We start from the raw sequence: 57,671 nt of genomic DNA, 5'->3' as shown, positions 1-57,671 counted from the left end.
CTAATATTGCCACTACTTTGCAGAATTATGCCAGCGCTATACTGTTGGACTTCCAGGATGAAATGTTCCCCTTGGATCATTTGCCGCTGACCATCCATGCGGAACAAAGGATGGTATTCAATCCCGCTTTGAAAAGCGTGTACATGTTCGTACCGGGGGTAATGACCTTGATCCTGATGTTGGTTTCAGCCATGATGACGAGTATCGCGATCACGAGGGAGAAGGAGTTGGGTACGATGGAAATCCTATTAGTATCGCCAATAAAACCGGTGATGATTATTACGGGAAAAGTGGTGCCTTACATCGTATTGTCATTTATAAACGCGATTATTATCTTGATATTAAGTGTAACAATATTTGGTATGCCGATTAAAGGCAGCTTGATCTTGTTATTGGCAGAATGTGGTTTGTTCGTGATGGTAGCTTTATCACTCGGCATCCTGATTTCAAGTATTACCGATTCACAACAAACGGCCATGATGGTTTCGATGGTAGGATTAATGATGCCTACCATGTTATTATCGGGTTTTGTTTTTCCATTAGAAAGTATGCCAATGCCATTAAGGATCGTGGCAAACCTCCTCCCGGCAAAATGGTTTATCATCATTCTTAAAAGTATCATGCTAAAAGGAGGAGGTTTGAAGGATGTATGGTTACCAACAACGGTTTTAATCGGTATGAGTTGTTTCCTCTTGTTGATTAGTATCCGAAAATTCAAAACCCGGTTGAGCTGATGAGAACATTAAGATTTTTATTACAAAAAGAATTTATCCAGATTTTCCGCAATAAAGCCATGTTGCCGATCATCTTCGTAATGCCCATCATTCAACTCTTGGTGCTCACCTTCGCCGCGAATTTCGAGATTAAGAACCTCGGGATTGCCATCGTTGACCAGGACAGGAGCCCTTTTTCGATGCGTTTAGCCAACAAGATGACGGCTTCGGGGTATTTTAAATTGCAATACCACGGCCAGGATGCCAAGGCGGCTTACGCGGAACTTACTGCCGACAAGGCGGATTTAGTGATGGTAATTCCTAGGAATTTCGAAAGGAACCTGGTCCGTGATGATGAAACGAGTATCCTGTTAATTGTAAATGCGATTAACGGAACGAAGGCGGGGTTAGCCAATGGATATTCCAATACTATTTTACAGCAGTTTAATAACCGGGTGAGAATAGAATGGTTCGCGATGGAACCAAGGGATGCACCGCCACATTTTTCGATTACTTATTCAAATTGGTACAATCAAAATATGAATTACCGGATTTACATGGTGCCGGCATTGATCGTAGTATTGGTTACGATGATCGGCGCATTTTTATCCGGTATGAATATCGTGAAGGAAAAGGAGATCGGTACCATCGAGCAATTGAATGTTACGCCGATTAAAAAGTATCATTTTATACTGGGTAAATTATTGCCATTTTGGTTAATTGGGCTGTTTGAGTTAGCCCTTGGGTTGATCGTCGGAAAACTTGTATTTGCTATGCCGACGGAGGGAAGCATCCCCTTACTTTTCTTATTTGCCGGGGTTTATTTATGCGTGATGTTAGGGATGGGTTTATTAATCTCCACTTTCACCAATACCCAGCAGCAAGCCATGTTTATCTCCTGGTTTTTCCTCGTCGTATTTATCCTGATGAGCGGCTTATTCACACCTGTAGAAAGTATGCCGCCCTGGGCGCAAAAGATTACCTGGTTCAATCCCCTGATGTATTTCGTGAAGGTAGTACGGATGGTTTTATTAAAGGGCAGCGGTTGGGGCGATGTAAAGATGTACCTGCTCATCATGTTTGGCTTTGCCATCTTGATGAACGGGGTTGCCGTATTAAATTACCGGAAAACGGTTTAGCTCATTTGATGAACGAGTTTGCCTAAAATCCTTAGTGAATCATCTATCTCCTTGGTAAAAGGTTGTCCATGGCTCAATCGTAAACAATTGAGATAGCGATCCTGTAAGCTGAATATCCTGCCTGGCGCGATGCTGATTTTTTTCTTGAGCGCTTTTTCATATAATTCGAAAGTATTTACCTTCGGGTTTACTTCGGTCCAAAAAACATAACCACCTTGTGGCCGCGACATCTTCGTATCTGCCGGGAAATATTCCAAAACAGCTTGCTGGTAACGTAAGCATTGCGTATGTAGGGCTTTCCGCATATTGCGTAAATGGTGTTCGTAACGACCTTTCTCTAGGAAGTGACCGATTGCCGCTTGTGGCAATGTAGCCGTAGCGATGGAGTGGTTTAATTTTAGGCGCAGCACTTTTTCGTGGTATTTTCCCGGTGCCGTCCAACCCACGCGGTAACCCGGTGCAATGGACTTTGAGAAGGAATTGCATAGCAATATATTTCCTTCCGTATCATAGCATTTTAAATTGCTGGGGCGTTGTTTCCCAAAATATAAGTCACCGTAAATATCATCTTCGATCAACGCGATATTATATTTGTTGATGATCTCCACCAGGGCTTTCTTATTCTGTTCCGGCATGAGCGCCCCCAGGGGATTATTAAAATTAGGTACAAACAGGCAAGCCTTTATTTTGAACTTGGGTATGGCTTTATCCAAGTAAGCTATGTCAACACCGGATTCGGGATCGGTTGGTATTTCGAGAACCTTTAATCCCAAGCTTTCTGCCAATTGAAAAGCGCCGCAATACGCGGGGCTTTCCAGGGCAATCACATCGCCGGGTTGGGTAGTGGCGGAAAGGCATAAAGTAAGTGCATCCATGCAACCTGATGTAATGATAATATCATCTTCAGACAACACCCCGCCCCAGTTGATCGATTGCCTCGCGATTTGTTTGCGGAGATTTTCATTCCCGGGTAGTTGCTCGTAATCCAAGCCGGAGTTAGCAGATTGGCGGATCGCTTGAATCATGGATTTATTTAGCTTGGCCGCCGGCAGTAAGGAAACAGGCGGCGCTGCTACCGAAAAGCGGGCAATCATCGGGCTGGTCATATTATGAAATACCTCGATGATCATCTCGCTGGCAGAAACTTCCGTCGCTTTCTTTACGGGTTGACAGGTTTTCGGTATAGCAGGCAAATGCTTACTGGAAAACTTAACATAATAACCCGACTTGGGCCGGGGTTCTATCAGTCCTTTATTCTCAAGGTGATAATAAGCTTGGAAGGCAGTACTGATACTGATGCCGTTTTCCTTGCTCAACGTTCTCACCGAAGGTAACTTGGAGCCGATCTTGATCACTTCCTTTTCGATCAATTGCTCGATCCTTTCTGCAACCTGTAAGTATAAATGTTCTGCCATGGTAAAATAATTTTCATCAACCAGCTACCGGTCCTTCTACTGAATCTTGTTACTAGCCGGGATGGACTATCCTTGTAAAGCCAAAAATACGATCCAGATCTGTATCGGTCAAATATTCTATTTTGAAATCTGTTTGTTTTGGCTGGAAACTGTATCTTTAGCCCGAGGAATTTTATCATTGATCGTAATTATAAGAGAACATAAATTAAGTACCATGCTACATCCATCATTGCAGTCAAGGCTTGAAAACCAGCATTTAGCGCTTATCGATAAATTGGAAAATGTCCCGGCATCCATATTGAAGACACGCATCGTACCAGGGAAATGGACCGTTCAAGAAAACCTGGCCCACCTGGTCAGTTACCAACCGGTATTCTTGGAAAGGATGCAATTGATATTAACACAACCTGATCCGGCAATACTTCCTTACCAAGCAGATACCGATCCGCTATTTGCAGGTTTAATAGATCTTCCGCTGGAAGAAGTGATCCTTGAAATGAAAAAGGGCAGGGAACAGGTGTTGAATTTAATCGGGTCTTTAAGCCCTGCTGAATTTGCCAGGAAGGGCGCCCATCCCGTTTATGGGAACTTATCCATCCTGGGTTGGACGGAGTTCTTTATCTTGCACGAATCGCATCATATGTTTACCATGTACCGGTTATTGGCACAACCACTTTCATAATCGAGATTAAAATAATTTAACCTATTTTGGAAACGCTAGCTACCATATATATTGATTCACCTGTTGGGGTTTTAGGTATAACGGCTAATGACCATGCAATTTTGAGGTTATGGTTTGAGGATGACATGAAGGAGTTAAGCAAAGAAAGTCTCGAACATCCAATATTGGCAAGTGCAGTACAGGAACTTACAGCTTATTTCAATGGTTCGATGGAGGCATTTCGAACACCGTTAGCGTTACAGGGAACGGATTTCCAGGTGCAAGTTTGGAGTATTTTGCGCGATATCCCCTATGGTAGCACCATCTCCTACGGAAAGCAATCGCAGATTTTAGGGAACCCCAAGAGCATCCGCGCGGTAGGTACAACGAATGGTAAGAACCCGATCGTTATCATGGTTCCATGTCACCGGGTCATTGGCTCTAACCAAGACTTAATCGGCTTCGGCGGTGGCTTGGCTAGGAAAAAGTGGTTGTTAGAGCATGAAAAAAAGCACCGGTTCGGTGTCCGTACACTCTTCTGATGTTTTTTCATCTGATATGGTTAAAATAAACAAAACTGCATCTGTTTTTTTATTAGAAATAGTTGGAAATTTGACCTGTCAATGTAAGATGTCAATTAGTTATCCATGTTAGAAGTATTTCATCAAGACTCCGATCGATTAGACGAGGTATTACAAACTGTACAAGAATGGAGTAAACAATTTTTGAAAGATTTGGAACAGTTGCCCGTAGTAAAGGAAGTGCCGGGAATTGATGCGGCAGAGATCCCGCGTTCCGGGACCGGCGCATTATCGGCATGGAATCTTTTCATGGAAACGTACGGTGAGTATATTACGGCTAACACCTCCGGGCGGTACCTCGGCTTCGTTACCGGGGGCAATAGCCCGGCAGCATTGATGGCAGACTGGTTGACCAGCGTGCTAGATATGAACGCGACAGATGTTTTATCCGTTTCATTCCAAGTTGATCGGGCGGCGATAGCATGCTTGCATCGCTTATTCAGCATTCCGCCTTCCTTTCAAGGGACTTTAGTAACAGGTGCTACCATGGCTAATTTTACAGGTTTGGCCGTAGCGAGAGAATGGTGGGGAGAACAGCAGGGTGTTGTCATCAGCGAAGAGGGGACTAGCGTTTTGCCTGCATTTGAAATATTAACATGTCAAGCACATTCTAGCTCATATAAAGCGATTTCAATGCTTGGCATCGGGAGGAAGCATGTCCGTAAAATTCCGGTATTACCCGGTAGGGAAGCGGTAGATGTAAATGCCTTGGAGCAGTATTTGGAGCAACATCCCGGTCGCCCGCATGTATTTATTGCCAGCGCCGGAACGGTAAATACGGCAGACTTTGATGATCTCGTGGCATTAGTCGCATTGAAAGCCCGGCATCAATTATATATACATTTAGATGCGGCATTCGGAGGCTTTGCAGCTTGTTCGGATAGCTATGCACACCTTATGAATGGTTGGGCAGGGGTAGATAGTATCACGATCGATGGACATAAGTGGATGAATATCCCCTATGATGGCGCCGCGGTATTCACGAAACACCGGGATTTGCAATTACGGGTATTTCAAAACCCGGGCGCAGCCTATCTTGGTGATCCGGCGGTAAATTTTAATTTCATCAACTACGGCCCTGAAAACTCGCGCCGATTGAGGGCATTGCCGATTTGGTTTAGTTGTATGGCTTATGGCAAAGATGGTTTTTCAGATTTAGTAGACCAAAATATTGCCTGGGCTAAACAGTTCGGACAGTTCATTGAGCGGCATCCCAACTTTAAATTATTAGCACCGGTGCACTTAAACGTAGTCTGCTTTGCTGTAAACATTCCAAGTGATAATCCCGGTGAAGTCACGAAACGGTTTTTAACAAATCTTCATGTAGGTGGAGAAGTGTTCTTGACGCCAAGTTTCTATAATGGCAGCCCGGCCATACGTGCGGCATTCGTAAACTGGCGTACATCTGCTAAAGATTTGGAAAGGTTGCAGGGAGCTTTAGAAAAGGCATTAGAACAGTTATAGATAATCTTAGGAAACTAAGATATAAGGTTGATATTAATACGGGAGGTTTCTACCTGCCGTCATTTTCCTCGATCCATGTTTAATACGCATACAAATGAATACGAATTTAGAAAGTGCATTTACTATCAAGGAATTATCGACTTTCGATGAAATGGCGGCCAACTTCGAATTGATCCGTTTATTAAATCCCAAGATGTCCCGGGAATATTACGAATCATTATTGCCTGCCATGATAGGAAATCATTATAAGCAAGTGGCGGTGTATAATGATCAGGGAGCGCCTGTGGGTGTGAGTGGCTTTTGGATCAATACAAAATTGTATTCTGGTAAATATATCGAGATGGATAACGTGATCGTCGCAGCAGCTTTTCGATCCAAGGGAATTGGTAAAATTCTTTGTAGGTGGATGGAACGGAAGGCGAAGCAAGAATCATGTAAATGTATTATGCTGGATGCCTATGTTTCCAATAAGGACGCGCACCGTTTTTACTACAGGGAAGGTTTCTCCATCATAGGTTTCCATATACAGAAGGATTTATAAGCAATATAAAGAATCTACCGTTTAATCGAACGCTCCAATGAAAAATCAAAAATTTTTGCCTTATGCGGCCTTGGTCATCGTAAGTATCTTTTGGGGAACAACATATTTGGCTTCCCATATCGGTGTTGAATATATGCACGGGATGTTGCTGGCCGGTACGAGGCAAACAATAGCCGGGGTAATATTGCTAGCTGTTTTCTTGATAAAAGGATATAAAATTCCCGGCAGGGCTATGTTATCGAAACTATTTATTATCGGTGTCATCATGTTGTGCGGCAGTAACGGGTTAATGACCTGGGCGATGAAGTTTGTACCCAGCGGCCTAGGTGCCATCGTGGCGGCCACCGTACCGATCTGGATCACGATATTCAGTTATTTTATGATCAGCAAATCAAAGATTTCTGCCAAGGTTATCATAGGCATGATAATCGGTTTCGTGGGAGTCGTAGGGATATTTTATGACTATTTGCAGGATATATTAAAACCGGAGTTCCAGTTCGGCTTGGTACTCGTTTTCCTCGGCTGTCTATTCTGGGCATTCGGCTCCGTATTGACAGCAAAGTGGGCCTTGAAAATTAATGCCATGTACAGCGCGGCCTACCAGATGTTTTTTAGTGGTATCGTGATGGTTATTATCTCTTATTTAATGGGTGAAAGTTATGCCACATCAAGCTTTACTATGGAATTGTGGACCAGTCTTTTATACCTGGTATTTATCGGTTCCTTGCTGTCTTTCTCGGCGTATGTTTATGCCTTGAATACGCTACCGCCATCACAAGTATCGATCTATGCGTATGTAAACCCTGTTGTTGCGATTATCTTGGGTTATATTATCCTGGATGAGCACCTGAACTGGATCGTGGGAACATCCTGCTTGGTAACATTAGCCGGGGTTTACCTAGTGAATAGTGCTTACAGTAAACAAAAAAAGTTACAACATGAATCAGCAAAATTGGCCATCGAATCAGAGCATTGAGTTCGTCCCATATTCAAGGGAACTAGCGCCTTATTTTGAAAAATTGAACCGGGTATGGATCGAGCAGTTTTTCTACATGGAAGAATTTGATAAACAGGTTTTGGAACAACCGGAAACCTATATTCTCAATCCCGGTGGTTATATCCTCTTTATCAAGTACGATGGTGTCATCGCCGGGACGGTAGCCTTGATGCCTATTGATGACGAAACGGTTGAAATGACCAAGTTAGGGGTAGATGAAAGCCTACGAGGGAAAAAATTAGGATGGTTGTTATCTAAAAGGATCATGGAACAGGCTGTCGCGCAAGGATATAAAAAGATGGTTTTATATTCTAATACGGTTTTAGAACCGGCAATCAATATGTACCGCAAACTTGGTTTCAAGGAAATAAAACCGGAAGGAGGGGTTCATTATGAACGTTGTAACATTATTATGGAGATTGAATTGGAACCGCATCCTTTAGGTGAGGAAATACAAAACTTAACCATGGTTTTAGACGATATCTATCCCAAGTTAGCTGCTATGCCAATAGGTATCGTGAAATTGTACCCGGCGGAAGGGAAGTGGAGCATACAACAAATTTTAGGTCATTTAATTGATTCTGCTATCAATAATTTGCCTAGATTTATCTTATCGCAATGGCAGGAAAGAGTGGAGGTACCTACATATGAACAAAATAATTGGGTTAATGCTCAACAGTATCAATGCCAGGAATGGAAACAAACATATGAACTTTGGTGGCGATTGAATCAACAGGTTTTATCTGTATGGAAAAAACTGCCATTGGAAAGTTTAGACAAAACTATTTTAATCGGTGATCGTGAACCTGTAAACCTGATGTTCGTTATTTCAGATTACCGGGCGCATCTCCAGCATCATTTAGATCAAATAATGGCTATTTATGGAAATCATCAAAGCGAGCTTAGCGCACATTGATTTGGTAGCGCCTTTATTTAATGAATACAGGGTCTTTTATCAACAGGAGGATGACCTGCCCGCTGCTAAGGCATTCTTAACTGCCCGGCTTCAGAATAATGAAAGCGTTATATTTCTTGCTTCGGTAGACGGTAAGGCGGCAGGTTTCACACAGTTGTACCCTATATTTTCCTCCATCAGCATGGGGAAAAGCTGGTTGTTGAATGATTTATTTGTAAATGAAAATTTCCGTAAGAAAGGGCTAGGTAAAGCTTTATTGGAAGCTGCCCAGGGATTAGCCAATACAACGAAGGCCAAGTGGACAATGCTTCAAACAGCAACAGATAACTATAATGCACAATCATTATATGAAGCTACCGGGTATCGAAAAGATGAATCTTTCTTTACCTATTACCGCTATCTATAACCGGTTTTCCGATTAGGAAAAACTTTCCATAGCCTGTAAATTTGCAGTATGCAGGCAGATCAACATAAAAATCCTTGGACGAAATTGTCCGACGAGGTAAAATATGATAACAACTGGATCCGCGTTACCGAGCACCAGGTGTTGAACCCCAAGGGTGGTCCGGGGATTTACGGAGTGGTGCATTTCAAGAATGTGGCAGTTGGGGTGATCGCATTAGATGATTTGGGATTTACCTACCTGGTGGGGCAACACCGTTTTCCTTTAGATCAATTCAGTTGGGAGATTCCTGAAGGGGGCGGTAAAGTGGGACAGGAAGACACATTGGAAACAGCCAAGAGAGAACTTTTGGAAGAAACGGGGCTGGTGGCAGGCCAATGGGAACCGATCCTGGAAATGCACCTGTCTAATTCGGTGAGCGATGAGTACGCTATCATATATCTTGCCCGTCATTTGCAGCAATTGGAACCTTGCCCCGAGGACACGGAAGAGTTACATGTAATGAAAATTTCATTTGACTTGGCATACGAGATGGTGCAAAAAGGGGAAATTACGGATTCCATGTCGGTTGCTGCTATTATGAAGCTCCGGCTAATGCAACTGGGTCACTGATTTCACTGATTTCACGGATTTGAGGAACCGGGCTTTCAAGAGATTCTTGGATTTTGCTCATAAATGTTCGAATCCTGGATTCGTTTTTTGCATGCTTTGCATAAATACCCAAAACTTTTCTGGTTCGAGACCCTTGCTGATTCGAGTCCCTTGCTGGTTTGGGCTTCCAAGTTCCTTGCTGGTTCAAGCTTCCAAGTTCCTTGCTGGTTCGAGCTTCCAAGCTCGGACCCACGCCCAATTGTTTACATTTACAATAGTATCGAAAACGTAAAAGCACGCCCTCCTCACACCATAAACAACCATTTGTAAGATTTCTGATGCTGCCCAATACGATACTCAATCAGCTGAGCGTTATACCGCATGGAAGTCCGAGCTTGGAAGCTCGAACTAGCAGGGGGTCAGGTTATATCAAGATAAAATTCAAAATTCAAAACATGAGAAATAGGGTTGCTGGTTCGAGTCTTTGCTGGTTCGAGCTTCCAAGCTCGGACCCACGCCCAATTGAGTACATTAACAATAGTATCGAAAACGTAAAAGCACGCCCACCTCACACCATAAACAGCCATTTGTAAGATTTCTAATGCTGCCCAATACGATACTCAATCAGCTGAGCGTTGTACCGCATGGAAGTCCGAGCTTGGAAGCTCGAACTAGCAGGGGGGCAGGTTATATCAAGATAAAATTCAAAAGTCAAAACATGAGAAATAGGGTTGCTGGTTCGAGTCTTTGCTGGTTCGAGCTTCCAAGCTCGGACCCACGCCCAATTGAGTACATTAACAATAGTATCGAAAACGGCAAAGCACGCCCACCTCACACCATAAACAACCATTTGTAAGATTTCTAATGCTGCCCAATACGATAGTCAATCAGTTGAGCGTTGTACGGCATGGAAGTCCGAGCTTGGAAGCTCGAACTAGCAGGGGGTTCAGGTTATATCAAGATAAAATTCAAAACCCAAATCATGAGAAATAGGGTTACGACCCCAATGTATTTAGCTGGGAGCTTATTGGCTTTTCTCGCTTTTAGGAAGCTTTGATTCTTCTCACGGAAACTATCTGTATCTTTGCCCCGATGAATCCTTCTTTTAGAACACATAAAAAAACTTCGGCGCCGAAACCAAAGCAATCTTCGCTGGTAATTGGTCGTCAACCGCTTATTGAAGCCATAAAGAGTGGCAAAGCCATCGAACGGATCTTTTTACAACGGACTGCCACGGGGGATATTATTCCCCAGATCAAACAATTGGCCCAAGAAAAGAAGATTCCTGTCAATTTAGTTCCAGTTGAAAAGTTGAATAGCCTAACCGGCGCTAATCACCAAGGGATTGTTGCGATTGCCGCGATTATTCAATACCTGGACTTGCAAGATGTCATTTCCCATGTAGTAGATAACGGGGAAGTCCCCCTGTTTTTAATATTGGATGGTATTACCGATGTGCGCAATATCGGGGCCATTGCCCGTAGCGCCGTTTGTTGCGGTGCGCAAGCGATCATTATACCTGATAAAGGCATTGCAGCGCTGAACGAGGAGGCAATCAAGTCCTCCGCAGGTGCATTGGAGAAGATTGCGGTTTGCCGCGTTAATAGCTTGATGAAAGCGGTAGATACCCTTCATTTGAATGGCATACAAGTATATGCCAGCGAGATGGAAGCCGAAACAAAATTGTATGATTGCGAATGGAAAGAACCCGTTGCCATCATTATGGGCTCCGAAGATAAAGGTGTTTATCCCGCTTTATTGAAAACGGCGGATACCCTTTTTCAAATACCGATGAAAAACAGCTTTGAATCACTGAATGTATCCGTTGCAGCAGGGGTGATCCTGTACGAAGCCATGAAACAGCGGGATTTGGCAGGGTAATACCGGTAGCGCTAGGGCGGATCAGGCAAAAATAATTGGCTATGTTACAACTCGTTGAATGTCCGCGTGATGCCATGCAAGGCTGGCATCACCAGATTAGTACCCAGCAAAAGATTGATTATATCAATACACTTTTGAAAGTAGGCTTTCATACGATTGACTTCGGAAGTTTCGTTTCCCCGAAAGCCATTCCGCAGATGGCAGATACGGAGCAGGTGTTGGCGGGGCTTGATTTACTATCGGCTTCACCCAAAACAAGGCTTTTGGCGATCGTGGCCAATTTACGTGGTGCGGCCACTGCCGTAATGCATGATGCGATACAGTACCTCGGTTTTCCTTTTTCCATTTCGGAGACCTTTCAATTACGGAATACTAACAAAACGATTCAAGCTTCCATGGAAGAAGTCTTGGCGATCCAGGAACTTTGTTTAAAGAATAAAAAACAGCTGGTTATTTATATATCAATGGGTTTCGGAAACCCCTACGGTGATCCTTACGATGCAGAGATTGCGATGAAATGGATCGATGAGATGGTAAAGTTGAACATCGGCATTATTTCCCTGGCAGACACCGTTGGGGTAGCGAAGGCAGGGGATATTCATTATTTATACAGCCACGTGATCCCGGCATATCCCAATATAGAATTTGGTGCGCATTTTCACGCTACACCCGATGCGTGGCGTGAGAAAGTTGCAGCGGCATACCAGGAAGGTTGCCGTAGATTTGATAGTACGATTAAAGGCTACGGTGGTTGCCCGATGGCGAAGGATGACCTGGTCGGCAACATTGCCACGGAGCATATTTTAACTTTCGCACAAGAACAAGGAGAAGCTATAGACTTAAATATCAGGGAACTGGAAAGGGCAATAGCACAGGCAGCTACAATATTTATATAAATTGCTATTAGAATACAAGAGATGAAATTCAGGTTGACATTCCCGGTGAAATCGATAGAACCAAAGATTAGCTATGGTCAGAAGGTAATGGTAATGGGATCTTGCTTCGCGGAAGAGATGGGGAACAGGATGATCCAAGATAAGATGGATGTATTATTGAATCCCCACGGCATTTTATATACGCCCGCTGCCTTGGTTCATGCGATGAACACCTACCTTGAAGGCAAAATATACGGATCTTCCAATCTAGTTGAAAGAAATGGTTTATGGCATAGTTGGGATCATCACGGCAGGTTTTCCGATGTTAATCCTGCAACCGTTTTATCAAGAATCAATGAACATCAAAACCTCGCAATAAACTATATAAAGGAAGCAGATTGGTTGATATTAACCTTGGGTAGTAGTTTTATTTATTCGCTCAAGGAGAATTACAAACCTGTTGCCAATTGTCATAAATTTCCTGCTGCACAATTTGATAAGCGATTATTGACTTTAGAAGAAGTCATCACTTCCCTGGATAACATGATGCACCGCTTGTTTTTCCAGAACGCCAAGGTGCAAATTTTATTTACGGTCAGCCCTGTAAGATATGTAAAGGATGGTGTTGTAGAGAATAATCTTAGCAAAGCCATTCTCATTCAAGCCGTACATCATTTGGTGAATAAATTCAACCGTTTACATTATTTCCCTTCATACGAGCTGGTCATCGATGACCTGCGCGATTACCGTTTTTTCAAAGAAGACTTGGTGCATCCGAATGATTTAGCCTTGCAATACGTTTGGGAATCATTTTTGGAACACACTTGGGATGCATCCAGCCGGGAACTGCAACAACAACTGGAAGCTGTTAGAACCGCGATACAACATAAACCTTTACAGCCAGGATCGGAAGATTTTAAGAAATTTTTGTCGAGTTATTTGTCAAAAGTGAAGGCGCTGAAAGAGAAGTATCCGGGGTTGGATTTGGAGCGGGAGTTAGCATATTTTGGAACGGCTGATAAATAGTAAATGCTATCATAAGTTGAATAGACCTGTTGGTAGGAGCTAAATATTGAGCCAAAAGGAGATGAATAAACCGTAAGGAATTTTATTTATTTCTTTTATTATCGAGCTTTTGCCGGAACCATTTGGACCCGCAAATACCCGCATTCTATAAGTTTTTCTTTTTGGCATGAATGATAGTTCCTTTGGCGATTTTTTGTGAAGCGAAAATTGGATTTTCAACCCGGTTAACCTTTGAAATCTTTTCTTCACTACCGTCAGGCATGACTCTAATAACCCAATTATCCTTCAGTATTGTAATTGGGTTTTTTAACGCGAGATTTTCATTAATGGCGTTTTGAGCAGCACGTGCACCAATAGTATTAATTAATTTTTCACTGTTATTATCCTCATTTTGACTTAAAGTTTTTTTCATCAAAGATTTTATGATAACATCATAATCTTTCTCACTTAAATTAATCATACAATTCCTTTCTATTTAGGAATTAAGATAAAGAATTTCTAGCTAAAAGACTTTACCAGTGCAAATTTTAACTTTTGGAGTTTAGATGTTGAAATTCTATATTCCAATCAATCCTCGATGCTCAAATCCCGGATCGGTTTCTCCTTGATAAAAATCCCGCCGATAATCACGCAAATAACCGCTACCGCGATCGGGTATGCCAAACCGATATAATGATTTCCCGTTTTACTCACCAATGAAACCGCGATGATCGGCATTAATCCACCGAATACACCGTTCCCGATATGGTAAGGTAAGCTCATCGATGTATAACGGATCCGGGTGGGGAACATCTCAACCAGGAAAGCACATATTGGTCCGTATGCCATCGTGACGAAAAGCACCTGTAGGAACACCAGAAATATCAACCAGACCGTTGCCGAGCGGGAAACTTTGATTTCGTCTTTTTCAGCAGTAAGGATTGTTTGATCGCCGCTAATAGTTTCTGTTTTGATTTTGCGGAGCTGCGTACTGTCGGAATAAGTGTAAATCCGGGTGGTATGACGAACCAATGCACCCTCACCGTTACTTTCCGAATGGCTTTCAATCTTAAATAATGATGTAACTTCTTGTTTACGATCCAACATCACTGTTTGATCCATCGCCCTGTAAATGGGATAATAAGCAATCGCCGCCAAAATCATCCCACCTAAAATAATCTTCTTACGCCCGATTTTATCCGACAAGTGACCGAAATACACGAAAAGCGGCGTTCCCAGCAATAAAGCCACCGCGATGATAATACTGGATTGCGATAAGCTGACATGCATCGTGTTTTGTAAGAAAGACAATGCATAAAATTGTCCCGTGTACCAAACTACGCCTTGACCCATCGTAGCACCGAACAAAGCCAATAACACCATTCTCAAGTTCTCTTTCTTGCCGAAGCTTTCCCTGATCGGGTTTTTAGATGTTTTTCCGGCGGCCTTCATTTCCTTGAACAGGGGCGATTCCTCCAGCTTGGTACGGATATAATAGGATGTGATCACTAGCACAATGGACACCCAAAAAGGAACCCGCCATCCCCAAGCATTGAAGGAATCACTACTCATGCTCATATTCGTTAAAAGGATGACCCCGAGAGAAAGGAATAATCCCAACGTGGCAGTAGTTTGTATAAAACTGGTAAAATAACCCCGGCGGGCTGTCGGCGCATGTTCGGCTACATAAGTAGCTGCACCGCCGTATTCTCCCCCGAGGGCCAAGCCCTGCAATAACCTTAGTATCAATATTATGATCGGCGCCGCGTAGCCTATCGTGGCATAACCAGGCACCAAACCGATCGCGAACGTGGTGCCGCCCATTAATAACAGGGTCAGTAGAAAAGTATATTTTCTTCCCACGATATCGCCCAAGCGGCCGAATACGATCGAGCCGAAAGGCCGTACGATAAAGCCCACGGCAAAAGTTGCCAAGGTGGCGATATAGGCCAACGTGTGATTGTCATTAGGAAAAAACTTGTCCGCTATGATATAGGAAAGACTGCCGAAAATATAGAAATCATACCATTCAATCAGGGTTCCGGCAGAGGAAGCCATGATAACTTGCCAGATATTTTTCTTCGTGGAACTTTGCATAGGATTCGTATAATGAACCTATAAGATAATAAATCTATGCATGGCTAGGTAGCACTTATGAAAAAATGAACAATTTTTATCAATTACTCCTTATTACTATGAATATATCATTTAACTTTAATGGTATTCGTCTATTAGGAGCAGTAACCATTTATGCTTAGATCCAGTTTCGTAACTAATATTGTCATAACAATCGCTTGCTTATGCCTTTCCTTATCATCGCTGGCACAGCGTCCCAAGGTTGGTTTGACCTTGAGCGGCGGCGGCGCCAAGGGCTTGGCGCATATAGGCATCCTCGAAGCTATTGATAGCGCAGGATTGAAGATCGATCTCATCACCGGTACGAGCATGGGTAGTATCATCGGTGGCGTATATGCGATGGGGTATAGTGGTGATAGTATCGAGCATATTGCCCGCACGATGGATTGGTCGAATTTATTTGCCAACCAACCTCCGATGACCGAGATTTCTCCAGAAGAAAAGGACGAATTTGGCAAATACATCCTCGAAATTCCATTTGAATACGGCAAACCCAAGTTGGCCTCCGGGATGATCGTGGGGCAACAGCTATGGTTAGAATTGGCCCGCTTGGCATATCCTGTTTACAGCGTTCGGGATTTTGATCATTTCAGTATCCCGTTTAAATGTGTAGCCACCGACATAGCCACGGGTGAGGCGCTCACTTTAGACACCGGGAATATCGTTACCAGCATGCGTGCCAGCATGGCTATTCCATCGGTATTTACCGCGGTCAGGATCGGGGATAAAATGCTGGTGGATGGTGGTGTGGTTCGGAATTTTCCCACTACAATAGCGAAGGATATGGGTGCTAAGTTGATCATCGGCTCCAATGTATCGAACGGTTTATTAAGTGCCGATGAATTAAATACCCCAATTGACATCCTTACCCAGTTGGGTTTCTACAAGGATGCCGATGATTTCGTTGGCGCCAGGAAATTAGCCAATGTTTATATTCATCAAAGCTTGAAACCATTTTCGGCAGCCAGTTTCGGCAGCGTGGATGCAATTATTGATGCCGGGAAAGAGATGGGGCGTCAATATTACCCGGTATTCAAGCATATCGCGGACTCGCTAAATGCGCTCTATCCCGGTACAGGCCAAGCTAAGCCGGATCGTTTGCCATGGAAGCCCGATGTATTGATAGAAGATATCGTTGTATTAGGATTGAAGCATACGAATGAGAAATTTTTCAAAAGCCGTTTGAACCTGGAAGAAGGCGGATGTTATACGCCCTTGCAGATTGAAAAAGCCGTGCAGCACGTATTTGGAACACGGTTTTATAAGCAGATTACTTACGAGCTTCTTGAAACAAGGCCCGGTCATGCGAGGATGGTAATTAACGCCGATGAGAACGCATTGACTTATGCAAAAGTTGCTATCAACTATAATACGTACACGGATTTTCAAGCGATATTGAACTTTACCCAGCGAAATTTCGTCGTACCGAACTCCAGGGCATACGTAACGGCAGCTTTAGGAACATACCCGCGGGTAAGGGCAGAGTTTTTGAAATACACGGGTCGTAAACGTAACGTAGGGTTCGTATTAGGCGCTTACTTTGAAAATAACCCGCTCACATTTTATGAAGATTTCCGCTCTTTATTCGAGTACAAATATAAGTTTGTTGATTTCGATGTCAACTTTCATTATATGCCAACGGAAAAACTCAGCCTTATTAGCGGTTTGAAATGGGAGTACGTACGTTTAAAGCCGAGGATATCACCATTTATAGTGTTGGATGGTCATGTACAACAGTATAACGCTTACTTGGGGTTGGAGTATAATACAGTTAACCGTGTTATGTTCCCTTCCTCCGGTTGGAATGTGAAAATTGAAGGTGGGCAAGTTTTTGATCAAAAATCTAATCTAACCATTTCTGAAAATGGTCAACATATTGACCCGGATAGCTTGGGTTTGGGATTCGATAACTATCAACGGTTATTAGCAAGAATAAGTTATTATATCCCTGTAAATAAAAAATTCACCACCGTTCTGAACGCCAACCTGGGGATGAATTTTAACTACAGCGAGTCCATCATCAATAATTATTGGATCGGCGGGTTGACTTTGAATACCCGCACGCAATTACCATTAGTGGGATACGCTGATGCTGAGGTGATTAGTTCCAGTGCAGCCACGGCACAGTTGGGTTTCCAATATGAAATGTTTAATAACTTCTTCTTAACGCCGCGCGTTGGTGGCGCCGTTTATGATTTTACGACGAATAATTCATTGGAAGATTACAAGTTTATTAGCGGTTATGGCTTGTCCGTGGGATATTCCAGCCGGTTCGGCCCATTGGAAGCGACCTTGATGTACGGCTCGGGCAACGGCATTGTGAAAGCTTATGTGAATGTCGGTTTCCAGTTTTAGGGGATTAATGCATCCTGTCGCCCCTCACATCCATATTAGCCAAAATATCGGCCTCGATCTTCAGCCATTCTTGCCAGCGGTTTCTTACCCTTTCTTCATCGAAATATTCATTGGCAAGATCTATAAATAAACGGTAATGGCCTGCTTCCGATACCATGAATTTGTAATAAAAATTCTTCATATAATCATCCTCCAATCCCTCGCTTAATAAGCGGAAACGTTCACAACTCCGCGCTTCGATCAGGGCGCAGATCAGTAATTGATCTAATAATTGATCATCGGGATGGCCTCCCTTTTTGGCATGCTTCAATAACTCGTTTACATACAAATCCTTCCTTTGTCGGCCCAATGGATAGCCCCTTTTCTTCATCTCGGCTAATACTTGCCGGAAATGCCCCCATTCTTCGGTTACGATGGGCGCAAGTTCTTCTACTAAACGTGTTTTCCCGGGATACCTTTGTATCAACGAAATACAGGCCGTGGCGGCTTTCTGCTCGCAAAAAGCGTGATCGGTCAGGATTTCGTCCAGGGTAATCGCCGCCAGGTTCACCCAGCGCGGATCTGTAGGTAATTTTAACCCGAGAATTGACACTTTACTACTCATTCCTTTAAATTTGTCGGCACAAAGGTATAAAATTATTACCTCGGGAAGTAAGCCGTAACTTTACGGTCAGTCCTTTATTTACAAAACAGATCGGTATATGAACCCTGAACATTTCCTCCAAGCGGCGCTCCATAAAAGGGAAGAGCAGGCTTCTTTAAGACAACTTCGGCATTTCGAGAACCGTGTGGACTTTTGTTCTAATGATTACCTCGGTTTGGCCAGCAGTGAAAGGATGGGGGAGCATATCCTGCGATTGAACGAACCTTATAGCAAGAAACATGGCAGCGGCGGCTCGCGGTTGTTATCCGGTAATGATCCTTTTATCGAATTGGCAGAGGGGGAGATCGCACTTTTTCACCGTGCCGCGGCAGGATTGATCTTCAATTCGGGTTACGATGCCAACCTGGGCTTACTGTCTTCTGTTCCCGGTAAACATGATACGGTGATTTATGATAACCTCGCGCATGCCTCTATCCGCGATGGTATCCGTTTGTCGTTAGCCCATTCTTACGCCTTCGCGCATAATGATTGTGAAAGTTTACAGCAAAAATTGTCCATCGCCAAACGGGGCCTTGGAGAAGTATTCGTGGTCATTGAGTCCGTGTATTCGATGGATGGCGACATCGCGCCAATAGAAGATATCTTACAGCTTTGCCAGCGGTATAATGCGCATTTGATCGTGGACGAAGCACATGCTACTGGCATTGTTGGCAGCCGGGGCGAGGGCCTGGTGCAATCCAAGGGTTTGGAGAATGACTGTTTTGCCAGGGTACATACCTTTGGGAAGGCATTGGGTTGTCATGGCGCGATTGTTCTGGGTAGCGAGACATTAAAATCGTACTTGATCAATTTTGCCCGCTCGTTTATCTATACCACGGCATTACCACCGGTAGCCGTAGCTAGTATGTTGGCAGCCTACCAATTATTTCCAAGCATGGATGAAGAACGTCGAACCATCAGGGCGCATATCAGGAAACTACGATCCGGTCTCAACGATAACTTGTTCTACAGCGATACGCCGATACAAGTTTACAACATCCCCGGAAATGAGGCTGCTAGGACTAAAGCGGGATATTTACAGTCCCTGGGTTTAGATGTACGGGCCATTTTACATCCCACGGTGGCGAAAGGAGCAGAAAGGTTGCGCATTATCATTCACAGTTTTAATACGGATCATGAATTGGAGCTTTTAATCGAAGGATTAAGAAAGAATTGATAATGTGGCGGAAAAAATCTAAATTAAGTTCAAGGATTTTACGGATGCGTTCTATTGGGTGGGAGAGAGATCGTTAGCAATAGGAATCCATAAGGTAAAGATCTAGTATTGCAGGGGATTAATAGGGGAAGCAAATTGGTGATGGTGAATTTTTTCCCGTTTTATACTTTTAAGGAGGAAGCATGAACCCAATAGCGCCTTAAGGAGTGTCAATGCATGTAATAATAAACAGGCAGAAAATCCTTGATTCACCCTATACATCATCTAACGAGATAAAAATTGAAACCATAGGGAAAACCGCAAGAAGAAAAATACCAAACAAGATATTTATATATGAGAATCATTCCCGCAATCCTATCTGCTGCCGCGACCCTGGCAATCGTTTATGCGCTGAATACCCGTTGGGGAAGTATCCCGGCAATGGGGGCTTTCTTTAGTCCGCAACACGGATTCTGGAAAAGCGCCGAAGATGTAGATTTAGATCTTAATGGTGATGTTTCTTTGCCGCATCTGGATGATGTTGTGAATGTTTGGTATGATGAACGCCGGGTGCCGCATATCTCTGCCAAAAATGAACGGGATGCCTTTTATGTTCAAGGCTATCTACATGCGAAAGATCGATTGTGGCAAATGGAATTGCAGGCCTTTGCGTCTGCCGGGAGGCTGAGCGAAATTCTCGGTAAAAGCATGCTCGACTACGATCGTTTCAAACGCAGGGAAGGCATGATCTATGCTGCCGAAAATGCTTTGAAAGCCTCCGAAGCCGATCCTACTTGCAAGCGAATAATGGATGCTTATACTGAAGGAGTCAACGATTATATAGCAACTTTAAAATCGGTCGATTTGCCTTTGGAATATAAATTACTCGGATATAAGCCCGAAGCCTGGAACAATCTCAAAACCTGTTTGCTCCTTAAATACATGAGCCTCGACCTTGCGGGAAGCGCTTATGATATCGAGAATACCAATGCCCTCAAATTATTCGGTTGGGATGATTTTCATAAGATGTATCCCAGTTTTACCGACTCCCTGGATCCAATCATCCCGGTGGGTACACAGTTTCCCGTTCCTACGGCAAAAGCTGTAGCGCCGCCGGATAGCGTGATTCTGAAAGATGCCTTGTTGATGGCCTTCAAGGAAGAACATCCCGATCCCGATAATGGAAGTAACAACTGGGCGGTAAGTGGTTCCAAGACAAAATCCGGAGTTCCGATTTTATGTAATGATCCGCACCTGGGGTTAAACCTACCTGCACTTTGGTACGAGGTACAGATCAGCGCGGGCGACTTGAACGTTTACGGCGTATCAATACCCGGGGCGCCGGGAGTGATTATCGGCTTTAATAAGAATATGGGATGGGCTGTGACTAACGGTATGGAAGATGTGAAAGATTATTACCGTATGCAATTCAAGGAAGGAACGAATACCTATTTGTATAATGGTAGCTACCGCGAAGCCGATCTGAGGGTAGAGGCCATCAAGGTAAAAGGGCAACCAACTTATTATGATACCATTGCATACACCGTTTTCGGACCGGTAACATATGATAAGAACTTCCCGGTAAAAAATGCGCAGCAAGGCCCGATCGCGATGCGTTGGAAAGCGCACGACGCTTCCAAGGAATTGCTCACCTTTTACCGCCTGAACCACGCTAAGGATTATGATGATTACCTGGAAGCATTGAAGGTATATAGTTGCCCTGCACAAAACTTTATCTATGCCGGACGCGATGGCGACATCGGGATATGGCATAACGGTCAATACCCATTACGTTGGAAGGACCAAGGGCAGTTTATCATGCCGGGAACCGACAGTACCTATGCTTGGCAAGGGTATATTCCAAGGGAAGAGTTGCCGCATATTAAGAATCCTGGAAGGGGATTCGTTAGTTCCGCGAACCAACACCCTACCGATGCGACGTACCCATACAACTTTATTGCGGATTATGATTTGTACCGTGGCATGCGCATCAACCGGGAATTGCGGAAGATGGATCAGATCACCCCGCAAGATATGATGGCCTTGCAAAACGACAACACCAATCTCTTTGCACAAACCGCGATACCGCTATTCAAGAAGAATATAGATAGCAGTCATTTCAATATGCAACAGAAAACATATTGGGATCAGATGAGCCAATGGGATTGTATCAGTGATGCCGACAGTCATGCTGCAACGATCTTTTACTTAATGTGGGATTACTTTGAGAATAACATTTGGGGGGATGACCTCGATCATAAAAACGTTGCGCTACGGATGCCGCAATCGAAAACAACTTTGTTGTGGTTGCTTGCCGATTCCAGCATGAAGTACGTTGATGATCGCCGCACGGAAACCGTGGAGACCCTTCCCATGATGGTGCAACGTGCCTTTGATAGCACGCTAAACCGGGTGATACCATTAGATAGCGCCCGCAGGCTCGCTTGGGGTCGTTTCCGCGGAACGGATATCCGCCATATGACGCGCGCCTTGCCGGCCTTTAGCCGCATGCACTTGAATACTGGAGGAGGGCAGCATATAGTAAATGCCACGAAACAAACGCATGGCCCATCTTGGCGCATGGTAGTGCAGATGAGCAACCCGGTTGAAGCTTACGGCATTTATCCCGGTGGACAGAGTGGCAATCCGGGTAGCAAGTACTACGATAATGCCGTAAATGATTGGGTCGATGGCCGCTATTACAGTTTACGATTTATCGATCCGGGGGCAAAAACGCAGCCAGATATGAAATTTAAAACAAATTTCATCCCGGCAAATCAGCCGCAGTAAATGTTTTCATCCTATTGTAATTCAATATTTTAGAATTTTTTTGACTCAATATTTGGAACAAATAAATTTATTCCTATCTTTGCACTCCCATCGAAACAGAGATGTGGCGGTGAGAAAATAAAAAAGGTCGATTCCGTAGCTCAGTTGGTAGAGCAATACACTTTTAATGTATGGGCCCTGGGTTCGAGTCCCAGCGGGATCACCACCAAGAGTAAAAATAAATACTCTTATGTAATTAAAGCCTTGTAGAGTCAGATTCTACAAGGCTTTTCTGTTTTTTGTCGTAAAGTTTTGTAAAGAAAAGTAAAGATAGAAAAGTGAGCGTTGCGGTTAGCAGAATAATAAATAAATTGTGCTAACCTACACTGGCCTGAAGTGCTTATCTGTATTGTGTTTGACTAATGTTAAGTGAAGTCAGGATAAGTGAAGTTGAAACAAAATTGGTTAACTTAAAACAGGTGTTTTATGAAGAACGGTTATTTAAGTTTTTCTATCTTACTATGGCTTAATAGGAGCCGCTGCAAAAACAACAAACCCGCTATCTATCTCCGTCTGACTGTAGGAAACAAACGCGCCGAACTCTCCACCTATCAGTATGTAAGCCCTGAATTATGGAACGCAGAGGGGCAGTGCGTGAAAGGTAATTCCGAAGAAGTAAAAGCCATCAATCGCAGGCTGGTAGCCCTAAAAGCCGATCTACAGAAGCATTACAGTCTATTGGTGACAAGCGGAAAGCCAGCAACAGCGCAGGCTTTGAAAAATTCCTTTCTGGGTATTATAGAACATAAAAGGACATTGTGTGAAGCTATAGACTTCCATAACAGGCGATTTAGCGAGAAGGTAAAGGCAATGACTAAATCAGCGCGAACACTCAAACGCTTTGAGATCACTAAAGACAAGATAGTGGCTTTTCTTAAACACTATTTTCATGTGTCAGATATGCCTTTAGAGGAAATCAAATTTTCATTTGCCCCGGATTTTGAGCACTACCTGAGCACTATTGAGGGAATAGGCAGCAATACTGCCATGAAGTATGTAAAGATTTTAAAACAAATGCTGAAACTCGCTGTAGATCAGGGTTGGTTGCCTGTTAGTCCATTGAGCGGCTTTAAATGCAGCTACCAAGACCCGCAACGGGAGCGTCTTACAATGGATGAAATCATGGCCTTGTATAACAAGGAACTTATTCCGCGGTTGGCGGAAGTACGTGATATTTACCTGTTCTGCTGTTTTACTGGCTATGCCTATACTGATGTACTGTATCTTACGACAGATAACATTATTACGGGGATTGATGGTGAAAAATGGATAGTAAAGGAAAGAGCGAAAACCCTGACCCCGGAACGTGTGCCGCTTCTGCCTATTGCACTGGAGATAATTGAGCGTTATAAGAATAGCCCATATTGTCAATTATATGGCCGTTTACTGCCCGTAAATAGTAACCAACGGTATAATGCCTACCTGAAAGAGATAGCCGGTATATGCGACATTAAGAAGTATTTAACGACCCACACCGCCCGCCATACCTTTGCTACCACCGTAACCCTCGAAAATGACGTACCAATAGAAACGGTGAGCCAGCTATTAGGACATAAGAGCATCCGAACGACGCAGATTTATGCGAAGATCACCCAACAGAAAGTCAGCAATAACATGCGGCTTTTACGCAAACGGCTGTTTGGGGAAGGGGTAGCATTACAGAAGCGGACTGTTTAACCTGGTATCGCTGCCGCGGGCTGGTGCCTTATGAACAGATGTTTTTTGCAACGGTGGAACGCTACCGGGCTGCAAATGAAAAACATCTGGCCATAAGGCACTTGTTTTTGTGGAATGTCTGTTTTTTCTTTTCACCAGCATATTCGACAATTACTTGTGCTGGGCTTTATTCTTCTTGATTGTCAATGGTCATCTCTTTATGTTCTTTATCAAGTTTTATAATTAAATCGATGAAACTTTGTGATACATCTTGTATTTCTAAAGGCCTGTCATGATCCCATAAGATAATAGGATAATCATTGTTTGCAAAGTTCCTGTTTGTATCAAAGCAAAGCGCTCCCCAGTCGCTCCAGTCGGCAAAATGAATATATCCTTTATCAAATAGGTATTCGAGTGGCCAGCCTTTAAAAATCATTTTTTTAAGGTGATCTCTCCACTTGTTTACAGGATGTTTGCAAAAAGTAGCTTCTGAAATATACAGGTCATAGAAGTGCTTATGTTTTAGGAACACTTTATAATCCGCTGGTAACTTATGCCCTAATTGCACTTCAAAACTTTCAATTTCAGTATCAGTAACTTTGCTGTCAATCGGAAGCCACATACGCCATTCTTCCTTAGGGTCTTGATTTGGGGCCTTCATTTCGATCTCTATTTCACCCGGATGGTTATTAATACCGGCATCTATACATTCCTGTAAGTAAGTGTCAATAACCTTTTTAATTGTATAGTCACTGGTCATAGTTATTTTTTAATTGTTAAAAATTTGCAGGGCAAATTAAGGTATTGGTATTAATTGTGGAATAAATGTAATGTATTATTCGGACGTAAAGGGGGGCATCTGTTCTGTAGGTTAAAGTTTGTTCAGATGTTGTATCTAATTTAAGTGGCGTCTGTTGTGGAGATGGAACAGGCGGCTTCGCCACCAGTTCGGGGAGATTATACAGGCAGCTTCGCAACCTGTATGAGGAGATAAACCGGCCGGCTTCGCCATCCGGTTGCGAAGGTTGAATGGATCTTCGCTCCATTAGCGAGCGGTGTTTTTGCTGCGCAAAAACCGCTCGCCCCCTCGCTCCCGTTGGTCGCAAGGGGGAAGGTGCGGAGATTGTAGCGGAGCTTGTACAGGCGGCGTTGCCACCTGTACGCGAGGAACAGGCAGGGCAGCAAAGATTTAGGGGGAGGGTTGGGGGCTGGTGAAAAGAAAAAAGCCACTGCATCACAGTGGCCTAAATTTTATGGTAAAAAATCTATATATTATTACTTCGCCTGCTGCTTACCCTGTAACAGATCGTTTTTTTCTCTTTCACTGGCAAGCAACCTTTCATATAGTTCTACGACTTTATCGAGAGGATTAAAAGTACAGCCGTAGTTAACTGCGTTTAACGTTGCAGTATCATTTGCATTAAAAGTATTAGCTATAACACTAATCGCAGCCTCTTCGTCAAAATTTTTTATAGCTTCCGCCGGAACTTTTAAAACCTTTGCCACTTGCTCAATAATTTCAGGTTCAACTTTCTCCTTTCCTTCAAGCAGGGAAATCTTTTTTTGCGTCCAATCGTCACCGAGATCGGCCGCCATAGCCTCTTGGGTCATGTTCATCATTTCCCGGAATCGCTTGATATTCCGACCCTCATGGATAACTTTGTTCATAGTAGCAGTACTCATAAGCCAAATATAAGATTTTTTGCAACTAAAGCCAACTTAACCAAATGTTACCTATCTTTGCTTATCACCACTCCTGACAACAACGGTTAAACGTAATCAGGTTAGCATTATGGTTAGCAAAAGTGCTCACCACTATCAAATACAGATTTTACAAGGCATTGAGAAGATAAAGGTGTTCCCAGCGGGATCACAACAAGAATATCAAAGGTTATTATAGCCGCTTAAATCATAGGATTTAAGCGGCTTTTTTGATTTTACCAATAAAAAACTCATTTTGAAAGAGAATTGAAAAGTATAGTATCAAGTTGAAAAGTATAGAAGATGAAATTTTTCATAAGTCAAATATTAGTGAGAAATAATCTTTCGATTTTTTTATTCACTAACCATCCCCCTTTTAAATGTAGGAAGATTATACCGAAAGCACTAGATCAAACTCCAACTTCATTTTCGGTAGATGATCCGTTATTTGATTTTTTGTAAAGCGAATGATTTGATGTGAAATATGATATTACAATTAAAATTAAAGCAGCAACCGCAAACCATTGTCCGTTATCATGAATCATAAGATGAGCAAAAGCAGCCAGAATACAGTTATAAAAAAAGCCTGCATATGCTAAGCCAAAAAGTAGATTTTGTTTTCTACTCCAAATCACAGCCAGTCCAACCATTTTAACTGCTGCTAAAGGATAAATAATATATGTAGGATAACCCATTTTGATAAAGCCTTCACGGATAAAATCGTTATTAAACAAATAGTTTCCTACTGAGAACAATATAATAAAGGTGAAAAATAGTGTAGATGTATAATACGACCATGTAAAAAGTAGTGAACTGTTTTTTTTGCGCATTGATTCTGTTTTTGATCTCATAATTTAAATATGGTAAATTTATTTTCCTGTAAATAAGCATTAATGCCAATACAATATTAAGTATATTTACTTATTAATAATTAGTGCTATACTTTTAGTAAGCGCTATACAAAAGGTAAGTAATGGTAAAAAGCGTTGATGATTTCAAATGTGATAACAAAGATTTATTAGCTGTTCGGGATGCATTGGAAGTTTTAAATGGAAAATGGAAATTACAGATTTTGATTTCTATTTTAAATGGGAAAAAAAGATTTAAGGAAATAGCCAAAGAGGTTGATGGTATCAGTGACAGGATGTTGTCAAAGGAACTTAAAGAACTTGAAGTAAATGAACTTATAAGACGCAAAGTTATTGATGCATTTCCTCCAATTGTAGAGTACAGTGCTACTTCACATACAAAATCTCTTCATCCAGTAGTCGATGCGCTCAAGACATGGGGCTATCTACATCGTAAAAAAATTATAGGTGAGATATAGACTGGTACGTAGAATGATACATTAATGTATAGCTTTAACGGGATGAGACTAAGGAACTTTTTAGAGGTTTATTTCAATGAGAATATAAAAAAAACTTCTTTGTAATAGTTAATACTTAATCTGATAGTAGAGCTAAATCAGTTTATCTCTTAAATTGGATTTGTCAGATGAGTACAGAAAAATGCATTTAAACTGATGGACAGGACTGCTGAAGCTTACCAAGAAGTTAGTTTCTGTATTTTTAGTTTGTAAGATGTTGAGACATACAAAAATGGTTTTTATGGTTCAAAGAAATTTAGGAATTGGACATATAAGTAATTTTCAGAAGATTTTTTATGCAAAAACCGATATTTAAGAATCGCATCTGATAAAACCAAGGAACAATGAATTTCATTTTTCTGATGGAAATTTATAAATAAGAAATTCTAAAAAATACCATCTTGTGAATTTCGAAATATGAAAGCTTTTTTGATTGTAAAAGAGAGTAGAAAGGTCAATAATAAATATTACCAATAACTTTTTATATCTACAAAAAGATGGATATTATGATTAACTAATACTTGTTGATAGGAATTTTATAATCAAAAAAGGTTCTACTGGAAGACACTATTGTATTTTCAAAAGAGTTATTTATCATAGAATATGTTTATGGTTTTGTAGAAAAATGGTTGTTTTTTAGTAGCCCGTATATTAGCCAAAAGCTTTAAATCCTCTATTAATTGGTTCGAGTTTTGTGACATATCGTTCACAGGAAAGAAAATTAAAGCCGTTTGAATCGTAAAATTCAAGCGGCTTTTTTTATTATTTCTAATAAACGGTAAACCATACAAATCTTTTAGGATCCGTTTTCAATTGGACCCGGTCTATATTTTGTTCCACTCCCAAATCCCGTACTTAAGTTCGTCGGGTATTTTAAAACCGCAATTTTTTAATGTCAATAAAATATTGCCCCTATGATGTCCTTCGTGGGAAATAAAATAGCCAAGCAAGGGAACGACCCCCCGTTTGAAACCTTTTATTTCACCATTCTTTTTAATTCCGTCCCCTAAGATTTTGCCGATAAGTTCTGCTGAAACTTTGTGGCAATCGCTAAGCATTGAAATTGTCTTGATGTCTTTTGCCGTAATTGTTGTAAGGTCGGCGATTAACGATTTATCATATTTTTCAAGTTTCCAATATCTCACATTATAAATGTGGGCGAGTTGGTGCCCGATAGTTCCACCGCCACGCTTAGAGGTGGTATAATTTAACGCTTCTTCTGTTAGGGAATTGATGAGCATTAAATTAGTCCGGTGATTGATGAACCAAGTCTCAATTATCTGGTTTTCTATCGTAGTCATTAAAGTTATTTTTCGAGAAGATTATGAATGTTATTTTAATTTCTCTCCGAATTGTTTGTTATTAATATTCTTGCATTATGAAAATCCTAACTTTACTCAATATAGCATAATGTAAAAGGATTCCTCAAAATTACAGGGGTTAAATTATTAATAGCTTGATTTAACTGGGATAATAACCAATGAAATGATATTTCGTTATAAATATTTGAGTGAATGAAGTATTGCTGCTACTCAAGTTACGGAAAAGTTGCGGTGACTGAATTCAATTGGTTCCTTAACCGGTAATTATAAATATACTCAGAAAATATTCGAGTTTAATGCTGCGGGATTAACTAAAATGGTAACAAGAAAAATCCGCATAAAACATAAACCTTATGCGGATTTTTTTGGAGATGTATCATTCAAGATGAAAACAAATTCCCCGGCAATCATTTATTGCAAAACCCATTGCATGCCCTTCACGAAGCTGGGCAATTGGGTATCCATATGATCGAGGTTCGAAAAAACTTCCCCTTTATACTCTATGCCCTCCTTACCTTTCAATGATTTAGATAAAGCCGAAAGCGATTCATCTGTTTTAAGCATGGTTGAGTCCTCCGTACTTTCGCCATCTTCCAAACCTCCAAAGGTGGTATATACTTTTGCTGGATTGCTATCCTGCTTGCTTAGCTTTTCAAATGCATCCAATAAATAGTAGTGATTATAATGAAGAGAAGGGCTTGCAGCGATGTACCCACCGAAGAGGTTATCCCGGGAAGATAATTGTTGTTGAAGGGCATAGAGTGTAAAATACCCGCCTAATGAATGGCCCATCAAGACCCGTTTATTTTTATCAACATGGTATTTAGTATCTATTTCCGGGACTAACTCGTTTCGAATAAATGACAGGAATTTATCAGCTTTCCCGCTAACGCTCATCTCGTATTCAGGGATGGCTAAGGGATAAGTATAATCTCTGCACCGCAATGAATCCATCATGGGAAAATCTTTATATCCAATGCCTACAAGAATTGCTGGTGGCAATAAACCGACCTCGCTGTATTTTTTAACAATGGTTGAAAAAATATCAAAGTAGAGGTTTGCGTCCAGGATATAAACCACCGGGTATTGATTATTGTCTGCATATCCTTCCGGTAAACTTATGAAAATGGAAAAGCTGTCTTTGACAGATTCCGAATAGAAATTCATTGTGGAAGTTGGAGCGGCTGTTCCCTGGACGGCTACTTTTTTGTCAGTACCGGGTGCACACCCAATGAATAGGAGTGTAAATATTATCGCATAGTTTCTTAGCATCTGCATATAGATTTTATATATAAAAAATTAAGATAGGAAAATTAACTTTTAGAAAAGATCAACGAAAAGTTAAAACTGAACATCCGTTTGTGAATTTCTTATTAAAGATTAGAATTGGTTGGTTAACCCGGGATTATTATCTAGCCGAATAGAACATTTACAAGTTTCAAATATGATTAAGTATTATATTTGCGCGCTTATTCCGGGATTGATTGAAATGGTTCTAATAGAATAAGTTGGAATGTTCGAAAATATCTGACCAAAATGCCTTTATGTAGTATCGTTGAGCCTAAATTTGCTATCCTCAATTACAAGTTGAGTATCTCCCTAATATTTTTATCCCTCATAATTATTCCCTAAACCTGTCATCATGCAGATGGTTTCACTATTTTTTAAACTTATCAGGTGGCCTAACCTGGTTATTATTTTTTTAACACAATTGCTCTTCCTGGTTTGTATTGTTCAACCCTTGGGGCGGTTTGAGCAATTGGCCGGGAGCCCGGGTGGATCGGTGTATATCCTTATTGCTATCGCTTACATGTTATTGGCTGCCGGTGGGTATATAATTAACGATTACTTTGACCTGGATATTGACCTGGTAAATAAGCCCGGTAAAATATTTATCACCAATGGAATTAGCCATGCCAGCGCTCTAGGTATCTATGTTGTAATGAATATTGCGACGCTGGGTGCAGGTTTTTGGATATGCAAGCAATTGGGGAACTGGACTATACTCTATTGCATTGCAATTTGTATGTTCTTATTATACTGTTACTCCGCGTACTTTAAAAAGCAGTTTCTTATCGGGAATATCGTGGTAGCAGCTATTTCATCCTCCGCAATCCCGGTGCTTACACTTATAGAAGCTGGATCTACTAACATGCCGGCTTATACCCGCGTGAATCTTTGGCGGATTACCTTGCTGTATACCTTCTTTGCTTTCATCATTTCGTTTGCCCGAGAACTTGTGAAAGATATTGAAGACGCGGATGGCGATCGTCAATACCAGGCAAGAACAATCCCGATTGTCCTGGGCTGTAATGCCGCCAAGTTTATAGTTATCGGCTGCCTCTCTTGCCTGGTTTTAACACTGGTATCCTTGCAGCCGGCTCTCTGGGGCAGGAAAAGTAGCGCTATAGCATTATCGTTGTATAGCATCGGCTTGGTGATTTTGCCGCTGGTATTAGTTACCCGCGAAGTCTTTTTAGCCAGCATGATCCAGGATTACCGGAAACTTAGTAAATGGATGAAGCTGGTAATGGTAACGGGTATTTTGTCGATGGTATTTATCAGGTACATATTTGTTTGAATTTAAGACTATGAATATTTTCAAATTTTCCGGCAGGGTAGTTTGGCGGGTCATGCAAATTATGTGGAGACGAAAGGTTGAAGCAGCTAGGGGAGAAAGGTTATTGAGTGAACTGGAAGAACAATACGGCGGTCTTCTGCCCAGTAGTGTAAGGCGTAAAGTAATTGTCAGTTACAGTATTTATCAACCGATGATTATCGATACATTTTGTGCGCTAAATGATCGGCTGTGTTCGGAGGATGAGAAACAGCGCATCCTCTACTATTTTATTTGCAGCAGTACTTTCGATGATTTTATTGATCATGCGGAACTCACTTTGGAAGAATTGCAAACTATCTCGTTTAAATCGCCGGATTTTCATCCCCGCAATATTCAAGAACAGTTGTTTCTTCACTGTCACCTGGAGTTACTGGACCTAGTAAATGACCGTGTAGCTTACGATGAAGCTTCAAAAAAGCTTTATAAGGTACAAGTGGAGTCATTGGCTCAATTTGAAAGCGAGCCGTTAAGCGGGGAGACGCTACTTCGGATCACGCTTGAAAAAGGCGGCTACGCGGTACTATTGTGTTGTTATTATCTACAGCAGAAAGCTTGCGATGCCGAACGGGAATGTTGGTATCTCCTCGGGGGAATTATCCAGCTTACCAATGATTTGTTCGATACCTGGAAGGACTTACAGGCGGGGCAACAAACATTGCCTAACCGGGCAACAAATGCATACGAGATTAAAAACTTATTATCTGAAAAAGTAGCGGCCTTGCAGGCAGCCATCGCATCTTTAGACGTGCCGGCATCCCGTAAAGATGCTTTTCTCTTGAATATGATGGCCATTTGCTCTTTCAGTGATATGGCCATACAGCAACTGTGTGACATCCAGGGTGAACAGGGAGCATTACCGGACTTAAACAGCTTAGCTCGTAAAGAGCTCATCGTTGATATGGAAAAACCCCGAAACATTTGGCATTGCCTGGTCTTTACCTGGCGGCAATGCCATATTGGACGGCAGGCATACAAGCTAAAAAGTGTGCTTCCTGATTAGGCTTTTATGTTTAACCCTTATATTTTAATATAGCTTGCCGCAGCAGGTGATGTTGTAAAAGTAAGACCTTATTATACGTGGGACAGCGATAATAATAGCTTATAAGATGATACCCGGAAAAGAATTTTTTGTATGGATTGGGTAGCAAGGCATTAAATCCTGCCACGAAAAATATCAAGTCCCCATTCAAGTCCGCTTTTTGAATATCAACCGGCGGCGCTTCTTCCCCCAGCCATAATAATGCCGTAGAAAGGATCACTTTCTCCATCTCGTTACAGGATGATTCGAAGAGTTGCCGCGCATCGCTAGCCAATTGTGCACTGTGTTGCGTTAGTATAGGATCATGGTAACGACCGATCAGCCGCGCGAAATGGTAAATCAACACCGGCGGATAGGCATAGTGCGGCGAAATATAACTTGGGTTCGTCATGTATTCCCGGTTCCTGATGATGGCATCGAGCAGTTGCAGGGAAGCGGTATCTGCCGGACTATTGACCATATTATATGCATGCATGAAGTACAATGTATTCGACAAAACACAAGCATCGAAGTCGATCGGCATGTTCTTTCCGAACCAGGTAGAATATGCGGGGATATCCCTGTATTTTTTAAATGTATTACGGATGGAGTAATGAACGGTATTGGCATGTTCTTCCATCAGATTCTTGACTTCCCTTGCCGTGGCCGGGTCGGCTTCCATGGCAAGCAATAAGATCGAAGTATCGTCGATATCATCGGGTAAAGAGTGCCACTTTTTGAACATTTTGAGAAAGCCGGAATTGGGAAAAACCATACTAGGGTTCGTTTGCCAGAAATTATAGGTATTCCTTCCCGAACGGTGACGGAAATGCGGAAAAGATGCCACGGCAGATGATCGTATTTGTTGGCAAAGGATACTGTCGGGGTTGTCGAACTCGTTTTGCAGTTCACCTAGCGTCATAGCGATCAAGCCGGTAAAAAACACGTTATTGTCGTGTTTCATTTTACCATTAGGATAGCCGTAATACCGGTGGCTGGGAAACATACCTGCATAATAGAAACTATCGGCCGTGTATTGCTCCGCGGCAATTTCATGTAGTAAACGGGAAGCCAGCGTGTCTTTTTGCGCTTGTGTGCCGATGGCATACAAAAGGATAGAGAATAATAGGAGAATTTTTCGTCGTGTCATATCGCAAGAGGCAAAAGTACAAATTTTGGGGATTAAAATAGATTTCCTGGAGATCATATGGTGGTCACCAAATGGCTGAGTTATAGATGACTCCTTAAGCTCCCGATTGAATTGATGCTGATACTTGCAAGAAATGATGGTAGTATTTACGAAAAACCGTAAAAAGGTTTGATGCGGAGTTGGTAGGTTTGAAAAAAAAATCAAAGTTTAAATTTTACAAAATGTGCCTTGAAGAATGTTATTTAATAACAATGGATTAAATAACATATTCAAAGATTCAGATCACTAGAAAATCGCTATGATTGTTTCTATATCAATTGATAAATTAATAAAGAACATACATAATTATGAAGAGAATTTTAATTGTATTAACAATAATGATTTTAATTAAGAAGAGTTATTCACAAGATTTAGATAGTTCCTTGCCAAGGATTGTTAACGATACTTTATTTGCAACGTGTGGTTATAAGATTGTAAAGGGGCAAGATATTAAGATTGGTATGGGAACAATGCCAGATGGCGATTTTAAATTTATAAGGCGAAAAGCAGGTTCTCTTTTTGCTTATTACTCAACTACAGGTTATCAAGGGCAAGCTAATGCTGCTAATGCGTTTCCTCGAAGTCAATCAGGATTAAAGTATAGAATAAAATCAGTAGAAAAAAGAGGAAATAAGAAGCGTGGATATGTTTATTACGCAAAGATTGGCTTCGGGATAGTTAATTTTGAGATAGATGTCGAAAACGCAATTGCTAAAGGGGAGATCTGGGTGCCTGATGAATTTAGACCAAATCCAACACAGGAGCCAATAAAAGTAGAATTGAAACAACAAATAAGTATTGCAGACGAATTGACCAAACTCAAAAAACTATATGATGATGGCGTTTTAACAAAGGAGGAATTCGAAATGCAAAAGAAGAAATTGTTAGAAGGTAAATAGTCACTAATATCAATGAGTATCTATGAAGTGAAATCTAGTGTTATAATCGAACAAAGGGACAGCTTAAAATGGATAAATCATTTGATAATTTACCCTGGATTGAAAGGACTTTAGGAACTTGAAATCATGAAAATTAAACTAATTATAAATAGTTATCTGAATTTAAATGATGAAAATTTTGTAACATTGATTGCTGCCATATGAAGGTAATCTATTTTTTACCCGGAAATACTCATCATATCAACATCCAAAAATATCTTAGTAGTAACTACTCCTTCGATTGAAGGTATTCAAATTAAGCAGTATTTGAAACCTGTATCAGCCCAGAACTTCCCTATAAAAAATTAAGTAAACAAGATAAGCAATAGAGAACTGATGCTTGGAGATACAGGAGTACAGCGGCTAAATCGGGCGATCAAATTGGCGGCCGTAATGGCCAATTTGGCCCCTTTCTTTGTAACTTTCTTTGGGGAAGCAAAGAAAGTTAAAATGTTAAGGGGCAGATAAATAGTAAACGAGCAAATTTAGGTGGAAATGAATTTAGCAGAAAACGAAACATCTATTGAATCGTTACCTGGCAATTAAATTGAACAACTCGAGTTTGGTATACTTATGGCTTCCATGCTCGGACTACCACATGGAACAATGTTCAACTGGTAGTACATCGTGTTCTGCTGTATTAAAAATCCAACAAATAGTCGTGTATGGTGCGAGTAGTGCGTGTTTTTTGTTTCCGATACAATTGCAAATGTCCTCAATTGTGCGTGGGTCCGAGCTTGGAAGCTCGAACCAGCAAAAGTTTTGGGTATTAAATACAATCACCATGGTTCCGAGAATCAACGTTGGGTTTTTTACTCCGATACCGGGGTTTTTTACTCCAATGCCGGGGCTTTTTACTCCAACGTCGGGGTTTTTTTACCCCAATACCGGTTTTTTTTCTCCAACGCCGGGGTTTTTTACTTCGACGCCGGAGTTCCGAACCCCAACGCCGGGGTTTTTTACTCCAACGCCGGAGTTCCGAACCCCGAAATACAGCTTTTTATTCTATGGTTTATCCTCTCAATATATTGATTATCAATTTGTATTTGAAAATAATGCCTACATTAATGATTTTTACGATAATAAGTGTTAATAATACGATTCATAAATGATACGTTCAATGTATTAAGAGAGTTAAAGAACAGTAACCTTAGATTCGGCATTATAGATTTATGAAGGATTGTGAAGTTTGAATAGGGTAATTTTTTCATTCACTGCACCTACAAAGTACTTTTTGGGGTCTTTTTATTTAGATGTTAATTATTTTATGAAGTTAGCATTGAAAAATAATTTCTGGAAAATTATGTTATTTTTATATTACTAGTGATATAGATTCTTATCATCAGCTCTTATTTACATTTTATAACCTAACTTTTTTATTATGAACAGGTGCCCCCAAAGATTATATACATTGTTCCTAGCATTAGTATTTGTTATTGGAATAACCAGTTGTCAATTAATTGAAGTGAAACCGGCAAAGGTTACCTCTATACAACTCCCACAATCTTATGGGAAGGAAGATTCGGTATTCAAGCCAATAGATAAGGTCTTCCCAGGCAGCACAAATGAGGTAAGGGATCAAATTCAGGAACAAAACCTTAAAGTTCAAGAGAAGGTTAAACGTAAAGGCCTAGTAACACCATTAGATGCTTTGGGTAATACACCCGTGGTTGAGGTGGGCAAAGATATCCAGAAGTGAAGCGGTTTGAGTATACGTTGATTAACCGGTATCCAAGTCATCGGTACCGCTGTTAAATCTATGAAAGCGGGTTGCGAAACCGCCAATCTATCATTTAACTAAACAGCCGTAACTCTGAATCGTTACGGCTGTATACTTTGGGGGTATTAATTGCATTATTGAATCAATTGTTCTAACTGCTCATCTAATGCTACTCCCCTGAGATCTTTTGCAATGATCTTACCTTCCCGGTCTATCAAAATATTCCAAGGAATGCCGCGAACATTGTAGTACTTGGCAATCTCGTTATTTCTTCCTTTCAAATCCGATAATTGTGTCCAGGGTAGTTGATCGTCTTGAATGGCTTTTTTCCACTTGTGTTCGATATCGTCCAAAGAAATACCCACGATCGTGAAGCCCTTAGATTTAAATTTATTGTAAGCCTTCAGCAAGTTCGGATTTTCAGCGCGGCAGGGATGGCACCAGCTCGCCCAAAAATCAATCAGTACATATTTACCTTTGAAGCTGCGAAGTGAGACCTGCTGGCCGCTGGTATCTGCTTGTGAAAGATCTGCGATCATCGTGCCCTTGGCGCTTTTCTTCAACTCGGGAAGCATGGCCGCAATCTTTCTCCCGGATGGCGTACCTTGGATCACCTGCGGCAAGGATGAGAATAATGGGAATACAGTATCGTATTTGGGTCCGGAGAAGTCTTCCGCTTTAGCTCTTATTAGTTGTAATGAAAAAAGGCTGTAAGGGTGTGCTGCAACGTATTTTTTTACATTGGTATTATAGCGACTTCTCGATAGGTTCAACAACGCTTCCCCGATTCTTGGCCTGTCTTCAGCCGTGGCATCTGTCAACTGTTGTAATAATTCTTTTTGCTCAGGACTTAGTTCGCGTGCTGCTGCATAAAAACGTTTCGCTTCATCCTGCACATCGGAACCTTTTAGCGAGATGTCCGGCAGCGAGTCGATATTCACTTTTAATTCGAGGTAACCGATATCAGAGAAGAAGTCGAACCGTTTGTTTTGTGGCAGTATAGTGGCATCTACCCGCTGTGGTTCTTGCATCACGCTGAGCCAGGTGAATTTTCCATCCCGGATCGCCACGGTATCATATCGGTAGGCATCATCCCGCGAATATTTAAAAACGATGCTTTCGGCATGATCTGCTTTTACTTCGCCGTTCATGCGCAAGTTGTAGCCCTTGTCAAATATTGCCATCAAGGTACCCATCAGTTCCTTGTTGCGCTTATTTTTGGCGATGATGATGCCGTTGGGATCCACCAGTACGTTTTGAGGGATGCCCTTGATGCCATACAGCACGGCGGCTTCATTATTGCCTCTTTTCAGATCGGAAATTTGTTGCCAAGGCATATTGTCATCCTTAATGGCTTTCACCCAATCATCCCGGTGCAATGAATCATCCAGGGAAACGCCCAATACCGTGAAGCCCTTGTCTTTATACGCGTTATAGGCTCTCAATACATTGGGGTTTTCAGCGCGGCAGATACCGCACCAGCTTGCCCAGAAGTCGATCAGTACATATTTACCGCGGAAGGATGTTAGGGAAACGGGATTCCCGGCCACATCGTTTTGGGTAAAGTTTGGCGCCGGGGCGCCGACCATAATCTTCCGGGCATTTTCAATCTGTTGTAACATGGCTTTCCCTTCTTCCGAATTCTTGAACTTGGGACTTAATGCTTCGAACATCGGCGTAATCGTATTCGGATCGATTGCTATGCGGAAACCTTCCAACATGTCCCAGGAGGCATAAGAATCCGGGTGCTGACGGATGATTTCCGTCACTTCCTTATTGAACTGATGCCTTACTTTTTCTTGCTCTGCTTCTATGGCTTCTACTGAATCCTGCATCCCGCGATTATAATAAGCCCTTGTCCTGAGCGTTGCGAAAACATCATTATATTGATTGCCATGCGCAACAAATTCATCAAATACTGGGGTATCGTTGCTTCCCTTTACTGTTGCGGAATCTAAAGCCCCGTTGGAACTGATTTCTATTTTGCCCGGTTGCAGGTAAAAACGTCTTAGCGTGTATTTACCTCCTTCCGGATTCATATAAATTCTTGCCAAAACTGGGTGACTAATTTTCCCTTTGAAAGTAAAGCGCCCGTCTTTTTGCAAAAGAACAGAATCTTTGACTAACTGCTTTTTAGAAGCCTCGTAGGTAAAGTATAGCTTGGCAGGATGTTGGGGGGCAGTAATCTGCCCCTTTAAAGTGAAAGGCTTTTCGCGGCCCGCTTGTGCCTTTGCCATGACGCTTGTGGTCATGAGAAGGGCTACAGGCAACCATTGCCTGGATAATAATTGATAACGCATCATATGTTTGGTTTCTGTTTAAGGCTAAAAATATCCGTCGTTCTGATCGAGGTTACGGTTGGAGTTCCTGGCACCTTGCGGGATGGGATATAAAGCATCCGTTGATTGCCATAAACTTCCTTTCATCTCGCTTAAAACTTCGTCTGCTCTCGTTTTTGAAGGATCGTTATGTCCCGGTAAACGTTTTAAATCTAACCACCTGTGTCCCCATTCGCAGAAAAATTCTACCCGGTTTTCATGTTCAATGGCGGCCATCAAGGATAATTTATCATTTGCCGTGGTTTTCTGTAAGCCTGCCCTCAAGCGTACGCTGTCGATATCTGATGCGGCTTGTAAAAAATTGGATCGTTGTGCCCTTGCCTCGGCGCGAATTAGGTATTGCTCCGAAAGGCGCAAAACCTGGTTATATTCAACGGCTCCTACACCCGCGCTGTAAACATATTTCGCAGGATATGGATAATCGATGCCGCCATAACTTTTATAGCCAACCCATTTAGCTTTTCTTTGATCGCCCGGCTCGAAATCTTCGAAAAGACCGTCTTGGATCACAAATTTCGGTGTGATCGTGTAGGCATTCGGAACAAAGTTGTTAGCGATCCATGAACTGGTAATGCCATTTACAAATTGTAAAATGCCTTCCGTATTATTCGCTAGGAATACCTGGTTCAACGAATCATTCATTTTGAATAAGCCGGGGTTGTTAATGACTGTTGTCGCGGCATTTTCAGCTAATTCCCATTTTTTTCTGTAAAGGTAAACCCTGGCTAACAGGGCGTTGGCTGCCCATGTTGTAGCACGGATGCGTTTGCCGCCGTAATATTCCAAGGTACTGGGAAGTACCTGTACTGCATCCCTGAGATCCTTTTCTATTTGATCGTACACTTCGTCCTGCGTATTGCGTGGTTGGTTCGTTGTGCTATGTACGTCAGTAGAAGTTACGATCGGTACGCCGCCATATTCATTCACCAGGTAGAAATAGCAATATGCGCGGATAAACTTGGCTTCACCGGTGGCTCTTTGTTTGTAAAATTCAGATAGGGGAGAGCTTGGCAAACCGTTGATAACGGAATTGGCGATGTAAATGTTTTTATAAATCGTATTCCATACAGCTTCGATATAGTAAAATAAAGGTGTTAAGGAATTATTGGTAAAATCATCATAATAGTTCATCGAGTACGGGTAAGTTTCATCGGCAGACATGCTGTTGAAAATAGTGACCGATGTTCCCAAATCGTTGCCCGGGTTCGGGTTGGCTACGTTAGCATACATGCCGATTAAGGCTGCCTCCGCCGTAGTGGAATCCAGGAATACACTGTTGGAAGCCAATTGATCTTTCGATGGGCCGATCTCGATCAGTTTCTTACAACTGCTCATCATGGAACCGGCTATCAACATCATGCATGTATATAAAAAAAGTGCTTGTTTCATTTCCTTCAAGTTTAAAGTGAGCAATGGATACCTGCTGTAATTTGTCTTAACGGTGGTAAAGCAGCCCCGCCCGTTTCAGGATCGAAACCGAGGTAATTAGTAATTGTCAATAGGTTTTGAGCCCTGATAAATGCTCCCGAGGATTTGATCCTGATCGTTTTTGCCCAAGAACCGGGCAGCTCGTATGACAGGTTCACGTTCTTAAGCCTGATAAAGCTTGCATCGGAATAACTGGCATCCGAAAGCAGGTAATAATTTTTATAAGCGTAAGTAGCTTCACTGCTGGATAACACGGATGGTCTGAATCCGTCTGAAATAATTTGGTAGTCCTGGTTGGATAATGCTCCCGGTTGAATATTGACAGCATTACGGATGGAGCCTTTGCGTTGTTTCACAAACTGCAATAGGAAATCAAATTGAAATCTTCCCAGTTTTATGGAATTGCTGAAGCCGCCGTAATAATCCGGTAGGCTGGAGGCTACGATATAGTAATCGCCGTTGGCTGTTTCTAATAAGCCTGTTGTAATTTTTCCATCGTTGTTGAGATCTGCCACGGTAACAATACCGTCTTTCAAACCGGTATAACGGTAACCGTTTAAATTGCTGATCGGTTTTCCTTCCATCAGCGTATAGGCGTAAATAGTCGTTTCTATTCCCGGGAATGAGATCAACTTGTTACGGGGTAAAGTGATATTAAATGAACTGTTCCAAGTGAAATTTTTCCGGCTGATATTTTTTGTTTTTAACTCGAACTCCCATCCTGAAGTTTGAAGTAAGGCGGGCATATTACCCGTAAAGGAGGTAAAGCCAGATTGTGCAGATAGCGGGGAGCTAACCAGTTGATTATCCGTCCTGCTGGAAAACCAGGATGCAGATAGGAAAATTTGATCGTCAAAAAGCCCCGTTTCTAAGCCGATATCCAGTTTACGGTTGGCTTCCCAGCGGTAATCCGGGTTCGCGCTGCGCAAGGGATAGATTCCCGTGCTTCCGTATTGATAAAATAAATTCCCGTATGTGGCGAGGTAGCCGTAATCCGCTATCTGGTCATTTCCGGAAGTACCGTAACTGGCCCTTAGCTTGCCGTAGCTCATCCATGGCAAGGCTTGCTTGAACCAAGGTTCATTGCTAAATATCCAACCTGCACCGGCGGAACCGAAATTGCCAAATTGGTGATTCGGTCCGAAGCGTGAAGAACCATCCCGGCGACCCGTAATGTTCAGGATATAGCGGTCTTTCATAATGTAATTAATACGCCCGAAACCTGAAACATATTTGTATTCATTAAAGCTGCTGCTCTTGGATGTAATATCAGTTGCGGCTGTCCAGGAACTCATTAACCTATCATTGGAAAAGCCTGTAGCCCTGATAAAGTAAGGCTCTGCAAAACTGGATTGCTGCCAGGTCGCGCCCAGTAATACGCTTAACCTACCGTTTCCTAGCGTCCTGTTGTAAGTCAATTGAGGTTCCACGATATAGCTCTCGATATAATCGGATGTATAGGTGGCCGCGGATTGCCCGTTACTGGAAGCCGGGTTTAAAGAGGATTTAGGGAGATAGGTATTATTTGTTTGCGAAATTTTATTATATCCAAGGCTCACCTTCGCATCAAGACCCGGTAATATGTTATAGCGCAACGAAGCATTGGCCAACAAATTATCCGATTTAAATTCGGCAGATTGTAACAAGAAAGATTCCGGGTTCGTAAATCCACCAGTCCAGTTGAGGCTTCCATCTTCATTGTACACCGGGTAGTTTGGCGGAAGGATATACACGTACCGGGTAAGGTCGCTGGCAACCTGGTTATTGGATTCCTTGGTGTACATGGCAGATGCGGAAAGTCCGAATTTGCCGTTACGTGAAGTATTGTCAACGCTCAGGTGCGATGAATAACGCTTATATCCCCAATCGCCGGGAAAAGGTGTCGTCTGATGCCTGAAAGTATTGGAAAAGCGGTAACGTAGATATTGGTTACCTCCGGAGAAAGCTCCCGTAACTTCGGTTTGGTTAGCCGTGCCGCCGATATAATCTTTTTGGAAATTCCTGGATTGCGTAGTATCCCAAACTGTAAGATCCGGCGCATTGGAAAAATCAGGTGTCGTATTATCATTGGCAAATCCCGCATGACGCATGTCGAGGTATTCATCGAGGTTTAACATCGGCATATAATTAACCACTTTACCGCCGCCTGTATAGATATTAAAATCAAAATGCGGTTCGGAGGCTTTCCCTTTTTTCGTCGTGATTAGGATGACCCCATTAGCGCCCCTCGATCCGTAAATAGCGGTGGCATCGGCATCTTTCAATACGGAGATACTGGCGATATCGGCAGGGTTGATGGAGTTCATCGGGTCGATATTTCCCGAAGCCCCGGCGCTGGCAAACGAAGTTTCAACGAATGGTACGCCGTCTATAATGAATAGCGGCATATTCTTGCTGTTGATGGATTGCTGCTGACGGATGGAGATATTCATCCTGGAGCCGATGTTCCCGTTGGTTTGACTGATATATAATCCGGGTACATTGCCTTGCAATGCTTCTAAAACATTACTCACGGGTTGTTTCTCGATGTCTTCAGCTTTCACGCTGGAAACGCTGCCGGTATTATAACGTTGGGTCGTGGTGCCGTAAGCTACCACTACGCTTTCATCCAGCTTATTCGTACTTCTCTGGAGGTAAATGATAAACGTTCCCGAATCTAATTTCAGAACTTTTACATGCTGTAGTGTATGGGGTTCTCCCGCGGTGAATGATTGTAGTTGTTGAGCCGGTATTTCTACAGATGTATACCCGATAGAGGAAATCAGCAGCACTGCATCTTCCGCCAGTTCGGAAAGCTGGAAGCGGCCGGATGCATCGGCAGTAGTACCTTTGGAGCTGTTTTTTATCCTGATCGTGACACCGATAACCGGTTCATTGTTCGTTGCATCGAGAATTTGCCCTGAAAGGGAAATTTGCACCGGGATGGCATCGAGCAGTGATTGAATCGTAACCGGGACAGGTTCCCTGCGAGACATCACGATGGTTTTATCCTGGATGACGTATTTCAAGGATTGGTCTTTCGATAATCTGTTTAGGAAATCTTTTAGTGGCATGTCTTCGACAGATAAAGAGAAAGTATCGTTTTGTGAAAATAATTTCTTGTTGGCAAGCACCACGTAACCCGTTTGATTTTCTATGGCATTGAATACTTTCTTCAGGGTGAGTTTTTTGCCGGAGATGCTAAGATGCTGCGCTACGCCCGTCGCATGGACAGACATAAACGCCACTGTAAGTAATAGAACTGTTAATCTCATGACCCTCCAAATTTGGTTGATTAGCCGCCCTGCTCTCTTGCAGGCAGGCGGACGGTAGCTCCGCTGTAGGCGGAACAAATAGATTTTTTGCATAAATTGCAATGATTTGGTTGTTAAAAATTGGTTTAGGTACCGTTTTGAATCAACTGGATTTATAGCCGTCACGGTGGCCGCCGTGGCGGTTTTTATTTATAGTTGATCGATTTATTTATAGTTTTGATCTTTTAACTGTTAAGAACGATCTATTCTTACAACTTGTAGTTAACCGGATGAAATGACAGGGGGTATCCACGTATTCCCTAAGAGAAATGGAGTTTACATTACAAACAGATAGATGTTGGTTTCGATATTAGCATGATATTTATTGAAATATGCTTGCAGGAAGGCAGGAAATACATTGATAAATCCCTAGTATCGTATGGTTGGTTTATGGGAGTATCGTTAATGTTCTGCCTTCCAGTTTGCAATGCACACCGAGTTCTTTTAATACGATCAATAATCCTTGAAGGCTTACCCCGCGTGTCATTTTGCCTGCCAGCTCCACGTTCGGGATACCGTCGGCATAGATCACCTTGATATCGTACCAACGCTCCAATTGCCGCATAACTTCACCTAGTTCAGCCCCGTTGAAGTCGAATAATCCGTCTTTCCATGCTACCGCTTGATCTACATTAGCCGCTGCTATAACCTGGATATTACCTTTTTGATCAGCTTGATGAGAAGCGATATTGGTAATTTTAGCTTGTTGACCGGGTTTGATGACGACGCTTTGTTGCCCGGAATTTAATACCCTGACTGCGCCCTGTAATAATGTTGTATTGATCGTGTATTCGTTATCATAAGCATTCACATTAAAATTCGTTCCTAATACCTGTATAGTAGCTTTATTGTTTACATTAACCTTAAAGGGTTGCGCCGCATTCCGCGCTACTTCGAAGTAAGCCTCCCCGGTTATATCCACCTTCCGTTCCGGCCCGGTAAACCGGGTTGGGTAGTGTATGGAACTGGCAGAGTTGAGCCAAACCTTGGTGCCATCCGGCAACGAAAGTTGAAATTGCCGCCCGACAGGGGTACTCATCGTATTGTAGCTGCTCGCTTGACCACTATTTTCATATATCAAAATATCGCCGGAAATTTTGGCTACCGCGCCACCTTGCAAGTTGATGGTCCCGCTATGTATACTATCCAACGCTAGCTTCGAACCATCCGAAAGGGTGAGGATCGCCCCATTTGTACCCGGTTCGATATCTTTTATATTATTTGCTAATTCCGATGGAACGGGAAGCGGCTGATTTACTTTCCAAACATATATGCCGCCCGCGATGAGTAGCAAAGCGATGGCTGCTGCCCATGTCCACTTGCGGAATGTGAGCCGCTTGATAGGGATATTCGTTGCGGCAGCTTCCCGCTTACTGATCTCGCGGTAAATGCCGGCTAACAAACCGGGGTTTGCAGCAGTACCCGGCGATTCCATACCGGCTACCATTTCCCCGTATTGATCTATCAAGGCTTCTATCTCCCCGGCAGGAAGCGTTTTTAGCCATGACTGGAAAGCTTCATGTTCTGCCGGGCTGACCTCGTTCCTGGCGTATTTATTTAATATAATAGACTTATCGATCATGGTGTAATCATTTATAAGACGAACCTCGTAAGTGGAAGGGGACGGTTGGACGAAAAAAAATTAATTATGCGATAGTATTACGATGGCTAGGCAGATAGCTCCGGGCAAATCGCCATGTTTGGACATATATTCTTTTAGGAATGCTTTCGCTTTTTGTAATTGTTTTTTTACAACGTCGCGGGACACTTCCATTTGCTTGGCAATCTCATCTATGGAGAAGCCTTCGAGGACGTTCATTGCGAAGATCATCCTGCGCCTCTCCGGCATTTTTTCCATTCCCTGCCGGGCGATGTTAAAATATTCCTTTAGTTGTAATTGTTCCCTGGCATTATTGGCGAAGCCGGGTTGGAAGGCAGCGTATAATTTTTTATGTCGATCCCTGATGTCGCGTAGCTTGAGGATGTCGAGCAGGCGGTTTTTAGCCATTCTTTGCAGGTAATACTCCAGCTTTTCAATACCGGTAAGGTCTTGCCTTTTCAACCAAAGCTTTACGAACACGTCTTGAATAATGATGTCAACCATACCGGTATCGCCGTTTGAAAAGGGGTATAGAAATAACCTCAACTTCGGTTCGAAATAGTAGTAAAGTATATCGAATGCCGCCTTATCCCCGGCTTCTAAACGTAAAAGCAGCTCTTTTTCGTTATATGAATTATTGGTTGACAATGAAGTGTATTAGACTATAGATTCAATAAAAAAGTCCCAAGAATCTTCGGATTTTTTTGGATATTCATAAAAAAGCGAAATTTTGGGACGGATAGACGAAGTTAAGTAAAACCTTGGATTTTGTTTCTATTTATGAATAATCAATTAGTTTTATCATGCATATGATAATGCCGCTTTATTAAAAATGTATCTATGGATTCACAAGAGCCGTTCCTCAAATCTTCTTTTGCCCCGATCATCGGATCACAAACGCACATCCTGATATTAGGTTCGATGCCGGGAGATAAATCGATCGAGTTGAATGAATATTACGGTCATCCTAGAAATAGATTTTGGAAAATTCTTGCCTGGATCACGAATAATAAGGAACCGGGGAATTATGCTGAAAAGTTGTCACTGTTACAGTTATTGCGCATTGGTCTTTGGGATGTCGTGCACCAGGCTACGCGCGAGGGTAGTTTAGATAGCGCCATTAAAGATGCTATACCGAATGATTTAGATCATTTTTTTGATCATCATAAGTCAATAGAAGTCTTGGCCTTTAACGGACAAAAAGCTGAAAAGATGTTCGACAAGCATTTTCAAAGAAAACCCGGTTTGCGTTATGTTTCATTGCCCAGCAGTAGCCCGGCAAATGCTACGTATAACTTCGAAAAGATCAGCATGATTTGGAAAGAAGGGTTGATGATTTGATTCGTACTTTTCAGTTAAATGATAATTTAATTATTATTAAACAATGCGTATAATTTCAAGTTTTGTTGTTTTCTCAATAGTATTGCTGTCATCGGGATGGTTGCCCAAGTCCTTACCCGTACATATTAAGGGACAATTGAAATCAAATCCAAAATATGAATGGAATAATGTTGATAATCTCCAGGTTCTTGTAAAAGGTGATGGTAATCTATTGGCGAAAGCCATTACAAAGAAAGGCTGCAACTTTGAAATAACATTTACGTCGAATAAAGAAAAGTACTTCGAGTTTTATTGCACCGGATTAGGGATAGATACATTATTACTCGAATGCGTTACCTCTTTTGAAAGCGATTCACCGGAAATGATATTTTATCTGCCGGCGAACTATCGAAAGAATGTACTTGGGCAAGTCATTTGTATCAAGTGTAATAAAGCGGATAAAGTCTATAAGATAGTTTACAATAATTCGCCAATTGTTACACGGATAGTTAATTCTAAAGGAGATACTTCATATAGTCCTTTAAATTAAGGAAAATATTATGCCGGATGTATTGCCGGTCCTGCCAAGTATTATTGCGACCGTGATCATGTGAAGTTTTGATAGTATTTATGTTTTAATGAATTAGGTTCATGAGACGGCCTTATACTCCCGCTGGGTCAATGTTTAAATTATTAGATCCAGCGGTAATTTTCGAGTCAAATTTTGAGATCGCTTATGCTGATATTAAAGATGAGATCGTAATGGTTCAATGTGATCAACATGATACCAAGTTTGATTATATAGGAGGGTAGCCATGCCGGTACATAATCATTCTTTTTATAGGTTTGATTTTGTTAACTTTGCTACATGGAGACTACAGGGGCTACCAGGAGACCGGATACATCAGGTTTAAAGTATAAAGGCTTTAAAATTCATGAAGTATCGGGCGATGAAAGGCCATCACAGCCGCATGCCAGGCGGGATTATTATAAGATCGTACTTGTAACCGCCGGAAATACCTTGATTACCTATGGCGACAACACCGTTGCAATGAAAGGTACTTACCTGTTCTTTTCCAATCCGCGGGTTGCACACCGGGTCGAAGATCTGGAAAAGGGTAGGAGGGGTTATGCATGTTTATTTTCTGAAGATTTTATTAACAGCCGGGAAGGTAAAAATGCTTTGCGCGATTCCCCCTTGACCAGGGTGGAAGATAGTCCCGTCATTGCATTAAATGAAGCGCAGGCAAGTTTTATGAAGAGCCTCTTCGTGAAGATGCTGGAAGTGTACCGGGATGGTTTTCCTGCCTGTATGCCCCTTGTCAAAACCTGTATAGAATTAATACTGCAAGATGCATCTAGGATTCAACCTTCGCAACAGCTAACAGGACGCCAATATGGAACATCGCGAATCTCCGCGATGTTTTTAGAATTACTAGCGAAGCAATTTCCGGTCGAACATCCCGGTGAACCTTTATTATTGCGTTCTGCCCATGATTATGCGAAAGCCCTTTCAGTACATGTCAATTACCTGAACCGCTCGGTAAAATCCAGTACAGGAAAATCTACATCGGCCCATATATCCGGTCGCATCATCTCAGAAGCAAAGGCATTGCTCAGGCACACGAACTGGAATGTAGCGGATATTGCTTATAGCCTGGGTTTCGAATATCCCACCTATTTTAATAATTATTTTAAAAGAGCTACCGGGCAAACGCCACATGTTTTCAGAAAGCAAAAGGTTTGAAAATTGTAATTTTTGGATTGATTTTTATTAGCAATACAGTACCTGTAATATCGAACTTTGTACCAGTAAATTGGCTGGGATGCATACCGGCCAATATTTAAAGGTATAAAGTAACTATTATGAAAAATGCATTGATAACTGGAGCTAATAAAAGCATCGGTTTTGAAACTGCCCGTCAACTATTGGCAAAAGGTTATTTCGTTTTCCTGGGAAGCCGCGATCTTGCAAATGGGGAATCGGCGCTAAGACAGTTGAAATCTGAAGGTTATAACAACGTTGAAGTTGTTCAGTTGGACGTTTGTGATCAGGCTTCGGTAGATAAAGCCGCAGCAAGTTTAAAGAGCAAAATTGACCATCTGGATGTGCTGATAAATAATGCGGGCATTAGTGGAGGTTTACCTCAAAATGCTACAGAAACGGCCATAGACAGGTTTAAATCGGTTTTTGAAACCAATTTGTTCGGTGTCATCAGGATTACGCAAGCGCTGGTAGATTTATTGAAAGCTGCGCCCCGGCCAAGAATTGTAAATGTAAGTTCCAGCATGGCTTCATTAACTTTAAATAGTGATCCTTCCTGGCAGTATTACCATCATAAAGGGGCCGCATATTTATCATCCAAGACGGCGTTGAATATGTTCACCCTGAACCTGGCATATGAATTAAGGGATACAAACTTTAAGGTAAACGCTGTTGATCCCGGGTTTATAGCAACAGATTTCAATAATCACCGAGGCACCGGTTCCGTGGAAGAAGCCGGTAAACGCATTGTTAAGTATGCAACATTAGCAGAAGATGGCCCAACGGGTAGATTTTTCAGCGAGGAATATAATCCTGAAACTTGGGAAATCCCATGGTAATGATTTCACGGTTGCATAACAGGGGACTGTCCCTTGTTATGCAACTTGCTCCAATTGTAGACCGGCATTATGAAAATGCTCTATGATTGCTTTCCTAACTTCTTCACTATCCAAGGCAAGGTCAAGCCCTGGCCTAATAAACTAATCAACACGACCACGATCGTTATAAAAATAATTTCTTCGCGCATTGGGAATGGCTTTCCGTTGTCTAGTTTTACAGGGAGACCGAGTGCGATTGCCAAGGACACGATGCCCCGCATTCCCGACCAGGTAATGATGAAGCTGGTCTTGGTATCGAACAATGCTTCTTTGCTGATACGCCGCTTGCCCTGGAAGGCTTTTTGAAGGTTAACTTGTTGCAAATAGACACGCACCAAGCGGATCAGTAGCGTGATTAAAGTAATAACCAGGCCGTAACCTACAAAATGCCACACTTTGGATGGGGGCATCTTTTTTAGGAGTACGGGAAATTCCAGGCCGATCAGCACGAATATGAAACCGTTGAGCAGGTAGATGATAATATCCCAAAAATGTTTGGATTGGTCTTTAATTTTATCCGGGAAGCGCTCCCGGCTTAATCTTGACATGCCCAAGCCTAGAATCACGACCGCTATCACGCCGGAAACCTTGAAATGCTCCGCAACTAAATAGGTAATAAACGGCATTAGGAACATTAACCCGATGATGACCATATCATCCGCCCTGAAAAAGCGCAGGGTAACGGAAAGTATTTGCGCGATGATAAACCCGGTGAGAAAACCTCCGCCAAGTATCATTAAAAAATCAATACTGGCATTCCAAAATACAAAAGCTACCCCTGAAACTGCTGCCAGTGCGAAGCGGTAGGCCACCAAAGCCGATGCATCGTTTACCAGGCTTTCCCCTTCAAGAATAGTTATAGCATTATGCGGGAGACCCAAGCCCTTGGTGATCCCGATTGCCGCTACTGCATCCGTAGCAGAAAGTATAGCTCCCAATACGAAAGCCAGGGGCCAGGTCATGCCGGGAATTACGTAATAAGCCACGATGGCTATCCCTGCGGAAGTCAAGAATACCAAACCGATGGCCAGGGTACTGATGGTATTGATATTCGTCCTGAACTCTTTAAATGAAATATTAAATGCCGCATCATATAATAATGGCGGCAGGAAAATCAGCATGATGATTTCCGGGTTGATCATGATTTCCGGCATGGTGGGTACGAACCCGGCTAAAATGCCTACCATTAACAACATGACAGGTATGGGTAGTTTAATTTTCCCCGCGATTCCCGAAGCCCCGATCATCAGGGCCATGATAATTAAAATGATCGTATAATTCTCCATGGGCCGGTTTTATGCTTGGATAAGTTGGATGTTAGGATGTGCCGCGATGATTTCCATGATGATATCAAAATAAGTTTGTCCATTTCCGTTTTCCAGTGCTTCCAGTTTCTTTTCGAAATGTGGCCGGTTGAAGGTTGAACCGGGAACAAGCTTGGAAAGATAATATCGCTTCGTTGTTTCTATCCCCAGTGTTTCTTTTGCTTGACCTATTTCTTTCCAAACCAGTTGAACAGGTTCCGAGTTATGCAATATGCCGAAGCCACCGTACAATAAATCATTGAGCGCATCTAGGCTGTCGGCAATTTGCCAATCTTCACCAGCCATGAAAACCTGGTTGATTTCCTTGTAAAAACTAGGTATGTCATGAATGTTTTCGCCGTTTATTATTATTCGTTTCATCGGTTGGCGGAAATTAATTCCACCTAATAATAATCAAAATTGTGGCATGAATCTAAATTTATACTTAGAAATTTACCTGGGCATTGTTCGTTTGGGCTGGAAGTAAAAGGGAGGATTAGGATTTGGCAGGGTTTTTATTTACTACCGAAAGAAACCCTTTCCCATATTGACGGCTGAATTGATGCAACTGCGCGGTCGTGATTTCCTGTAAGCTAACATCATCCCGTTTCGTAATCAGGATTTCGCCATCTGATAGCGTGGTGCCTTTAATGACAAACAGCGTAATCATCTGGTCATCTTCTTCAACTACGTAGGCGGGACTATATTTTTCTTCATAATAAAGGATAACAGGTTTCCAAGAATCGAGTTGCGTGTTGAAATCTAGTTTTTCAGTAGCGAGTAATTTAATTTGGTTGAGCGAGGGTACCAGCCGGTACACGAGGTTTTCCATCTTTTTACTCAAGGAGGCGATGAAGGATAAACCCATCAACAGGCCGAGGATGTACATGAAAATTATAATCAATAAAACGGCAAAAATAATCAACGTGAACTCGCCTAATATTCTTTGAATGCCGAGTTTCATAGCCAGGGGTTGAATGAATGTAGCTAGCATCCCGATTAGGCGGATAAATACGTATATAATTACCCCCAAGGGAATCGCAAGGATAATTCCCCTACCCAGTATGTTTTTGAAATTGTTGAATGCCATCTTAAGTACAATTGTGTATCCCGTAATAAATTATTTTGCCAAACCGTACACCCGCATCAACCTGGTTAACGAGTGACTGTTCCGTATTTCGAGTTTTTCATATAGCCTGCGTTTGTAAGTATTACATGTAGAATATCCGAGGTTAAGTTGCCTTGATATTTCGGGTAAGGAAATGCCCTGTTCCATCATCGTGGCCACTTCGAGCTCACGGTTGGATAAATTGTCGAAGGGGTTCAATTGCCAATCATGTAGGGAAAGGTGAACCAGTTGTTCCGACAGTGTTTCACTGATAAACTTTTTACCTGCCAAAATACTTTTGACCGCAGATCGAACTAAGTTGATCGAGGCAGATTTGTGAATAAAGCCGGAGACGCCCATTTTTAAGCATTTTAAACCGTACACCGATTCGTCATAATTGCTGAATACCAATATTTTTACCTTGTCCCTGATCAATTCGATGCTATTAAATATATCCCCGCCTGGAAAGGATAGATCCATGATTAATAAGTCGATCGTGTTACGCTTCAATATGTTATGAAATTCTATATCTGTACTAGCTTCCAAGATCATTATCCCGGGGAATTGATCTTGAATTAGCTTCGTCAGGCCGTAACGGGTGATAGGTTGTTCATCAACAATCAGGATTTGTTTCATATAGCTTTTTTTAGCCGGGTGAAGTAGCTATTATGATAAATGGCCTGGTAAAATGGTTCGAGGGAGGGGTTATTTCTATTATACTATAACAGTCGAATTCTTGATTTGTTTGAAGCAGATTAAATCTTGTAGTAATTAATGCTACAAATATTTACTACTATCTGCTACAGCCCATCATTATAATTGATGATATTTTTGTTAGGGGAAATAATACACCGGATACGTTCTTAAACATTAACATGATAGCAATTAATAAATAAAATATTCTCGAACCTTTTTATCCTGCCCCGGATCTAAAACGAATAAAAATGCAAGTGTTTAATGTAAAATTCATTTATGTTACTTTCTTAGCCTTCATCGTGTTAAACATCTCCAACCCCGGCGAAGCTTTTTCGCAAGCCAGGAAAAGTGGAAGACCCAAGCAGGAAAAACGCCAGGCTGTTCCGAAGAAAAAAGTACAACCGAGACCGCAACAGAAAAAAGTAGCTCCCAAAAAAACGGCCAGACCTGCTAACCAGGATGCCCGTCAAAGAAATGTTCAGCAAAGAAATAATAACCAAATCCGCAATTCGAATCGTAAAACGATTAATAATAACGCGAGAAGGAATAATGTGAATGTTGACAAGAGTAGGAGAAACGTCAATATCAATGTTGATAAAAGCAAGGATATAAACGTTCATAATAACCGGAATACCGTTGTAAGGCGCAATAATATCAATACCTACCATCGCCCTCCTTATGCTTACGGCGGAAGGCGCTATTATTCTTACCACCCGTATTATTATCATCCTTATAGACCATATTCCTGGGGGCCGGTATGGCATCCATGGGGGTTTTTCTTAACCGAGTTGGCAGTTACGGCTATCGTGGTATCTGTAAATAATGCCAAGTACCATTACGACCAGGGCGTGTGGTACCAACCTTCAGGGCAAGGATATACGGTAGTTCAAGCGCCTGTTGGTGGCACTGTGACCACTATACCATCCGGACATGAAACCGTTGTTGTAAATAATACGACGAATTATTACTACGGCGGCGCATATTACGAAAAGGAGGGGACGGAATACAAGGTAGTTGCACCGCCTGCCGGGGCAGTTGTTGCCAATTTGCCGGAAGGTGCGGAAGAAGTTAAAATCGGGGATCAAAATTATGTGAAGGTCGGGGAAACCTATTACCAGCCTGTACAGGTAGATGGACAATCAAAATATGAAGTGGTGCAGGTGGAAGAATAATAAACTTGTATTATAAAAAAGTCCCCTGGAAAAATTCCAAGGGACTGAAGGGTTAAATGGATAGAAATTACCTGCAATACTTCTCCTCTAAAGTGGTCAATAATTTAATTTGATGACGACCTTCCATTCTCCTTCCCGGTAAATGGCCATATCAAACCAAAAATTGAAATATTCTCCGTTAACTTCGCCGTTGTTGTACAAGTCTATCCGCAGTACCTTTCCGGCTACGAACGGTAAGGGAAAACCTGCTATTTCCAAATCCAGATAAGTCGGGTATTCCGTGTATTTCGTTGGATTGTTTAAACCCAGGTTATGCCAATCTTTTAGATCCGTTACCCCGGGAGTTGAAGAGTAATCGTACCCGATGAACATCTTCGGGTCTACCGGGTTGTCGTCTGCATCCAGGTAGTAAACCTGTATCTTGTTACCTGTTTCTTTTACTCTTTCAAATGTTACATCGATGCCTTTAATATTACCATCTACCCCGGATAAACGGTAATAGTACGGTTTGGCATAAGTTACATTGATCGTCAAAGCATTTTCAATCAACCTTTCTCCGCCACTGTTTTTAACCAACACATCGATATGGTAAGTCCCTTTTACAAGTTGGGTCGTATCGGAAGCTTCCGGGTAGATCAGGATATTACCATTATCCGGGTCAATGTCGATCGCGGGACGCCGCACCATGGTGCGCTTCTCATTGAGTTCTTCCACGGTTGCCTCTTTCCCGGTATATTCACCTGACCACCACCAGGTATCTACTTGGTAGGCCATTACCTTTTCAGCTATTTTTCCATCTTCGGTTTTGATGGCAGCGATGCTAAAGGTTAGCGGCTTCGTTGATTCATCGGTTACCATGGCGCCGGATTGAACCAATTGAGCGCCTACGGCGGCATTGATGTTAGGGTTATTGTACTTTAAGGCCGTGCTTAAAAAGCCATCATTATTTTCCTTGGTACATGAACCGAGGAGGCTAGCGGCCATTATTATTCCGAGAGTATATAGATTTCTTATTTTTTTCATCTTACTATGATTTTACCTGTAATATTTCTGTTTCAAACCTGCGGCGAAACTGGATTTATATTTCAATACATGTACGATGGCATTTGCTGTGACAAGGTTATGTGTTTGGAAAGTTCCGTTGTAATTCACAGAGTCCACCCCCGGGATTTTCCTGTGTTCGTATGTGATATAATAGGCAGATGTTTGTAAAGTTGTGCCTGGTTTTACACCGCCGTCGCTTCCGTGGATATATAAACTATCTCCGTTATACGCCTTGTAGTATTTCTTCTTGTCTAATACCGCCTGCTCCAAGGTGAGTTGAACATCTGTAATGATAAACCTGCCCAGTAAATTCTTGAGCGTATCCAAACCGATATCTGATAAAGGTCTAGGTGTTTGCCTATCGTCCGGTACAAAGTTCTGTTGCAAACGCAATACGGCCTGGTTGGGCGCTGCGAAGAATGTGATATTCGGCTGATTAACCAGGTCCTTCGTGCCGGTAAGGTCAATGACTTTCACGAGGGAATCGAACATGTGGTTTTCCCTAGATTTTAAAAAATCATATACACTCATCTTCATGTCTTCGGGTGATTGATGAGATAAACCGCCATCAACAAAATAGTCGTCTTTACGGCAGGCACTAATGGTTACCGTTACGATAGCTGCAAAAGCGATGATATTTTTTATAGAAAGTATTTTCATGATGTTTACTTGAGATGATTATTTCCAATATTCATTCTGCGTAATAACGAAATTGCTTTTCGCGATGATCGTTTGGCTGATCGGTAAGAGCCATGCGCCGGTTTCATACCAGTCGGCCTGTTTGATCCTGGATTCTTTATCCAGTTTCCGTGTTCGTACCAGGTCAAAGAAATATTGTCCTTCACCCAAAAGCTCTTTCTTTCTTTCCAAGAGAATCGTGTCCTGGATGTTTCCGTCACCGGTATAAAGCCGTGCATTGGCGCGTTCCCTTACCTTGTTGAGCATGATGGTTGCTTCGGCGGCATTCCCAACTTCCGATGAGGCCAGGGCTTCGGCACGGAGCAATATGATATCTGCTAAGCGGGTGATAATGATATTGGATTCATTGATATTTTGGGTGCTGGTATCGCCGTTCATTTGAAGTGTCCGGTATTTCCCGAGGAAAACCCTGTCTGATTCAACGCCTTGTAAGTAAGTTGAGTAGACGAACCATACCGGTATCCTATCATCATTCAAGTCCTTGGGGAACATGATATTGATATTATCCCTGGTAGGACTCATAATAAATTTGTCTGTTCCTGCACCGCCATCAGATTGATCTTTATACCAAGGTTTTCCCAGTGTCCGGTTATACACGCGGTTTTTCTGAACTTCCCTGGCATTTACATCGAAGTTCAATTCGAAGATGCCTTCGTTCGATTTCCCGATGAAGATTTTTTGTAAATCGGTGCTTGGTACAAGGGAATATGGGCCTTTGGTAATGACACTATCGCAGTACTTCTCGCAGTCGGCATATTTATGTTGCCATGCCAATACATGTGCTTTGATGGCCCAGGCGGCGCCCTTAGCTGCTCTCACGGCCTTGTCGCCATCCGCATAGTTCATGGATAAGTTCGCGATGGCAACATCGAGATCCGCTAGTATTTGTTTAATAACCTCATCTTGCGGCGTTCTTGCTAAGTTTTCGATATTAACCGGATCCAGGTTCAAAGGTACGTCACCCCAGAAACGGACGAGGTAGAAGTACGTTAAGGCACGGATAAAACTAGCTTCCCCGATATGTCTTTTCTTGGATTCCCCATCGTAACTACTGATTTTGGGGATGTTGCTCAAGATCAGGTTACACTGCGCGATAACGGTGTAGAAACCATTCCAGTCGCCACCGCCATTATTTAATAGCGCTACAGCTGTATTTTGCGGGATAGGTGTTTCTACCCTTACATTCACGTTGTCGCTATAACTGTTAAAAACATCGGCCCTGACATCGCCCATTAAGAATACTTTGTCGGGGACAACTTTTCTTAAAAAGGAATAGGCGGCGGCGATGGCCTTGTCAACATCCGCTGCGGATGAGAATGCATTTTCGGCAGTAGGTAATTCGATGATATCAGGATTCAGGATTTTTTTGCAGGAAAATATGATGCTGCAAAACATTGCGATCCCTACCAACAACCCTACTTTATATTTTGATAATAATTTCATATTAATTTAGAATTCGAAGTTAAAACCACAGTTAAACTTATAAGGAATCGGGTAACCATTCCCAAGGTCATATCCATAATCGTCAACATTTTCCGGGTCAACCCCTGTGTATTTTGTCAGGATAAACACGTTGTTCATGCCGGCGTAGAATCTTAATCTCCTGATGTTATACCTGCTCAATGCAGCGGAGGAGAAATCGTAACTCAGGTTAACATAATTAAGCCTGATGAAACTACCGTCTTCCAAGAACAAATCCGTATTGGTTTCGTAGTTACCGATAAAGTCATAGCTGGAAATCCCGTAATATCTCCAGGGGTTCAATACCGGGAATTTGGCATCAGTATGTTCCGGTGTCCAAACATCCAGGTCGCTCACATCCAGCAGGTTGCGTTGCCCGCCGGGATAATTCACGTTTTGGCTGGCAGTCCAGCTTACGGATTTGATACGATCTGCCAATACTTTATTGAATACTTTGTTGCCAACGGAATAGTTGAAGAATAAATCCATTTGTAAGATGCCGCCGTTTTTGAAACGGTAGCTGAAATTATGTGCCAAGCTTCCTGTGAACTTAGGGTTAGGGTCCCCGGCATACACACGGTCACTGTTATCGAGTACGCCGATCCGGCCATCGCCGTTCACATCCAGCAAGGCAATGTCGCCGGCATGGTAAGTATCTTGCGAAGCGAAGCCGCTTGTATTTGGATACAGTTTTTTACCCGTGTATTTATTCACCGGTACCGAAGCTTCATCAGCATAAACACCGAGGTACTTCATCAGGTAAAAACCATTGAGGGGTCTGCCGATTTGCAAATACGGCTGGCCTACCGTGTAGCCGCTTCTCAACACGCTGCGACCGTAGTCGGGCAGCCTGGTCAGTTTATTTTTATTAATTGCCCCGATGAATGTAATGCTGTATTGAAAGTTGTTGTTTTTCTTCGTCAGGTAGCCCGTGATCGCTGTTTCAAAACCGCGGTTATTAACAGCTCCACTATTGATGTACCGGCTGCTGTAACCGCTGGTACCGTTTAATGGATCCGGGAAAAGGAACCCGTCGGTATTTTTATCATAATAATCGAATGTAGCGGTGATCCTACTATTAAAGAATTCCAGGTCAAGTCCTACGCCGCGGTCCACACTGGTTTGCCAGGTTAGGTTAGGCAGGGGGATACCATTCCCGCCTCCATAGTTCGGCGCCAACAAGGGTACGCCGTTGTAAGTGGAATTGTCGCCAGAAAGAATGTTGTAGGCTCCCATCGCGAGGTAATTGTCTTCATATTGAGAACCGGATTTACCCGTACTAAACCTGATTTTACCGAAGTTCAGTATACGGTCAGTATTCTTCATGAAGCCTTCCTCGGTGAATACCCAGGCAGCAGAAAGGGACGGGAAGTAACCCCATTGATTATCCTTACCAAATTTAGAGGAACCATCCGCCCTAACTACGCCCTGTAAAAGATACTTCCTTTTATAATTATAGGATAAACGGGAATAATAGGACAGCAAACCGTACCTTAAATTGTGTGTAATCAATGATAGGTTCGCTTGTGGATAGCCTTGTATTACTTGTTGCGCATCGCTCGGGCCACCGTAAGCTCCACCGTAAATATTATTGGTTTCGCTGGTATTGATCGTGTTGCCGACTACGAAGTCGAAACTGTGTTCAGATGGGAAAGTATGATACAGGCGAAGGAAAGTTTCACTCAAGAGGTTCACCTTTTCTTGGGAATAATAAGAAGCTGCCGATTTGTTGT

The 57,671-nt window shown here is 42.3% G+C and carries 50 protein-coding genes and 1 tRNA gene (2 of these 51 only partly in view); 28 read left to right on the top strand and 23 right to left on the bottom strand.

The features are described 5' to 3' along the window. On the top strand, positions 1–734 hold the 3' portion of the coding sequence (locus COR50_RS20325; protein WP_098195700.1) for an ABC transporter permease. It extends 373 nt beyond the left edge of the window; the window shows 734 of its 1,107 coding nt (coding positions 374–1,107); its start codon lies off the left edge, out of view; it ends in the stop codon at positions 732–734. Beyond that, complete coding sequence (locus COR50_RS20320) at positions 734–1,852, top strand: ABC transporter permease (protein ID WP_098195699.1); 1,119 nt, start codon at positions 734–736, stop codon at positions 1,850–1,852. Before COR50_RS20325 ends, COR50_RS20320 begins: the two co-directional genes overlap by 1 nt. On the opposite strand, the gene COR50_RS20315 is transcribed toward COR50_RS20320, so the two are convergent. Beyond that, the gene (locus COR50_RS20315) at positions 1,849–3,267 is read right to left on the bottom strand and encodes an aminotransferase-like domain-containing protein (RefSeq protein WP_098195698.1); all 1,419 of its coding nucleotides are present in this window, start codon (positions 3,265–3,267) and stop codon (positions 1,849–1,851) included. The two genes, COR50_RS20320 and COR50_RS20315, sit on opposite strands and share 4 nt — an antisense overlap. 214 nt (positions 3,268–3,481) lie before the next feature. Between COR50_RS20315 and COR50_RS20310 the strand changes: the two genes are divergently transcribed. The 11 genes from COR50_RS20310 (at position 3,482) to COR50_RS20250 (ending at position 13,203) form a co-directional block, all read left to right on the top strand. Further along, positions 3,482–3,949, top strand: a complete 468-nt coding sequence (locus COR50_RS20310) for a DinB family protein (protein WP_157761028.1) — start codon at positions 3,482–3,484, stop codon at positions 3,947–3,949. Between the two features lie 26 nt (positions 3,950–3,975). Next, complete coding sequence (locus COR50_RS20305; protein ID WP_198405724.1) at positions 3,976–4,470, top strand: methylated-DNA--[protein]-cysteine S-methyltransferase; 495 nt, start codon at positions 3,976–3,978, stop codon at positions 4,468–4,470. A gap of 105 nt (positions 4,471–4,575) precedes the next feature. Continuing rightward, entirely contained in the window at positions 4,576–5,973 is a 1,398-nt protein-coding gene (locus tag COR50_RS20300) for a pyridoxal phosphate-dependent decarboxylase family protein (RefSeq protein WP_098195696.1), read from the top strand. A gap of 94 nt (positions 5,974–6,067) precedes the next feature. After that, positions 6,068–6,514, top strand: coding sequence for a GNAT family N-acetyltransferase (locus COR50_RS20295; RefSeq protein ID WP_098195695.1), 447 nt, complete (start codon positions 6,068–6,070; stop codon positions 6,512–6,514). Between the two features lie 37 nt (positions 6,515–6,551). Continuing rightward, positions 6,552–7,490 carry an EamA family transporter gene (locus tag COR50_RS20290; RefSeq protein ID WP_098195694.1) on the top strand — a complete coding sequence of 313 codons (939 nt, stop codon included), beginning with the start codon at positions 6,552–6,554 and terminating at the stop codon, positions 7,488–7,490. Beyond that, positions 7,453–8,427 carry a GNAT family N-acetyltransferase gene (locus COR50_RS20285; RefSeq protein ID WP_098195693.1) on the top strand — a complete coding sequence of 325 codons (975 nt, stop codon included), beginning with the start codon at positions 7,453–7,455 and terminating at the stop codon, positions 8,425–8,427. Before COR50_RS20290 ends, COR50_RS20285 begins: the two co-directional genes overlap by 38 nt. Beyond that, positions 8,393–8,833, top strand: a complete 441-nt coding sequence (locus COR50_RS20280; protein ID WP_098195692.1) for a GNAT family N-acetyltransferase — start codon at positions 8,393–8,395, stop codon at positions 8,831–8,833. Before COR50_RS20285 ends, COR50_RS20280 begins: the two co-directional genes overlap by 35 nt. A gap of 48 nt (positions 8,834–8,881) precedes the next feature. After that, the gene (locus COR50_RS20275) at positions 8,882–9,442 is read left to right on the top strand and encodes an NUDIX domain-containing protein (RefSeq protein WP_098195691.1); all 561 of its coding nucleotides are present in this window, start codon (positions 8,882–8,884) and stop codon (positions 9,440–9,442) included. Between the two features lie 1,071 nt (positions 9,443–10,513). Then, positions 10,514–11,302 (top strand): 23S rRNA (guanosine(2251)-2'-O)-methyltransferase RlmB, encoded by a 789-nt coding sequence (rlmB, locus tag COR50_RS20260; RefSeq protein WP_098195688.1) that lies wholly within the window; start codon positions 10,514–10,516, stop codon positions 11,300–11,302. Between the two features lie 41 nt (positions 11,303–11,343). Further along, positions 11,344–12,198 (top strand): hydroxymethylglutaryl-CoA lyase, encoded by an 855-nt coding sequence (locus tag COR50_RS20255; protein ID WP_098195687.1) that lies wholly within the window; start codon positions 11,344–11,346, stop codon positions 12,196–12,198. A gap of 21 nt (positions 12,199–12,219) precedes the next feature. Continuing rightward, positions 12,220–13,203, top strand: a complete 984-nt coding sequence (locus COR50_RS20250; protein WP_098195686.1) for a GSCFA domain-containing protein — start codon at positions 12,220–12,222, stop codon at positions 13,201–13,203. 145 nt (positions 13,204–13,348) lie between these two features. Here the strand turns inward: COR50_RS20250 and COR50_RS20245 are convergent, their stop codons facing one another. Beyond that, positions 13,349–13,663, bottom strand: a complete 315-nt coding sequence (locus COR50_RS20245; protein WP_098195685.1) for a hypothetical protein — start codon at positions 13,661–13,663, stop codon at positions 13,349–13,351. Positions 13,664–13,770: 107 nt separating this feature from the next. Then, a complete protein-coding gene (locus COR50_RS20240) occupies positions 13,771–15,279 on the bottom strand; it encodes an MFS transporter (protein WP_098195684.1) in 1,509 nt (502 codons plus the stop codon). 153 nt (positions 15,280–15,432) lie between these two features. Here COR50_RS20240 and COR50_RS20235 point away from each other — a divergent pair, with 153 nt between their 5' ends. After that, positions 15,433–17,673 (top strand): patatin-like phospholipase family protein, encoded by a 2,241-nt coding sequence (locus COR50_RS20235; protein ID WP_098195683.1) that lies wholly within the window; start codon positions 15,433–15,435, stop codon positions 17,671–17,673. Between the two features lie 4 nt (positions 17,674–17,677). Here COR50_RS20235 and miaE read toward each other — a convergent pair whose 3' ends face one another. Next, positions 17,678–18,277 carry a tRNA-(ms[2]io[6]A)-hydroxylase gene (gene miaE / locus COR50_RS20230; protein ID WP_098195682.1) on the bottom strand — a complete coding sequence of 200 codons (600 nt, stop codon included), beginning with the start codon at positions 18,275–18,277 and terminating at the stop codon, positions 17,678–17,680. 97 nt (positions 18,278–18,374) lie between these two features. On the opposite strand from miaE, the gene COR50_RS20225 reads away from it, so the two are divergent. The 4 genes from COR50_RS20225 (at position 18,375) to COR50_RS20210 (ending at position 23,978) form a co-directional block, all read left to right on the top strand. Continuing rightward, positions 18,375–19,493: an aminotransferase class I/II-fold pyridoxal phosphate-dependent enzyme gene (locus COR50_RS20225; protein ID WP_098195681.1), complete on the top strand. Its 1,119-nt coding sequence runs from the start codon at positions 18,375–18,377 to the stop codon at positions 19,491–19,493. Between the two features lie 333 nt (positions 19,494–19,826). Then, a complete protein-coding gene (locus COR50_RS20220; protein WP_098195680.1) occupies positions 19,827–22,262 on the top strand; it encodes a penicillin acylase family protein in 2,436 nt (811 codons plus the stop codon). Positions 22,263–22,391: 129 nt separating this feature from the next. Then, positions 22,392–22,467, top strand: a tRNA-Lys gene (locus COR50_RS20215). Between the two features lie 260 nt (positions 22,468–22,727). After that, positions 22,728–23,978, top strand: coding sequence for a site-specific integrase (locus COR50_RS20210; protein ID WP_098195679.1), 1,251 nt, complete (start codon positions 22,728–22,730; stop codon positions 23,976–23,978). A gap of 166 nt (positions 23,979–24,144) precedes the next feature. Here COR50_RS20210 and COR50_RS20205 read toward each other — a convergent pair whose 3' ends face one another. The 3 genes from COR50_RS20205 to COR50_RS20190 all read right to left on the bottom strand — a co-directional run bounded on the left by COR50_RS20205 (position 24,145) and on the right by COR50_RS20190 (position 26,509). Continuing rightward, positions 24,145–24,717: an SMI1/KNR4 family protein gene (locus COR50_RS20205; protein ID WP_098195678.1), complete on the bottom strand. Its 573-nt coding sequence runs from the start codon at positions 24,715–24,717 to the stop codon at positions 24,145–24,147. Between the two features lie 515 nt (positions 24,718–25,232). Beyond that, the gene (locus tag COR50_RS20195) at positions 25,233–25,640 is read right to left on the bottom strand and encodes a helix-turn-helix transcriptional regulator (RefSeq protein WP_232516217.1); all 408 of its coding nucleotides are present in this window, start codon (positions 25,638–25,640) and stop codon (positions 25,233–25,235) included. 428 nt (positions 25,641–26,068) lie between these two features. Further along, positions 26,069–26,509 carry a DoxX family protein gene (locus COR50_RS20190; protein ID WP_198405723.1) on the bottom strand — a complete coding sequence of 147 codons (441 nt, stop codon included), beginning with the start codon at positions 26,507–26,509 and terminating at the stop codon, positions 26,069–26,071. A 122-nt stretch (positions 26,510–26,631) separates the two neighbouring features. Between COR50_RS20190 and COR50_RS20185 the strand changes: the two genes are divergently transcribed. After that, entirely contained in the window at positions 26,632–26,985 is a 354-nt protein-coding gene (locus tag COR50_RS20185; RefSeq protein WP_098195675.1) for a winged helix-turn-helix transcriptional regulator, read from the top strand. 863 nt (positions 26,986–27,848) lie between these two features. Here COR50_RS20185 and COR50_RS20175 read toward each other — a convergent pair. Together COR50_RS20175 and COR50_RS20170 are read right to left on the bottom strand one after the other, a co-directional pair. Further along, positions 27,849–28,325, bottom strand: a complete 477-nt coding sequence (locus COR50_RS20175) for a DinB family protein (protein WP_098195673.1) — start codon at positions 28,323–28,325, stop codon at positions 27,849–27,851. A gap of 432 nt (positions 28,326–28,757) precedes the next feature. Beyond that, a complete protein-coding gene (locus COR50_RS20170) occupies positions 28,758–29,618 on the bottom strand; it encodes an alpha/beta hydrolase (protein ID WP_157761027.1) in 861 nt (286 codons plus the stop codon). 370 nt (positions 29,619–29,988) lie between these two features. Between COR50_RS20170 and COR50_RS20165 the strand changes: the two genes are divergently transcribed. Further along, complete coding sequence (locus tag COR50_RS20165) at positions 29,989–30,927, top strand: geranylgeranylglycerol-phosphate geranylgeranyltransferase (protein ID WP_098195671.1); 939 nt, start codon at positions 29,989–29,991, stop codon at positions 30,925–30,927. 10 nt (positions 30,928–30,937) lie between these two features. After that, the gene (locus COR50_RS20160; protein WP_098195670.1) at positions 30,938–31,966 is read left to right on the top strand and encodes a class 1 isoprenoid biosynthesis enzyme; all 1,029 of its coding nucleotides are present in this window, start codon (positions 30,938–30,940) and stop codon (positions 31,964–31,966) included. Positions 31,967–31,976: 10 nt separating this feature from the next. On the opposite strand, the gene COR50_RS20155 is transcribed toward COR50_RS20160, so the two are convergent. Next, positions 31,977–33,134: a hypothetical protein gene (locus COR50_RS20155; RefSeq protein WP_157761026.1), complete on the bottom strand. Its 1,158-nt coding sequence runs from the start codon at positions 33,132–33,134 to the stop codon at positions 31,977–31,979. 347 nt (positions 33,135–33,481) lie between these two features. Here COR50_RS20155 and COR50_RS20150 point away from each other — a divergent pair, with 347 nt between their 5' ends. The 3 genes from COR50_RS20150 to COR50_RS20140 all read left to right on the top strand — a co-directional run bounded on the left by COR50_RS20150 (position 33,482) and on the right by COR50_RS20140 (position 35,810). After that, complete coding sequence (locus COR50_RS20150; protein ID WP_098195668.1) at positions 33,482–34,072, top strand: SHOCT domain-containing protein; 591 nt, start codon at positions 33,482–33,484, stop codon at positions 34,070–34,072. A gap of 823 nt (positions 34,073–34,895) precedes the next feature. Further along, positions 34,896–35,204, top strand: coding sequence for a hypothetical protein (locus tag COR50_RS20145; RefSeq protein ID WP_157761025.1), 309 nt, complete (start codon positions 34,896–34,898; stop codon positions 35,202–35,204). 288 nt (positions 35,205–35,492) lie between these two features. Further along, on the top strand, positions 35,493–35,810 hold the full coding sequence (locus COR50_RS20140; RefSeq protein WP_098195666.1) for a hypothetical protein: 318 nt from the start codon (positions 35,493–35,495) through the stop codon (positions 35,808–35,810). A gap of 155 nt (positions 35,811–35,965) precedes the next feature. Here the strand turns inward: COR50_RS20140 and COR50_RS20135 are convergent, their stop codons facing one another. From COR50_RS20135 to COR50_RS20115, 5 genes are all read right to left on the bottom strand, one after another. Further along, positions 35,966–38,134 carry a redoxin domain-containing protein gene (locus tag COR50_RS20135; RefSeq protein ID WP_098195665.1) on the bottom strand — a complete coding sequence of 723 codons (2,169 nt, stop codon included), beginning with the start codon at positions 38,132–38,134 and terminating at the stop codon, positions 35,966–35,968. A gap of 21 nt (positions 38,135–38,155) precedes the next feature. Further along, on the bottom strand, positions 38,156–39,559 hold the full coding sequence (locus tag COR50_RS20130) for a RagB/SusD family nutrient uptake outer membrane protein (protein WP_098195664.1): 1,404 nt from the start codon (positions 39,557–39,559) through the stop codon (positions 38,156–38,158). 11 nt (positions 39,560–39,570) lie between these two features. Then, the gene (locus tag COR50_RS20125; RefSeq protein WP_157761024.1) at positions 39,571–42,852 is read right to left on the bottom strand and encodes a SusC/RagA family TonB-linked outer membrane protein; all 3,282 of its coding nucleotides are present in this window, start codon (positions 42,850–42,852) and stop codon (positions 39,571–39,573) included. A gap of 427 nt (positions 42,853–43,279) precedes the next feature. Beyond that, entirely contained in the window at positions 43,280–44,473 is a 1,194-nt protein-coding gene (locus COR50_RS20120; RefSeq protein WP_098195662.1) for a FecR family protein, read from the bottom strand. Between the two features lie 60 nt (positions 44,474–44,533). After that, the gene (locus tag COR50_RS20115; RefSeq protein WP_098195661.1) at positions 44,534–45,139 is read right to left on the bottom strand and encodes an RNA polymerase sigma factor; all 606 of its coding nucleotides are present in this window, start codon (positions 45,137–45,139) and stop codon (positions 44,534–44,536) included. A gap of 192 nt (positions 45,140–45,331) precedes the next feature. Between COR50_RS20115 and COR50_RS20110 the strand changes: the two genes are divergently transcribed. The 3 genes from COR50_RS20110 to COR50_RS20095 all read left to right on the top strand — a co-directional run bounded on the left by COR50_RS20110 (position 45,332) and on the right by COR50_RS20095 (position 48,415). After that, positions 45,332–45,832 (top strand): DNA-deoxyinosine glycosylase, encoded by a 501-nt coding sequence (locus tag COR50_RS20110; RefSeq protein ID WP_098195660.1) that lies wholly within the window; start codon positions 45,332–45,334, stop codon positions 45,830–45,832. Positions 45,833–46,679: 847 nt separating this feature from the next. After that, a complete protein-coding gene (locus COR50_RS20100; protein ID WP_098195658.1) occupies positions 46,680–47,558 on the top strand; it encodes a helix-turn-helix domain-containing protein in 879 nt (292 codons plus the stop codon). A gap of 119 nt (positions 47,559–47,677) precedes the next feature. Next, a complete protein-coding gene (locus COR50_RS20095; RefSeq protein WP_098195657.1) occupies positions 47,678–48,415 on the top strand; it encodes an SDR family oxidoreductase in 738 nt (245 codons plus the stop codon). Between the two features lie 80 nt (positions 48,416–48,495). On the opposite strand, the gene COR50_RS20090 is transcribed toward COR50_RS20095, so the two are convergent. From COR50_RS20090 to COR50_RS20075, 4 genes are all read right to left on the bottom strand, one after another. Beyond that, complete coding sequence (locus COR50_RS20090) at positions 48,496–49,740, bottom strand: Na+/H+ antiporter (protein WP_098195656.1); 1,245 nt, start codon at positions 49,738–49,740, stop codon at positions 48,496–48,498. Between the two features lie 9 nt (positions 49,741–49,749). Next, a complete protein-coding gene (locus tag COR50_RS20085) occupies positions 49,750–50,139 on the bottom strand; it encodes a ribonuclease inhibitor (protein ID WP_098195655.1) in 390 nt (129 codons plus the stop codon). A gap of 115 nt (positions 50,140–50,254) precedes the next feature. After that, the gene (locus COR50_RS20080) at positions 50,255–50,848 is read right to left on the bottom strand and encodes a DUF502 domain-containing protein (RefSeq protein ID WP_098195654.1); all 594 of its coding nucleotides are present in this window, start codon (positions 50,846–50,848) and stop codon (positions 50,255–50,257) included. A gap of 30 nt (positions 50,849–50,878) precedes the next feature. Beyond that, a complete protein-coding gene (locus COR50_RS20075; protein ID WP_098195653.1) occupies positions 50,879–51,502 on the bottom strand; it encodes a response regulator in 624 nt (207 codons plus the stop codon). Positions 51,503–51,810: 308 nt separating this feature from the next. Between COR50_RS20075 and COR50_RS20070 the strand changes: the two genes are divergently transcribed. Beyond that, positions 51,811–52,734, top strand: a complete 924-nt coding sequence (locus COR50_RS20070) for a DUF6515 family protein (protein ID WP_098195652.1) — start codon at positions 51,811–51,813, stop codon at positions 52,732–52,734. Between the two features lie 96 nt (positions 52,735–52,830). On the opposite strand, the gene COR50_RS20065 is transcribed toward COR50_RS20070, so the two are convergent. The 4 genes in view from COR50_RS20065 to COR50_RS20050 are tightly spaced (at most 18 nt apart) and all read right to left on the bottom strand, a layout consistent with a single transcriptional unit that may run on beyond the window. Then, entirely contained in the window at positions 52,831–53,757 is a 927-nt protein-coding gene (locus tag COR50_RS20065) for a DUF5007 domain-containing protein (protein WP_098195651.1), read from the bottom strand. 12 nt (positions 53,758–53,769) lie between these two features. After that, positions 53,770–54,438 carry a hypothetical protein gene (locus tag COR50_RS20060; RefSeq protein WP_098195650.1) on the bottom strand — a complete coding sequence of 223 codons (669 nt, stop codon included), beginning with the start codon at positions 54,436–54,438 and terminating at the stop codon, positions 53,770–53,772. A gap of 18 nt (positions 54,439–54,456) precedes the next feature. Then, positions 54,457–55,920 (bottom strand): RagB/SusD family nutrient uptake outer membrane protein, encoded by a 1,464-nt coding sequence (locus tag COR50_RS20055; RefSeq protein ID WP_098195649.1) that lies wholly within the window; start codon positions 55,918–55,920, stop codon positions 54,457–54,459. Between the two features lie 6 nt (positions 55,921–55,926). Continuing rightward, a protein-coding gene (locus COR50_RS20050) for a SusC/RagA family TonB-linked outer membrane protein (protein WP_098195648.1) crosses the window boundary here: on the bottom strand, positions 55,927–57,671 show its end. It continues 1,792 nt past the right edge of the window; only the last 1,745 of its 3,537 coding nucleotides appear in the window; the start codon falls outside the window, past its right edge; the stop codon is at positions 55,927–55,929.

Source organism: Chitinophaga caeni, from assembly GCF_002557795.1.
GTDB classification, from domain to species: Bacteria; Bacteroidota; Bacteroidia; order Chitinophagales; family Chitinophagaceae; genus Chitinophaga; species Chitinophaga caeni.
Note: the sequence above shows the minus strand (reverse complement) of the source record. Positions and strands in the feature narration are given on the sequence as shown.

Excerpts from the sequence above, each read along its gene's own strand:
- COR50_RS20320 (WP_098195699.1), top strand. The coding sequence starts at position 734 with ATGAGAACATTAAGATTTTTATTACAAAAAGAATTTATCCAGATTTTC.
- COR50_RS20315 (WP_098195698.1), bottom strand. The coding sequence starts at position 3,267 with ATGGCAGAACATTTATACTTACAGGTTGCAGAAAGGATCGAGCAATTG.
- COR50_RS20310 (WP_157761028.1), top strand. The coding sequence starts at position 3,482 with ATGCTACATCCATCATTGCAGTCAAGGCTTGAAAACCAGCATTTAGCG.
- COR50_RS20300 (WP_098195696.1), top strand. The coding sequence starts at position 4,576 with ATGTTAGAAGTATTTCATCAAGACTCCGATCGATTAGACGAGGTATTA.
- COR50_RS20295 (WP_098195695.1), top strand. The coding sequence starts at position 6,068 with ATGAATACGAATTTAGAAAGTGCATTTACTATCAAGGAATTATCGACT.
- COR50_RS20290 (WP_098195694.1), top strand. The coding sequence starts at position 6,552 with ATGAAAAATCAAAAATTTTTGCCTTATGCGGCCTTGGTCATCGTAAGT.
- COR50_RS20285 (WP_098195693.1), top strand. The coding sequence starts at position 7,453 with ATGAATCAGCAAAATTGGCCATCGAATCAGAGCATTGAGTTCGTCCCA.
- COR50_RS20280 (WP_098195692.1), top strand. The coding sequence starts at position 8,393 with ATGGAAATCATCAAAGCGAGCTTAGCGCACATTGATTTGGTAGCGCCT.
- COR50_RS20275 (WP_098195691.1), top strand. The coding sequence starts at position 8,882 with ATGCAGGCAGATCAACATAAAAATCCTTGGACGAAATTGTCCGACGAG.
- rlmB (WP_098195688.1), top strand. The coding sequence starts at position 10,514 with ATGAATCCTTCTTTTAGAACACATAAAAAAACTTCGGCGCCGAAACCA.
- COR50_RS20255 (WP_098195687.1), top strand. The coding sequence starts at position 11,344 with ATGTTACAACTCGTTGAATGTCCGCGTGATGCCATGCAAGGCTGGCAT.
- COR50_RS20250 (WP_098195686.1), top strand. The coding sequence starts at position 12,220 with ATGAAATTCAGGTTGACATTCCCGGTGAAATCGATAGAACCAAAGATT.
- COR50_RS20245 (WP_098195685.1), bottom strand. The coding sequence starts at position 13,663 with ATGATTAATTTAAGTGAGAAAGATTATGATGTTATCATAAAATCTTTG.
- COR50_RS20240 (WP_098195684.1), bottom strand. The coding sequence starts at position 15,279 with ATGCAAAGTTCCACGAAGAAAAATATCTGGCAAGTTATCATGGCTTCC.
- COR50_RS20235 (WP_098195683.1), top strand. The coding sequence starts at position 15,433 with ATGCTTAGATCCAGTTTCGTAACTAATATTGTCATAACAATCGCTTGC.
- miaE (WP_098195682.1), bottom strand. The coding sequence starts at position 18,277 with ATGAGTAGTAAAGTGTCAATTCTCGGGTTAAAATTACCTACAGATCCG.
- COR50_RS20225 (WP_098195681.1), top strand. The coding sequence starts at position 18,375 with ATGAACCCTGAACATTTCCTCCAAGCGGCGCTCCATAAAAGGGAAGAG.
- COR50_RS20220 (WP_098195680.1), top strand. The coding sequence starts at position 19,827 with ATGAGAATCATTCCCGCAATCCTATCTGCTGCCGCGACCCTGGCAATC.
- COR50_RS20210 (WP_098195679.1), top strand. The coding sequence starts at position 22,728 with ATGAAGAACGGTTATTTAAGTTTTTCTATCTTACTATGGCTTAATAGG.
- COR50_RS20205 (WP_098195678.1), bottom strand. The coding sequence starts at position 24,717 with ATGACCAGTGACTATACAATTAAAAAGGTTATTGACACTTACTTACAG.
- COR50_RS20195 (WP_232516217.1), bottom strand. The coding sequence starts at position 25,640 with ATGAGTACTGCTACTATGAACAAAGTTATCCATGAGGGTCGGAATATC.
- COR50_RS20190 (WP_198405723.1), bottom strand. The coding sequence starts at position 26,509 with ATGAGATCAAAAACAGAATCAATGCGCAAAAAAAACAGTTCACTACTT.
- COR50_RS20185 (WP_098195675.1), top strand. The coding sequence starts at position 26,632 with ATGGTAAAAAGCGTTGATGATTTCAAATGTGATAACAAAGATTTATTA.
- COR50_RS20175 (WP_098195673.1), bottom strand. The coding sequence starts at position 28,325 with ATGACTACGATAGAAAACCAGATAATTGAGACTTGGTTCATCAATCAC.
- COR50_RS20170 (WP_157761027.1), bottom strand. The coding sequence starts at position 29,618 with ATGCTAAGAAACTATGCGATAATATTTACACTCCTATTCATTGGGTGT.
- COR50_RS20165 (WP_098195671.1), top strand. The coding sequence starts at position 29,989 with ATGCAGATGGTTTCACTATTTTTTAAACTTATCAGGTGGCCTAACCTG.
- COR50_RS20160 (WP_098195670.1), top strand. The coding sequence starts at position 30,938 with ATGAATATTTTCAAATTTTCCGGCAGGGTAGTTTGGCGGGTCATGCAA.
- COR50_RS20155 (WP_157761026.1), bottom strand. The coding sequence starts at position 33,134 with ATGACACGACGAAAAATTCTCCTATTATTCTCTATCCTTTTGTATGCC.
- COR50_RS20150 (WP_098195668.1), top strand. The coding sequence starts at position 33,482 with ATGAAGAGAATTTTAATTGTATTAACAATAATGATTTTAATTAAGAAG.
- COR50_RS20145 (WP_157761025.1), top strand. The coding sequence starts at position 34,896 with ATGGTTCCGAGAATCAACGTTGGGTTTTTTACTCCGATACCGGGGTTT.
- COR50_RS20140 (WP_098195666.1), top strand. The coding sequence starts at position 35,493 with ATGAACAGGTGCCCCCAAAGATTATATACATTGTTCCTAGCATTAGTA.
- COR50_RS20135 (WP_098195665.1), bottom strand. The coding sequence starts at position 38,134 with ATGATGCGTTATCAATTATTATCCAGGCAATGGTTGCCTGTAGCCCTT.
- COR50_RS20130 (WP_098195664.1), bottom strand. The coding sequence starts at position 39,559 with ATGAAACAAGCACTTTTTTTATATACATGCATGATGTTGATAGCCGGT.
- COR50_RS20125 (WP_157761024.1), bottom strand. The coding sequence starts at position 42,852 with ATGAGATTAACAGTTCTATTACTTACAGTGGCGTTTATGTCTGTCCAT.
- COR50_RS20120 (WP_098195662.1), bottom strand. The coding sequence starts at position 44,473 with ATGATCGATAAGTCTATTATATTAAATAAATACGCCAGGAACGAGGTC.
- COR50_RS20110 (WP_098195660.1), top strand. The coding sequence starts at position 45,332 with ATGGATTCACAAGAGCCGTTCCTCAAATCTTCTTTTGCCCCGATCATC.
- COR50_RS20100 (WP_098195658.1), top strand. The coding sequence starts at position 46,680 with ATGGAGACTACAGGGGCTACCAGGAGACCGGATACATCAGGTTTAAAG.
- COR50_RS20095 (WP_098195657.1), top strand. The coding sequence starts at position 47,678 with ATGAAAAATGCATTGATAACTGGAGCTAATAAAAGCATCGGTTTTGAA.
- COR50_RS20090 (WP_098195656.1), bottom strand. The coding sequence starts at position 49,740 with ATGGAGAATTATACGATCATTTTAATTATCATGGCCCTGATGATCGGG.
- COR50_RS20085 (WP_098195655.1), bottom strand. The coding sequence starts at position 50,139 with ATGAAACGAATAATAATAAACGGCGAAAACATTCATGACATACCTAGT.
- COR50_RS20080 (WP_098195654.1), bottom strand. The coding sequence starts at position 50,848 with ATGGCATTCAACAATTTCAAAAACATACTGGGTAGGGGAATTATCCTT.
- COR50_RS20075 (WP_098195653.1), bottom strand. The coding sequence starts at position 51,502 with ATGAAACAAATCCTGATTGTTGATGAACAACCTATCACCCGTTACGGC.
- COR50_RS20070 (WP_098195652.1), top strand. The coding sequence starts at position 51,811 with ATGCAAGTGTTTAATGTAAAATTCATTTATGTTACTTTCTTAGCCTTC.
- COR50_RS20065 (WP_098195651.1), bottom strand. The coding sequence starts at position 53,757 with ATGAAAAAAATAAGAAATCTATATACTCTCGGAATAATAATGGCCGCT.
- COR50_RS20060 (WP_098195650.1), bottom strand. The coding sequence starts at position 54,438 with ATGAAAATACTTTCTATAAAAAATATCATCGCTTTTGCAGCTATCGTA.
- COR50_RS20055 (WP_098195649.1), bottom strand. The coding sequence starts at position 55,920 with ATGAAATTATTATCAAAATATAAAGTAGGGTTGTTGGTAGGGATCGCA.